The following is a 54,624-nucleotide window of genomic DNA, read 5'->3' as shown; positions in this document are numbered from 1 at the left end:
GTGCTCGGACATGTCGCCCATGCGCTCGAGCGAGGCGCTGACGCGCAGCGCGGTGACGACCACGCGCAGGTCTCGAGCGACCGGCTGCTGACGGGCGAGGATCTCGATGGCCTGCTCGTCGAGGGCCACGGCCAGCGCGTCGATCTTGGCGTCATCGGCGATGACCTCTTCGGCGAGCTCGACATCGCTGGTCGCGAAGGAGCGAGTGGCCTTGTCGATGGAGACCGTGACGAGGTCGGCGATCTCCACGAGCTGGGACTGCAGGTCCTCGAGGGACTGATGGAAGACTTCGCGCATGTCGGCGCAACCTTTCGTTCGGGTCTCGGCTGTGGTGTCAACGCGAGACGGCCGGGCCGTTCGCGCGAGAGGAGAGCTCAGCGCTCCCGCACAGGCCCGAAAGCGATTGTCTGCTCCGAAGGTTAACGAACGGTGCCCAGCACGTGAATAGTACTTCTCGCCTTGCCGCCAGGGCGGGTGAACCCGCCGATCCGCGGGTGAACGCACTCTACGCTGGGGATATGACCTTGCCGCAGATCGCGCTGCTCGCGTTGGCCGTCGGCCTCGTGATCGGCGTCGGCCTCTCCCTTCTCGTGGCATGGGCATATCGCGCGAGGGCACGGGTCGCCGAGGAGACGTCGCTCTCGGTGCCCGAAGGAGTCACCGCGGTGCTGGGCAGCATGGACGACGCGGCCTGCGTGGTCGATTCGTCCGGGCTCGTGCTCGCGGTGTCGAAGGCGGCGACGCGCTTCGGCATCGAGGTCGGGGCTCCGCTCGAGAACCCTGAGCTGCGTCAGCTGGTGCGCGGCGGTCGGAGCGAGGGCGGCTCGGCCGCGGAGTCGATGCGTCTGACGCGCGGCGGTCTCAGCCTCGACCCCCGACTGGTATCGGCCCGCGCGAGCGTGATCAGTCCGCGGATGACCCTGCTGATCATCCGCGACGTGACGGAGCAGGAGCGCCTGGATCAGATGCGCCGCGACTTCGTGGCGAACACCAGCCACGAGCTCAAGACGCCGGTCGGTGCGGTCACACTGCTCGCCGAGGCCATCGAGTCGGCGGCGGACGACCCCGCTCAGGTGCGTCATTTCGCCACCAGGATCTCGGCGGAGGCGTCTCGTCTGGGCCAGCTCACCGGGCGCATCATGAGCCTGTCGAGACTGCAGGCCGAGGATGCGCTGTCGGACGTGCGACCGGTCGCGATCGATGAGGTGCTCGCAACCGCTCTCGAGGCGCACGTCGTGCAAGCGGACTCGGCGGGTGTCGAGATCGCGCGCGGCGGCGACAGGGGAGTGTGGGTGCGCGGCGACTCGCAGATCCTCATCGAGGCGTTCGGCAACCTCATCGCCAACGCGATCGCATATTCGCCGAAGGGCTCCAGGGTCGGCATCGGCGTGAAGGCCGACGAAGGCGTGGTCGAGATCGCCGTCTCCGATCAGGGCATCGGAATCGCCGAGGGCGACCGCGAGCGCATCTTCGAGCGCTTCTACCGCGCGGACGAGGCTCGATCGCGTCGCACGGGCGGCACGGGCCTCGGACTCTCGATCGTCAAGCACGCGACGCAGAGGCACGGCGGCGAGGTGCGGCTCTGGTCGCGCCCCGGACGCGGATCGACCTTCACCATCAGGCTCCCGAGGATCGATGCTCCCCCGAGGATCGACACGGACAAGAAGAACAAGAAGAAGCGCGAGCGGAAGGCTGCGAAGGCCGCAGTTCGCGTCCGAAACGGAGAGAACGCATGACCCGCATCCTTCTCGTCGAAGACGAGCCCGATCTCGCCGACCCGCTCGCATACCTGCTGCGTCGTGAGGGGTACGAGGTGGAGATCGCCGAGGACGGCCCGGGCGCTCTGACGGCGTTCCGCGAACGCGGCGCCGACGTCGTGCTGCTCGACCTCATGCTGCCGGGGATGCCGGGCACCGAGGTGTGCCGGCAGATCCGCTCCACCTCAGCCGTGCCGATCATCATGGTCACGGCCAAGGACTCGGAGGTGGACATCGTCGTCGGGCTCGAGCTCGGTGCCGACGACTACGTCACCAAGCCCTACTCGTCGCGTGAGCTGCTGGCCCGCATGCGGGCGGTGCTGCGCCGCGTGGTGCAGGCAGAGAACGAGCTCGACGAGCGGGTGCTCGACGGCGGACGTGTCTCGCTCGACATCGACCGGCACACCGTCTCGGTCGCCGGGCAGCAGATCAACATGCCGCTGAAGGAATTCGAGCTCCTCGAGGTGCTGATGCGCAACTCGGGTCGTGTGCTCACCCGAGGGCAGCTCATCGACCGCGTCTGGGGCAGCGACTACTTCGGCGACACCAAGACGCTCGACGTGCACATCAAGCGCATCCGGTCCCGCATCGAGGAGAACCCGGGGGAGCCCGTCATGCTCGTCACCGTGCGCGGACTGGGCTACCGCTTCGAGGGCTGAGCCCGAACACGGAGGTCGGACGACAGAAGAGGCCGGCGCCCCTCGGGGTGCCGGCCTCTTCGTCACGCTGTGGTGCGGATCACTCCTGCGGGGCGGGCGCCGCCGTGTCGGTCGGGACCGGCGTCGGCGCTGCCTTCTCGGCGGTGGGCACGAGGTCGGCGTAGTACGGCAGAGAGCCGTCGAGCACGGGGACCTCGGTCTTGGTGCCTGCGCCGTCACCGGACTGGAAGTGGATCTCGATCGTGGCGCCGGGCATCGTGTCGAGGCCGTCGATGCGCAGCGGCTCCTCATCGGCGCCGAAGCTGACGGTCTTGCCCGCGGGCACCGTGACGGTGAACGGGTCGAGGCCCGCGACGGTCATCGTGAGCGTGGCCTTCTCGGTGGTCGGGTTGACGACCGCGCCGATGAAGTTGCCCACGGAGCCGTCTTCGTTCGCGACGATGAAGGCGTTGCGCACGTCGATCGGTCCGTCGGAGTCGGAGACGTTGACGCCGTCCGACGCCGAGTACTCGATCTTCGTCGCCTGCGGCGAGATGAACGTGCAGCCCGTCGCGCCGAGAAGAACGAGGGCGCTGATGGCGGCAGACGCAACAAGGCGCGATTTCACGGGTCCTCCTGAGGTCCGACGGGATATCCGCATCCCATTCTATGCGCATGCGAGGGGGCTGCTGAGGACGTGGGGGCGCGAACCTTAGCGCATGTCCCCTGTGGTATCCTTGAGGTTGCCGAAAGGACAAGTTTTTATGCTTTTTGAGGTTGGCGAAACTGTCGTCTATCCGCACCATGGCGCTGCGACCATCATCGAGGTCAAGGAGCGCATCATCAAGGGTGAGGCGAAGAAATACCTGAAGCTCAACGTCACGCAGGGAGACCTCATCATCGAGGTGCCGGCGGAGAACGTCGATCTTGTCGGGGTCCGCGATGTGATCGGCCGTGAGGGGCTCGACCATGTGTTCGAGGTGCTCCGCGCTCCGTTCACCGAAGAGCCCACGAACTGGTCGCGCCGTTACAAGGCGAACCTCGAGAAACTCGCCTCCGGTGATGTGATCAAGGTGAGCGAGGTCGTGCGCGACCTGTGGCGTCGTGATCAGGACCGCGGTCTGTCGGCCGGTGAGAAGCGGATGCTGGCGAAGGCTCGTCAGATCCTCATCTCCGAGCTGGCTCTCGCAGAGAAGACCGACGAAGACAAGGCGAGCGCACTGCTCGACGAGGTTCTCGCGTCCTGAGCGGATCGAGACAGGGCGGATGCTTCGGCATCCGCCTTTTTTCGTGCGCGCCGGTAACGTGAACCAGGTGAGCATGCTTCCCGTCCCTGACACCGCGATCATCGTCGTCGCCGCCGGCTCCGGCACGCGACTGGATGCCGGAGCGCCCAAGGCGTTCGTCGGCATCGACAGCCATTCGATCCTCCGCCACGCGCTCGACGGCGTCTTCGCAGCCGCACCCGCGCAGGTCGTGGTCGTCGCACCCGCGGGATTCGAGGGCGATGCCGAGACGGAGCTGCGTGCCGCGGCCGGCGACCGGATCGATCTCGGCAGCGTCGTCACCGGCAGTGACACGCGCCAGCGATCGGTGGCGGCCGGGCTCGATGCACTGTGGGGCGACATCACGCGCGTGCTCGTGCACGACGCGGCGCGCGCGCTGACTCCTCCCGAGGTGATCGACGCGGTCGCCGCGGCCGTCGACGGTGAGATCGGGATCCTCCCGACGCTTCCCGTGGTCGACACCCTGAAACGCGTGGACGGCGAGGCGGTCGTCGGACCGATCGATCGCTCGGAGCTCGCCGCGGCGCAGACGCCGCAGGGCTTCCCTCGTGCACTGCTCGAAGCAGCATACGAGGCCGCGCTCTCGTCCGGTGTCGAGTACACCGACGATGCGGCCCTCTACGCGGCCGCCGGTCATCCCGTCCGTCAGATCCCCGGATCGGCACGCGGATTCAAGATCACCACCGCAGCCGATCTCGAGCGGGCCCGGCACCTGCTCGCCGCAGTCGCCGAGACCGCTGCAGAGGCTCACGCCGCTGCCCCCGTTCCGTGGAGTGGACCTCGGGTCGGGCTCGGGACGGACGTGCACGCCTTCGGCGGCGACGGCGATCTGTGGCTGGCGGGCCTCGAGTGGCCGGGGGAGCCGGCGCTTTCCGGGCACTCCGACGGCGACGCCGTGGCGCACGCGATCGTGGATGCGCTGCTGGGAGCCGCGGGGCTCGGCGACATCGGCGAGCACTTCGGAACCGCTCATCCCGAGTACGCCGGGGCGCATGCCGAGGTCTTCCTCGCGCGCACCAGGGAGCTGCTGGAGGACGCGGGCTTCGCGATCGGAAACGTCTCTGCGCAGTTCCAAGGCAATCGACCTCGGTTCAGCGCCCGCCGAGCGGAGGCCGAGCGGGTGTTGTCCGCGGCACTGGGCGGTGCGCCCGTGTCGATCACCGCGACGACCACCGACGGACTCGGATTCCCCGGACGCGGTGAGGGGATCGCCGTCACCGCAGTGGCGATGGTGCATCCGCGCTGAGCCGGTGCATCGCGAGTGCGGGAATGCAGCGGCATCCGCGTTCGTTGTCGGAGAGCGTCGCGCGGTCGTCTCGCGACGAGGAGGAGGCATCATGAAGGTCCTGATCATCGGAGCCACCGGACAGGTGGGTCGCACAGCCGTAGACGCGCTGGCGGGACACGAGGTCGTCTCGGTCTCGCGCAGCAGCGAACCGTCGGTCGACGTCACCGACTCGGCATCCATCGAGCGCCTCTTCGCCTCGGTCGGACAGGTCGATGCTGTGATCGTCGCGGTCGGGGAGGTCCCGTTCCGCCCGCTCGGCGAGCTCGGCCGCGCCGACTACGAGTCGGCGTTCCGCGGCAAGGTGCTCTCGCAGCTCGACGTCGTGCGCATCGGCACGCCGTACGTGCGCGACGGCGGATCGATCACGCTGACGTCCGGCATCCTCTCGCGCGAGCCCATCGCCACCGGAGCCGCCGCGTCGCTCGTCAACGGCGCCGTCGAGTCGTTCGTGCTCGCCGCCTCCACCGAGCTGCCCCGCGGCCTCCGCATCAACGCCGTGAGCCCGTCGGTGCTCGAGGACGCCCCGTCGTACCACTCGTCGTTCCCCGGCTTCGTGCCCGTGTCGTCGCATCGCGTCGGACAGGCGTTCGCGAAGAGCGTGCTCGGGGTGCAGACGGGGCAGGTCTTCCCGGTCGACTGACCCGGCAGGCACCGATCCGCCGGCCCGACACCGCACCCAGTCTTCGGAATCGGCGGCCCGGTAAGCTTGTGCGGTGACTCTCCGCCTCTACGACACCCGCGCACAGCAGCTGCGCGACTTCGTGCCTCTCGATCCCGAGAACATCACGATGTACGTGTGCGGACCCACGGTGCAGTCCGGACCCCACATCGGGCACGTCCGCGCTGCGCTGAGCTTCGACCTCCTCCGTCGCTGGCTGACGCATCGCTTCGGACGGGTCACGTTCGTGCGCAACGTCACGGACATCGACGACAAGGTGCTCGCGAACGCGACCGATGTCGAGCCGTGGTGGGCGCTGGCCTACCGGATGGAGCAGGAGTTCACGGCGGCGTATGCCGGCGTCGGCATCCTCCCGCCGACCTACGAGCCCCGAGCGACCGCATCCATCCCGCAGATGCAGGAGATCATCACCACCCTGATCGACCGCGGTCACGCGTATCCGGCTCCTGACGGCTCCGGCGACGTCTACTTCGACGTCCGCTCGTGGCCCGAGTACGGATCGCTCACGAACCAGTCGGTGGATGCCATGGAGGCGGCGGAGGACGCCGACCCCCGTGGCAAGCGCAACCCGCAGGACTTCGCGCTCTGGAAGGGCGCGAAAGCCGACGAGCAGGCGGATGCCGTGTGGCAGTCGCCCTGGGGCGCGGGGCGTCCCGGCTGGCACATCGAGTGCTCCGCGATGTCGAAGCGGTACCTCGGTGCGGAGTTCGACATCCACGGCGGCGGTCTCGACCTGCGCTTCCCGCATCACGAGAACGAGCTCGCCCAGTCGACCGCTGCCGGCGACGGCTTCGCACGCTACTGGGTGCACAACGGCCTCGTGACCGTCGGCGGACAGAAGATGTCGAAGTCGCTCGGCAACTTCACGCTCGCGAGCGATGTGCTCGCCGAGCGCGATCCGCTCGTGGTGCGTTACGCCCTCGCCGCCGCGCACTACCGCTCGAGCCTCGATCTCACCGAGTCGTCGTGGACCGAGGCCGAGGCCGCGCTCGGGCGGATCCGCTCGTTCCTGGAACGGGGAGATCGGCTTGCTCCCGCCCGGTGGGCGGAGCACAAGGAAGGGCTGCCCACGGCGTTCTGGGACGCGATGAACGACGACCTCGGAGTGCCGCGCGCGCTCGCCGCGATCCACGACAGCATCCGCTCCGGCAATGCGAAACTGGATGCAGGGCAGTTCGACGAAGCTCGGCAGGACGTCTCCGACGTGCACGACATGACGGCCGTGCTCGGCATCAACCCGCTCGCACGCGAATGGAGCGACGGGGGTGGCGGTGCCACGGCATCCGCTCTCGACACGCTCGTGCAGACGATGATCACCCAGCGCGCGCAGGCGCGCGCTGACAAGGACTGGGCGGCGGCCGATCGCATCCGTGATGCGATCGCCGCCGCAGGAATCACGCTGGAGGACTCTCCGGCCGGAACTCATTGGAGTATCGATGGCTAAGCCACAGCGCCCCGGCGCGAACAAGGGAAACAAGAAGGGCCCCACGAAGGGCACCGGCGGAATGGGGCGCAAGTCGCTCGAGGGTCGCGGACCGACCCCGAAGGCCGAGGATCGCGCCTGGCACCCCGCCGGCAAGCGCAAGGCTGCGGCCGAGCGCTACGCGGCATCGGGTGGAAAGGGCAAGCCGGGGCAGCGTCAGACCTCCGGCGGCAACCCGAACCGCTCGGCCCGCTCGAAGGACAACACCACCGAGGTCGAGGTCGTCACCGGCCGCAACTCGGTGCTCGAGGCCCTGCGCGCGAAGATCCCCGCGTCGGCGTTCTACATCGCGCAGCGCGTCGAGATGGACGACCGCGTCAAGGAGATGCTGTCGATCGCCACGAACCGCGGCATCCCGGTGCTCGAGGTCACGCGTCAGGAGCTCGACCGCATGGCCGGCTTCGACGGCGTGCACCAGGGCGTCGCCGTCAAGGTGCCCCCGTACGAGTACGCGCACCCGCAGGACCTGCTCGAGGCCGTGATCGACAAGGGCGAGGTCCCGCTGTTCGTCGCCCTCGACGGCATCACCGATCCCCGCAACCTCGGCGCGATCATCCGCTCGACCGGAGCCTTCGGCGGCCACGGGATCATCCTTCCGCAGCGTCGCTCGGCCGGTGTGAACTCGGCCGCATGGAAGACCAGCGCCGGCGCCGCCGCCCGCGTTCCGGTCGCCCTGGCGACCAACCTCACCACGCAGCTCAAGGAGTTCAAGAAGCAGGGCGTCTTCGTGCTCGGCCTCGACGGCGACGGCGACGTGCTGCTGCCCGAGCTGCAGCTGGCAGACCGCCCCGTCGTGATCGTCACCGGATCCGAGGGCAAGGGGCTCTCGCGCCTCGTCGCCGAGACCTGCGACCAGATCGTCTCGATCCCGATCTCGGCAGTGACCGAGTCGCTCAACGCCGGCATCGCGACGTCCGTCGCGCTGTACCAGGTGTCGTCGATCCGCAACGCGAAGAAGTAGGGGAGAAGCTCATGGCTCGCATCGTCGTCCTCGGAGGAACCGGCTACGCCGGACGTCACATCGTCTCGGAGGCGGTGAGCCGTGGCCACGAGGTCGTCTCGGTGTCGCGCTCCGAGCCGTCGAACCCGGTCGAGGGCGCGCGGAACGTGCAGGGTTCTGTGCTCGACCTCGCGACCCTCGGCGACGTCTTCGACGGTGCGGATGCGGTCGTGTCGGCGCTGTCTCCCCGTGGCGACATGGAGAACTCGGTGCTCGACGCCCTTCGGGGGCTCGTCGAGAAGCTGAGCGGCTCGAAGACCCGCATCGGCGTGGTCGGTGGTGCCGGCGGCAGTCTGGTGGCTCCCGGCGGCCCTCGGCTCTTCGACCTCGACTTCCCCGAGGAGTACAAGCACGAGGCGCAGGTCGGCATCGACTCTCTCGCGCTGCTCGAGTCGACCGACGAGTCGCTCGACTGGTTCTTCATCCACCCGGCAGAGGTCTTCGGACCCTGGGCCGAGGGGGAGCGCACCGGGCACTACCGCGACGGCGGCGACGTCCTCGTGCGGGATGCGGACGGCAAGTCGTTCATCTCGGGCGCCGACTTCGCGATCGCTGTGGTCGACGAGGTCGAGCGCGGTGCGCACCGTCGCGGGCGCTTCACCGTCGGGTACTGAACCGCGCAGAACACGATCAGACGAGGTCTCGCCAGTCGATCTCGTCGTCGTCGTCGGTGATCGGGTTCGCACCCGTGATCACCGGCAGGCTCATGGTCTCGGTGGGCGGACCCATGATGGTCGCCTCGTCGCGCCGGTGCCGCAGCACCTCGTTGATGTAGCTCGTCAGAACCTCGGCGAGCGGCACGGAGCGTCCCTGCGCCTGCGACAGGTACCAGCGGTGCTCGAGCACCTGGTGGAACACCTCGGCGGGTTCGAGCTTGGCGCGCAGCTCCCAGGGGATCGCGCGCACGACGGGCTCGAACACCCGGGTCAGCCATTCGTGCGCGTACATCTCCTCGTCTGCCCACTGCTTGGTGGATCGGGCGCGGAACTCGTCGAGGTCGTTGAGCAGGCGTCGGGCCTGGTTCTCCTCGACATCGAGCCCGGTCAGGCGGATGAGGCGCCGCTGGTGGTGCCCGGCATCCACCACCTTCGGCTGGATCTCGACGACCGTGCCGTCGGCTGTGGTCGACATCGACATCTCGTCGATGTCGAATCCGAGCGCGTTGAGACGCTCGACGCGCTCGGTGATGCGCCAGGTCTCGGCCGAGGCGAAGGACTCCTGCACCGTCAGCTCTGCCCACAGCGAGCGGTAGGACGAGACGATGCCGTCGGCGATCGCGATCGCATCGACGCCGTGCTCGAGGCGTCCGCCCGCGGCGAGGTCCATGATCTCGCCGGCGATGTTCGTGCGGGCGAGGTCGAGGTCGTAGGCGCGCTGGCCGTCGGTCAGACCCTCCTCGTGCAGCTCGCCCGTCTCAGCATCGACGAGGTATGCCGCGTAAGCGCCCGCGTCGCGCCGGAAGAGGGTGTTCGAGAGTGAGACGTCGCCCCAGTAGAAGCCGACGTTGTGCAGACGCACCAGCAGCACGGCCAGGGCGTCGACGAGGCGTGTGGCGGTGTCGGGGCGCAGCACCCGGGTGAACAGGGCCCGGTACGGCATCGAGAACCGCAGGTGCGACGTCACGAGCGCGGCCGGAAGAGGTTCGCCCGCGGCATCCGTCCGCCCGGCGATCACTGCGACACGGTCGACGCACGGGATGTCGAGGCGTGCGAGGTTGCCGAGCATCTCATACTCGCGCTTCGCCATCTCGTCGGTCGTCTCCTTGACCGCGACGACGCGGCCGGAGAGATCGGCGAACCGCACGAGGTGGCGGGAGAGGCCCTTCGGCAGCGACACGATCTGCTCGGACGGCCACTTGGCCAGTGTGGTCGACCAGGGGAGGGCGAGCAGCCCAGGGTCGATCGAGCTCGCGGTGATCCGCAGCGCATCCTGCATGGCTCTCCAGACAGTGGGTGAGAAAAGCAGAAGCGGCGCGGGCGACCGAAGTCAGCCCGCGCCGCGTCTGTGGATCCGATCAGGCGGAGACGATCGGCTTGTCGTTCAGGCGCACACCCGACTCGATGTCGAACGCGTGCACGTGGCCCGCGTTCGCCGCGAGGGTGACGGTCTCACCGGCGTTGGGGTGGCTGCGACCGTCGACACGGGCGACCAGGTCGGCGCGCTTGCCGTTGATCTCGGTGTGACCGTAGAGGTAGCCGTCGGCGCCGAGCTCCTCGACGAGGTCGACGACGACCGAGAGGCCCTTGCCATCGGCCGGGCCGACGGTGATGTCCTCGGGACGCACGCCCACGGTGACCTGCGAGCCGTTGGCACGGCCGACGGTGTCGCGGTCGAGCGGGACGACCTCGGTGCCGAAGCGGATGCCGCCCTCAGCCAGGTCCGCCGAGAACAGGTTCATGGCAGGCGAGCCGATGAAGCCGGCGACGAACACGTTCTCGGGCTTCTCGTACAGGTCGCGCGGCGAGCCGACCTGCTGGAGCAGACCGTCCTTGAGGACTGCGATGCGGTCGCCCATGGTGAGAGCCTCGGTCTGGTCGTGCGTGACGTAGACCGTGGTGACGCCCAGGCGACGCTGCAGCGACGCGATCTGGGTGCGCGTCTGGACGCGGAGCTTGGCGTCGAGGTTCGACAGCGGCTCGTCCATGAGGAAGACCTGGGGCTGACGGACGATCGCGCGACCCATCGCGACACGCTGACGCTGACCACCCGAGAGGGCCTTCGGCTTGCGGGTCAGGTACTCCTCGAGGTCGAGCAGCTTGGCAGCCTCGAGAACGCGGCTGGCGCGCTCTTCCTTGCCGACGCCGGCGATCTTGAGCGCGAAGCCCATGTTCTCGGCGACCGTCATGTGCGGGTACAGCGCGTAGTTCTGGAACACCATCGCGATGTCGCGGTCCTTCGGCGGCACGTCGGTCACGTCGCGGTCACCGATGAGGATGCGACCGGCGTTGACCTCTTCGAGGCCGGCGAGCATACGCAGCGAGGTGGACTTTCCGCAGCCGGAAGGGCCGACGAGAACGAGGAATTCGCCATCGGCGACCTCGAGGTTGAGCTTGTCGACAGCCGGGCGGGTTCCGCCGGGGTAGAGGCGGGTGGCCTCGTCGAAAGTCACAGATGCCATTGTGTTTCTCCTTCACCGGCAGGTACGTGCCGGACGATCCGTAGTGATAGAGCGGCGGAGTGATCCGCCGTGACCCCTCATTGGGTCGGGTTCAGTATGCCAGAAACCTGTCTATCTGGGTATTTCTCAGCCTGGCTGGTTAACATCGTTCTCGGCCGCTTAACGCGGCGTTCGCCGCCCGAGTGGCGTCCGGGGCCACCCTGCCCCCCTGAGACTGTCTAGAGGAACGATGTCGAGCGACGAGACGCCGAACGTCCCCAGCCCTCGCAATTCGCGTGAGGTCGTGCGGGAGAAGGCACAGAAGGTGCATGCCCAGCAGTCGAGGGCGCGCGTGATGCGACGGATCATCCTCGGCGCCATCGCCGTGGTCGCCGTCGGAGCGATCGGCACCGCCATCACCCTCGCCGTCTCGGCGCAGGTGTCGAAGCCGCAGCTCACGCCCGGCGGCATGGACGACGACGGCATTCTCGTCTCGGACATCAGCGCGACCGCAGCCTCCGACGAGGGCGTCGCCGCTCCGAGCCCCGACGAGACCGAGGCCGGAGGCGAGGCGACGCCGACCCCCGCACCGACGACCTCGAGCACCGTCGACATCCACATCTACGTCGACTACCTGTCGCCGGATGCCGGTGAGTTCGAGCGCGCGAACGCTCGCCAGCTCGTGAACTGGATCACCGAGGGCGCCGCGACCGTGACCTACCACCCGGTCGCGCTGCTCACCGCCAGCTCGAACGGCACCAAGTACTCGCTGCGCTCTGCCGCGGCGGCAGCGTGCGTCGCGACGCACTCGCCCGCGCAGTTCTACGCCTTCAATCACGACCTGCTCGACGACCAGCCCGAGGTGAACACCGACGGCTTCTCCGACGCGCAGCTCGCGGACATCGCCGGCGCCGTGGGCTCGGACAATGTGAAGAGCGTGCGCTCCTGCATCGAGAACCAGGATTACGTGACCTGGGCGAAGGAAGCCACCTCGCGCGCCCTCGAGGGCCCGCTCGTCGGCTCGGACGACCTCGTGCTGACCGCAGCACCCATGATCGTCGTCAACGGCGAGGCTTACGTCGGTGCGCTCGACGACCCGAGCGAGTTCTCGCAGTTCGTGCTGACCGTCGCGAGCGACGCGTACTACGCCACCGAGTCGCCCAGCCCGACGCCGACTCCCACCCCGACCACCACGCCGTAGTTCTCGGCACCAGTCACCCGTCGCTAAGCTGGGTGGCACCCGCCGACTTGGCGCAATTGGTAGCGCACCGTACTTGTAATACGGGGGTTGCAGGTTCGAGTCCTGTAGTCGGCACCGCACACGAGGGCCCGCATCCCGGATGGAAACACCGGGGATGCGGGCCTTCGTCGTTCTCCGGCCGCTCGTCATCGGCCGCCGCATGACATTCGGCGTCACACGCGAAATAGTGCGCGGGGGTCATGGGTTGTCCCGAGTATGACTCGTATCGGAAACAGTGACCTTGACGTCTTCCCCCTCTCGCTCGGTGGCAACGTGTTCGGCTGGACGGCCGACCGCGACGCATCGTTCGCCGTGCTCGACACGTTCGTCGACGGGGGAGGCGACTTCATCGACACCGCCGACGCGTACAGCGCGTGGGTACCGGGCAACTCGGGCGGTGAGAGCGAGACGATCATCGGGGAATGGCTCGCCTCGCGCAAACCCGAGGGCGTGGTCGTCGCCACCAAGGTGAGTCAGCACCCGGAGTTCAAGGGACTCGCGGCCTCGAACATCCGCAAGGCTGCCGAAGCGTCGCTGGGCCGCCTCGGGGTCGACACGATCGACCTCTACTACGCGCACTTCGACGACGAGACCGTGCCGCTGGAGGAGACCGTCGGGGCCTTCGGCCAGCTGGTGGCCGATGGCCTGGTGCGCAATGTCGCCGTCTCGAACTACAGCGCCGACCGCATCCGCGAATGGGTCGAGATCGCCCGCCGCACCGGCGTCGCCCTGCCCGTCGCCGTGCAGCCTCACTACAACCTCGTGCACCGCAACGACGTCGAGGAGACGATCATCCCGGTGGCCGAGGAGTTCGGTCTCGGGCTCGTGCCGTACTACTCGCTCGCGAGCGGATTCCTCACCGGAAAGTACCGCTCTGCCGACACCGAGGGGCAGACCTCGCCCCGTGCCTCGGGTGCAGCGAAGTACGCCACCGAAGCGGGTCTGCGCATCATCGACACCCTCGAGCAGATCGGCGACGCGCACGGCGCCTCGATCGCCGCGACCTCGCTGGCGTGGCTGCGCGCCCAGCCGACGGTGGCTGCTCCGATCGCCAGCGCCCGCACCGTCGAGCAGGTGCCGGATCTCCTCGCCGGCGCTCGTCTCGAGCTGACCACCGACGAGGTCGACGCGCTCGACCGCGTGTCGGAGTGGACTCCGGCGAAGGCCTGACAGACTCGCGCCCTGCCCTCCGGCTCACGAGTCGGAGGGTGGGGCGTCGTCGTCGATGAGTCCGAGCCGGTGGGCGAGGATGACCAGATGGATGCGGTCGCGGGCGCCGAGCTTCGCGAGCACGCGACCCACGTGCGTCTTCACCGTCGACTCGCTGACGAACAGAGCCTGCGCGATCTCGGCATTCGTGAGCCCGCGCGCGATCTCGAGGAACACGTCCCGTTCCCGATCGGTGAGGTCGGTCGTCGGGTCGTCTATCGTGACGGTCGGCTGTACGGGAGAGGCGCCCAATCCCGGAGTCACGTGCTCCAACAGCATCCGGGTGACCCTCGGCGCGAGCGCCGCATCTCCTCGGTGGATGGCGCGGATGGCCGAGATCATCTCGTGACGTTGCACATCCTTCAGCAGAAACCCGCTGGCACCCGCACGGATCGCGCCGAACGCGTACTCGTCGAGATCGAACGTGGTCAGCACCAGAACACGCGTCTCGGGGTGCGCGCGGACGATCGCCTCGGTCGCCGCGATGCCGTCGAGCCCGGGCATCCGGATGTCCATCAGTACGAGATCGGGCTGTAGCGCCGCAGCCTGAGCGATGGCCGCGTGACCGTCCTCCGCCTCGCCGACCACCACCATGTCGGCCTCGGCCTCGAGCACCATTCGGAACCCGAGTCGGATGAGCTGCTGGTCGTCGACGAGCAGGATCGAGATCGAGTCGGTCATCGTCTGTCCTTCAGGTCAGGGGCGGTGAGTTCGTCCGGTTCGGGCTTCGTCGGAAGCTCGGCGCGCAGCACCCATCTGCCGCCCTCGAGCGGCTCGGAGACGACGCTTCCCCCGGCGTGCGCGGCGCGCTCAGCGAGACCCCGCAGGCCGAATCCCGATGTCCCGACCGGACCCGTGGCGCCGTCGTTGACGATCTCGGCCGTCACCGCATCCGCCGTGTACACGAGTCGGACGGCGATCGACGTCGCACCCGGTGCGTGCCGCATCGCATTGGTGACGCCCTCCTGCACGATGCGCCCGACAGCATGGGCGGCGGCGGGCGAGAGGTCGGCTCCGCCTGAGACCGAGAGCGTCACCGGGTAACCTGCGCGCTGCGCGTGCGCGACGGTCTCCTGCGGAGGCGTCGGTGCCAGGGGCGCGAGAGGCAGAGGAGAATCGTCGGCTCGCAGGACGCCGAGCATCGCTCGCATCTCGGTGAGGGCGCTGCGGGCCGTCTCAGCCGAAGCCGTGGCCGCAGCCCGCGCCTGGTCGGGGTCGGAGGTGGCGGCGGCGCCCTCGGACAGCGCGACGATCACGGTCAGCGAGTGCGAGACGATGTCGTGCATCTCGCGGGCGATGCGTGCGCGCTCTCCGGCGGCCGCGAGCTGCGCCTGCTGGTCGCGCTCGACGAGCAGTTGCCGGGACCGGTCGATCACGGCGGCCAGATAGCGTTTGCGGCCTCCCACGTTGACGCCGATGAGCGTGCCGATCAACCCGAGCACGAGCGACATGATGACGGCGTTCGCGGCGATCTGCAGCGTGATGACGCCGGTGAGCGTGAGCAGCCCGCCGAAGGCCGCGAGCGAGGCGAGTCCTATGCCGAAGCCCGTCCACGCGGATCGCGACGAGCGATACACCGCCAGGGAGTAGCAGGTGACGAGCAGCAGCGGCGAGCCGATCGGCTGCAGCGCGAACAGAAACCCGGCCTCGAGTGCGAAAGAGGCGACGAACGGTACGAGCGGACGTCGTCGCCGCCACAGCAGAGTGGTGCAGGCGGCGAGGACGGACGCGGGGACCAGGATGGCCACCCCGATGGCGAGTGGCGCGGGCAGGTCGTTCGTGATGACCCCGGCGGGAACCAACGAGAGCAGCAGGCACACCAGGGCGATCAGGACGTCGGCGACCACCGGATGCCGCGCCCAGAAGCGTCGAAGGACCCCCGGCGGACGCGGCAGCCGCAGCGCCTCGTCCTCGCGGACTGAGGTGCTGCGGCTGCGCGTTCTGCTCACCGGCCGACTCTACGCGGCTGCATCGCGGATCATCGTGATCACGCGTCGCGCGTGCGGAGCACGGCCCAGGCGGCGAGCATCGATGCGACGACCCATCCGGCCAGGGTCACGTATGCGACCGGGCCTTCGAGGGCTGCGCCCTCGGGCAGGATCGCGCTCTGCGCGGCGGCGACGGGAAGGTAGTTCGCGGCATCCATCACCCAGGCCCATGCCTCGCCGGCGATCGCGAAGAAGCTCGCGACGATCGGCAGCACGAACAGGAGTCCCACGGTCGCGGCGATCGCTCCGGCGCCCGAGCGCAGGATGAAGCCGAACGCGACGCCGATCAGGGCGAAGACCGCCATGGCGAGGGAGGAGACGACGATCGGCAGGATCGACATCGACGGGTCGCTCCAGTCGATGCTCTGATCACGCGGGGCGACGATCGCGGAGACCGCGACGGCCGCGGCGGTGAAGATCACCAGCGACGACACGAACAGGAAGAGGCCGATCACGGTCGCCTTGGCGGCGAGCACGGATCCGCGCCTCGGGTTGGCCGCGAGCGTCGAGCGGATCATCCCTGTCGAGTACTCGCCGGTCACCGAGATCGCTCCGAGGATGCCGGCAAGCAGCATCGTGAACTGGATCGGCATCACGACGGCCTGGATGGGCTCGAAGCCCGGCACGTCTACCGCCTGTGCGATGAGCACGGCGATGCCGATGGTGAGGATCGCTGCGATGCCGATCGACCACCAGGTCGAGCGCAGCGTCGAGAGCTTGATCCACTCGCCGCGGACCGCACGGACGAACGTGAGGCGTCGGCCGGTGTCGACCTGCGCGCGGGTGAGGGGAGGAGCCTGGACGGTCATGCGATCTCCTTCGTCCGGTACTCGACCGAGTCGCCGGTGAGCGCGAGGTACGCGTCTTCGAGCGATCCTGTGGTCGGGGTGAGTTCGTGCAGGGGGATACCGCGATCCGCGGCGAGGTCGCCGATGCGCGACGCGGGCAGACCGACGATGTCGAGAACGTCGGGAGCGGAGCTCACGATCTCGACCGACGGTCCTCCGACGGCGGCAGCCAGATCGGCGGCACGGGGGGTGCGCACGCGCACGGTGTTCGTCGTCCACGCGCGCACCAGCTCCTGCAGTGGAGCATCGGCGAGCACCTGGCCGCGGCCCATCACGATCACGTGATCGGCGGTCTGCGCCATCTCGCTCATCAGGTGGCTCGACAGCAGGACCGTCCGTCCCTCGGAGGCCGCGTGGCGCACGAACTGGCGCACCCAGCGCACGCCCTCGGGGTCGAGGCCGTTCACCGGCTCATCGAGGATCAACGTGTGCGGGTCGCCGAGCAGTGCGGAGGCGATTCCGAGTCGCTGTCCCATGCCGAGCGAGAACTTGCCCGCGCGCTTGCGGGCGACCGGGCCGATGCCGGCGAGGTCGATGACCTCGTCGACGCGGGAGGCGGGGATGCCGTGGGTCGCCGCCATCGCGCGGAGGTGATTGCGTGCGGTGCGGCCGGTGTGCACCGCCTTGGCGTCGAGCAGGACGCCGACTTCGGTGAGCGGTGCGCGGAGCTTCCGGTATTCCCGTCCGCCGACGGTCGCGGTGCCGGAGGTGGGCCGGTCGAGGCCGACGATCATGCGCATCGTCGTGGACTTGCCCGCGCCGTTCGGCCCGAGGAATCCCGTGACCGTGCCCGGCTGCACCGTGAACGACACGTCCTGGACGGCTGTCTTGTCTCCGAATCTCTTCGTGAGGCCTTCTGCTGTGATCATGTCTTCGACGCTACAGACGGGGCCGGGGCCCGCGCGTCCTCCCGGGGTACCGTTCCGCCGATGCCGGGGATCATCCTCGAGACGGATGCCCGGTGTCCCACGGTGCCGGTGCGGTGGCTCAGTGCCGAATCACGGAGTCGGGCGTCCGAACAGATTCGGATCGACCGGGCGCTGCGCCTTCGGGAGCTTCTCGACGACCAGCCGGTACGACTCGGTGACGAGCTCGGTCACGAGGTCTTCTTCGAGAGAAGGCCCGGGCATCAGCGTGATCCAGTGCTTCTTGTTCATGTGATAGCCGGGCACGATGTCGGCGAACGTCTCGCGCAGCGCCACCGCGTCGTCGGGGTGCGACTTGAGCGTGATCCTGCCGGTGCCGTCAAGGGGGACCAGCAGGAACACCCGCCCTCGGACCTTGTACACGTCCCACTCGGGGCCGAACGGGTTCTCGCGCTCTGCTCCTGGCAGCTCTTCTGCGCGCTCGGTGGCGGCAGCGTTCAACTGTGTCGAGTCCATGTGCTCAGAACAGCCGATCCGCGCCCTTGTCGTCCGCGCGAGGGGCGGCCTGCACGCGTTCGTCGAGCGTCGCGGCGGCGAGCAGCGCTTCGTCGATGATCGCCTTCGTCGGCTCGGCGGTGAGCCAGTCCTCGCTCAGCGAGGCGGGGATCAGCAGAGGCATCCGGTCGTGGATGCCTGCGAGGTGCGGGGGAGCCGGGCGCATCACGATCGAGTAGCAGGTGAAGGACTCTCCGTCGGGCGTGCGCCCGCGTTGGGTGACGGCCGCCATGCCGAACAGCGCCCCGTCGTCGACGAGGAACTCGTGCCACACGCGCTCGGGCTTCTTCATCTCGTACCAGCTGGTCGCCGGCACGAGCGCCCTGGTCTTCAACCCGCCGGGGCGCTCCTGCAGGCGCTCGGAACGGGTGTTGATCGACGGGAACTTCGAGGGCTCTCCGCCGATCAGGAACCCCCACCACGAGGGCTCGAGCGTCGGAGCGGTCTCGGGCTGCACCACGATCGGGTTGAGGTTGCGGAGGTTCTTGCCGGTCGGACGCACGGTCTCGCGGGCGTTCTCCTGCGCCCACCCCCGGAGCCCCTCGAGCACCGCCTCGTCGGCAGCAGCGAGGAGCTCGGTGTCGGTGAACCGCGGATCCAGACCATAACTCGCGCACATGCCGCCAGGGTACGCCCGGCCGCCGACATCCGTGCGCTCGGGTAGCGTGGACAGGTGACCCAGACCCGCCGACTGTCCGCGCCCGTCGCGCTCGGCGGGGCGATGGCCATCGGCGTCATGACCGCCATCCAGGCGCGTATCAACGGGGTGCTCGGCGTCAGGGTCGACAACGGCATCGTCGCGGGCCTCATCTCCTTCGCGGTCGGGCTCGCCGCCCTGATCGTCGTGATCCTCTGCATCCCCTCGGCGAGGCGCGGAGTCGGGCGGCTGCGCGACGGCATCCGCGATGGCACGATCCCGTTCTGGATGCTCCTCGGCGGCGCGTGCGGAGCCCTCACCGTCTCGACCCAGGGCGTCACGGCCGGCGTGCTCGGCGTCTCGCTGTTCACGGTCGGCGTCGTCGCGGGGCAGACCCTGCACGGCCTCGTGCTCGATCGCATCGGCTTCGGACCGGCCGGCGTCGTCGCCGTGACCCCCGGGCGGGTGCTCGGCGGAGCGCTCGCGCTCGCCGCGGTCGGGATCTCGCTGAGCGGCGACGTGCTCGCCACCGCGCCCTTGTGGATGCTCCTCCTGCCGTTCGCCGCGGGTGTCGGCATCGCGTGGCAGGCAGCGACCAACGGTCGTCTGGCCCAGCGGGTGCATTCGCCCCTCTCGGCGACGCTCATGAGCTTCATCGCGGGAACGATCGCGCTTCTCATCGCCGCGGGCATCAGCGTCGCCGTGCGGGGTCTGCCGCAGGCGCCGCCCGCCGAGCCCTGGCTCTACCTCGGCGGGTTCCTGGGCTCGGCCTACATCCTGCTCGGAGCCTTCATCGTGGCGCACACCGGTGTGCTGCTGATGGGGCTCGGGTCGGTGCTGGGGCAGCTCGCGACGTCGGTGATCATCGACCTGCTGTGGCCTGCGGCCGCGGGACCCGCCCTCTGGCAGATCGTCGGCATGGTGGTCGTCGCCGTGGCATCCGTCATCGTCGCCCTGCCACGGCGCCGGCGGGCCTGACCACTACTTCTTCGGCTGCGGCATCCGGGTCACGAGCGCGCGGGCATCGACGGGCTTGCGTCGCCCCGGCTTCTTGCCCGCGGGCTTGCCGCCGACGTACAGCCAGCCGAGCAGCTCCTCGTTCTTGCCGATGCCGTGCGCCTTGGCGACGGCCTTCGAGCGCGTGTACCGCCCGGTGCGCCAGAGCACGCCCCAGCCGGCCTCGTCGAGCAGCAGACTGAGCACGTGCGCGACGCCGGAGGCGACAGCCTCCTGCTCCCACCGGGGCACCTTCTCGCTTTTGCGGTAGCTGGCCACCACGGCGATCAGAAGGGGAGCCCTGAGGGGCTTGGACGAGGGCGACTTGTCGCCCTCCGCCTTCGCGATCGCCGCGCCCAGCGCCTCGCGGTCCGACCCGCGCAGCTCGATGAGCCGCCACGGACGCAGCGACGAGTGGTCGGCGACGCGACCGGCTGCGGCGACGAGCTTAAGCAGCTCGTCGCGCGACGGCGCGTCGTCGGTGACCTTCGACCAGGACTGCCGAGCGCGGACGGCCTCGAGGGCGTTCACGACTCTTCGGGCGTGAAGTTCATCGCGATGGAGTTCATGCAGTAGCGGTCGCCGGTGGGCGTGCCGAAGCCATCCGGGAAGACATGGCCCAGGTGCGAGCCGCAGCTCGCGCAGCGCACCTCGGTGCGCACCATGCCGAGGGTCGTGTCCTCGATGAGCTGCACGGCGTCGGGGCGGATCGACTCATAGAAGCTCGGCCATCCGCATCCGGAGTCGAACTTCGTGCCGCTCTTGAACAGCTCGGCGCCGCACGCCCCGCACGTGTAGAGGCCCGCACGGCCTTCGTCGAGCAGCTCGCCCGTCCACGCACGCTCTGTCGCGGCTTCGCGCAGCACGGCGTACTGCTCCTCGCCGAGCTCCTCGCGCCACTCTTCTTCGGTCTTGTCCACGCTGTACGACATCGGTCCTCCTGAGGGTCTGCTCCATTCTCTCGCGTTCGACACCCCTCGGCGCCACGAGAGAATGGATGCATGACGGATGCCGTGCAGCAGCGCTACGCGCGCTTCGCCGAGCAGGAGGCGCCGGGGCGCAGCGACCTGTATGTCGAATGGGCGGAGGGCGTCGCCGCCGACTCCGCGATGCAGGCGATCCTCGCGCGGATCCCGGAGAACAGGCGACAGCCTTCTCTCGTGTTCGCGGTGACGCGGATGCTGGGTGCGGCACTCGACGGCTACCCCGCCTGGCGGGCGTTCGTCGTGGCGCGCGCCGACGAGATCGTCGCCGAGTGCACCGCGCGTCGCCTGCAGACGAACGAGCCGTTGCGACTCGCCCCGCTGCTTCCCGTGCTGTCCGAGATCGACGGCCCGATCGCGCTGCTCGAGGTCGGCGCCTCCGCGGGGCTCTGCCTGTACCCCGATCGGTACTCGTACCGCTTCGTCGGTGCCGACGGGCGACTGCGGTCGTCGCTCGACCCCACGGACGGCACCTCGACCGTGGTGCTCGAGAGTCGTGTCGAGGGAGACCTTCCCCCCATCCGGATGCCGGACGTGGTGTGGCGTGCCGGCATCGACCTCGCGCCTCTCGACGCTCGTGACGACCGCGATCGACGCTGGCTGCAGGGACTCGTGTGGCCGGGGGAGGACGCGCGGGAGCAGCGCGTCACCGCGGCGCTCGACATCGCCGCATCCGACCCGCCGAGGCTCGTCGCCGGGGATGCGATCGAGCGGATCGACGCGCTCGCCGCAGAGGCGCCGCGCGGCGCCACGCTCGTCGTGACGACTCCCGGTGTGCTCGTGCACATCCCCAGGGAGGCACGGGAGGCCCTCGTCGACCGCATCCGCGGTCTCGACGCGCGCTGGGTGACGATCGACCCTCCCGCGCTCCTCGACGTGTGGCAGCCTCCGGTCGCAGCCGAGGGGTGGCCCGGTTTCGTCGTGGCGCTCGACGGGGAGGTGCGTGCAGCCGCCGACCCACTCGGTCGATGGTGGGAGTGGCGCGCCGGGATCCACGCGGCGGCGAACTAATCTGATCCCATGCTGGGAGAGCTGAGCGAGCGGGATCGTGCGATCCTCGCGCTGGAGACCGCGTGGCCGCGGCACGGCGGCGCGAAGGAGGAGACCATCCGCACCCAGTTGGGCATGAGCTCGGCCCGCTACTACCAGCTCCTCGGGCGTCTGCTCGAGTCCGAGGCGGCCTTGGAGTACGACCCCATGCTGGTGCGCAGGCTCCGCCGCATCCGTGACGCGCGGTCTTTTCAGAGGGCGTCGCGAACCCCCGGTTTCGTCGGCTGACGGAGCGTCCCGCCACGCGCTGAGGCGTCACGATGCGGATACACGGGTCGGTGCCGTTAGCATCGAGGAGTGTCAAAGCCCAGCCGAGATCGATTCGATGACGTCCCCCGATCGTCCGGACGCGTCGGAGCGCACCGCGCCGAAGCCCCAGGGATGAACGGCTGGGTGGTCCTGCTCTGGTCCTTCGTTGCCGCCCTGGTGCTCATCATCGGCGGTATCTTCGGCTCGCTCGTGGTGATGGGGCGGATCACGCTCTTCCCCGAGGCTGTTCCCACGGCGACTCCCACGCCGGTCGAGACCGGTGTGGTCGACGTCACGTACTCGGTGATGATCCTGAACGCGTCACCCGATGCGGGGCTCGACGAGCAGATGCGGGACACGCTGATCAACAGCGGCTGGGCGGCTGACGTCGTCTTCGCCAGTGACAGCGCAAGTCAGGACTTCTCGACCACGACCGTGTACTACATCGCCGACGAGGACGAACTGGCCGCCATCGGACTCGCGAACCTGATCGGCGGGGCGGCTGTCGAGCAGAGCGACTTCTACGCAGATCTGAACGACACGGGGGCGAAGCAGCTGACCGTGGTCATCGGAGTCGACCGGTCGACGACTGCGCCGGAGACTCCGGCAGAGACGCCCGCCCCGTAGACCACCCCGCAGTCCCTCCGCGCAGCTTGCACTCGATGGGGTCGAGTGCCAGAATGGCGTTAGCACTCTCTCACTCTGAGTGCTAAACCCAACGTCTACGTCCAGGAGGGACGACAAAACTCATGGCAAAGATCATCGCTTTCGATGAGGAGGCCCGCCGCGGCCTCGAGCGCGGCCTCAACATTCTCGCCGACGCCGTCAAGGTGACGCTCGGCCCGCGCGGTCGCAACGTCGTGCTGGAGAAGAAGTGGGGCGCCCCCACGATCACGAACGACGGCGTGTCCATCGCCAAGGAGATCGAGCTCGACGACCCGTACGAGAAGATCGGCGCGGAGCTCGTCAAGGAGGTCGCCAAGAAGACCGACGACGTCGCCGGCGACGGAACCACGACCGCCACGGTGCTCGCTCAGGCACTCGTCCGCGAGGGCCTGCGCAACGTCGCGGCCGGCGCTGACCCCATCTCGCTCAAGCGCGGCATCGAGAAGGCCGTCGCAGCGATCACCGAGGAGCTCCTCGCCAGTGCGAAGGAGATCGACTCCAAGGAGCAGATCGCCGCGACCGCATCGATCTCCGCCGCTGACCCCGCGATCGGCGAGCTCATCGCCGAGGCGATCGACAAGGTCGGCAAGGAGGGCGTCGTCACCGTCGAGGAGTCGCAGACCTTCGGCACCGAGCTCGAGCTCACCGAGGGCATGCGCTTCGACAAGGGCTACCTGAACCCGTACTTCGTGACGGACCCGGAGCGCCAGGAGGCTGTCTTCGAAGACGCCTACATCCTCATCGCGAACCAGAAGATCTCGAACATCAAGGACCTTCTGCCCATCGTCGACAAGGTGATCCAGGACGGCAAGGAGCTCGTCATCATCGCCGAGGACGTCGAGGGCGAGGCTCTCGCGACTCTCGTGCTCAACAAGCTCAAGGGCATCTTCAAGTCGGTCGCCGTCAAGGCTCCCGGCTTCGGCGACCGTCGCAAGGCGCAGCTGCAGGACATCGCGATCCTCACCGGTGGTCAGGTCATCACCGAAGAGGTCGGCCTGAAGCTCGAGAACGCCACGCTCGACCTGCTGGGTCGTGCACGCAAGGTCATCGTCACCAAGGACGAGACCACGATCGTCGAGGGTGCCGGCGAGGCCGACCAGATCGAGGGTCGCGTCACGCAGATCCGTCGCGAGATCGAGAACACCGACAGCGACTACGACCGCGAGAAGCTCCAGGAGCGCCTCGCCAAGCTCGCAGGTGGCGTCGCCGTCATCAAGGCGGGCGCGGCAACCGAGGTCGAGCTCAAGGAGCGCAAGCACCGCATCGAGGACGCCGTTCGCAACGCGAAGGCAGCCGTCGAAGAGGGCATCGTCCCCGGTGGTGGCGTCGCGCTGATCCAGTCCGGCACCAAGGCTCTCGACGCTCTCTCGCTCACGGGCGACGAGGCGACCGGTGCGAACATCGTTCGCGTCGCGATCGAGGCTCCGCTCAAGCAGATCGCTCTCAACGCCGGTCTCGAGCCGGGCGTCGTCGCGAACAAGGTCTCCGAGCTCCCCTCGGGTCAGGGCCTCAACGCGGCAACCGGTGAGTACGTCGACATGTTCGCAGCGGGCATCATCGACCCGGCGAAGGTGACCCGTTCGGCACTGCAGAACGCAGCGTCGATCGCGGCTCTCTTCCTCACCACCGAGGTCGTCGTCGCTGACAAGCCCGAGAAGGCTGCAGCTCCGATGGGTGACCCGTCTGGTGGCATGGACTTCTGATCCATCAGCACTGACAGAAACGCCCCGACCTCGGTCGGGGCGTTTCTGCGTTCACGGGTGCGTGAGCGGCCGGTTCAGCGGAACAGGCTCGCCGAGTACTGGTCGGCGTCTGCATACTGGGTCGCCGCGCTGCCGAGCGAGTGCCCGATCGATTCGAGCACCTGCTCGACGTGCAGCTGCGCTCCGCGCCACTCTTCGGCGCACGACTGGAACGCCGTCGATGCGGTGCCGACCCAGGACCCCTGCAGCTGGTTGAGCTGCGACATGAGTGTCGCGGACTCGGTCTGCAGACGCCCCATGGTTGCCAGCGCTGCGGCCTGAGCGGCACCTACGGCTTCGGTGTCTACGGTGATGACGGACATGGAACTCCTCTCGATTGGTGCTCCGACCATAGGAGAGTGCGGATGCCGACACCCCGGCGCATCCGTGCGTCGCCCGCTCGCTGTGCAGAACCAGCTGACGCACGCTCTCGTGCAGTGGCGGTCAGAGGTCGAGAGGCTCGAGGGGCTGGGTGTCCTCGAGCAGGTGCGCCGGGGTCGCGCGCGACGGCGCGAGGGGGAACGTCACGGTGAAGGTCGCGCCGCCCCCAGGCGTCTCGGACACCGCGACGCTGCCGTGCAGCGCCTTGACGATCGATGACACGATGGCGAGTCCGAGGCCGGAGCCGCCCGTCTCACGAGCGCGTGAGGTGTCGGCTCGCCAGAACCGCTCGAAGATCTGCTCGCGGATCTGCGGAGGGATTCCCTCGCCGTGATCGACGATCGAGATGCTCCCCGTCCCGCGGACCCTGTCGGCATCGACGACGAGCTCGATCGGGCTCTCCTCGGGAGAGAACCGGCGAGCGTTGCCCAGCAGGTTCGTGACGACCTGTCGCACCTTGTTCTCTTCGCCGAGCACGATCGGCGGGGTGCGCACCGGGATGTCCGCGGCCTCGGTGAAGTCGATGGCGGGCACCTCAGCCGACGGGTTGCGAGGGCGCCTGCGCAGACGTGCGAGCGTGCCGCGGGAGAGTCCCCTCGGTGCCGGGGGCTGCGGCGCCGGAGCGACGGGATTCGAGCGCGTGGTCACATCGATCAGCGGCGCCTCGACGGTGCGGTCGATCACGGACACGGTGCGTGCCGGCGCGGCCGCGCGCAGATCGAGGGCGGCATCACGGGCGATCGGACGCAGATCGAGGGCTTCGATCTCGGGCTCGCGCTCCTCGTCGAGGCGGGCGAGCGCGAGGAGGTCCTCGACGAGCACACCCATCCGGATCGCCTCCTTCTCGATGCGCTCCATGGCGCGAGCGGTGTCTTCTTCGCCCTTGATCGCGCCCATCCGATACAGCTCGGCGTAGCCGCGGACGCTGACGAGAGGTGTGCGCAGCTCGTGGCTGGCGTCGCCGATGAAGCGGCGCATGTGCTGCACGGTGCGGTCTCGCTGCGCGAGCGACCCGTCGACGCGATCCAACATGGTGTTGATCGCGCTGTTCAGCCGGCCGACCTCGGTGGTGGGCTCGAGATCCGTCAGGCGCTGGGTGAAGTCGCCAGCGGCGATGGACATGGCGGTGGATTCGACCTGACCGAGCCTGCGGAAGGTGAGCGTGACGAGTCCTCTGGTCAGCAGCGCCGCCAGCAGGATCGTGACGAGCGCGACCGTGATGTAGATCCCGAAGTACTGGCCGATGATGCGGTCTGCGTACTCCAGCGGCATCGCCACGATCTGGATGCGCAACGAACCGTCGCCCTCACCTGGCACGCGCGCCACGGCCGCTCTGAAGCTCGTTCCCTTCGTGCCCTCCATCGTGAAGGGGGTGTCCTCGTTGTTCTGCACCGCGAGCGGCGAGTACGTCGAGGGGAACAGTGGAGCCCCGTTCGCGGAGTTGCCGGTCGTGGTCTGCAGCACGCCCTCGGCGTCGTAGATCGCGACGAAGAAGTCCCTGGGCGAGTCGGTGGGAGTGTAGACGGTCTTGCCGTCCTCCACTGTCACCTCGAAGTAGCGGTTCGCGAGATCGGCCGACACCAGCGCCGGCAGCTGGGAATCGATGTTGTCGATCAGCGAATTGCGAAGGATGGGCACCGTGCCGAGCCCGGCGGCCAGCAGACCGAGAGCGAGCACGGCGACGGTGACGCCCGTCACCTTCGCGCGCAGGCTGATCGACCGCCACCAGCGGGTGATCGCGTCAGGCTTATGCGCCATGCGGACCTCCCGGGATACGGATGCTGTGCGGCGTCAGCGGACGTCGGTGGGCGTGACTACTTGCCGACCTTGAGCATGTAGCCGAAGCCGCGCTTCGTCTGGATCACGGACTCCTCGGTGTGAGGGTCGATCTTGCGGCGGAGATAAGAGATGTAGCTCTCGACGATGCCGGCGTCGCCGTTGAAGTCGTACTCCCAGACGTGGTCGAGGATCTGCGCCTTCGACAGCACCCGGTTCGGGTTGAGCATCAGGTAGCGCAGCAGCTTGAACTCGGTCGGGCTCAGCTCGATCGACTCCTTGCCCACGTGCACGTCGTGGGTGTCCTGGTCCATCGACAGCTCGCCGGCGCGGATGATCGACTCCTCATCGGCCTGCATCGTGCGCCGCAGGATCGCCTGGGCACGTGCGACGATCTCGTCGAGGCTGAACGGCTTGGTGACGTAGTCGTCGCCGCCCGCGTTGAGGCCCTCGATCTTGTCGTCGGTGCCGTCCTTCGCCGTGAGGAACAGGATCGGAGCGGTGAACCCGGCGCCGCGCAGGCGCTTGGTCACGCTGAAGCCGTTCATGTCGGGGAGCATGACATCGAGGATGATGAGGTCAGGCTCCTCCTCCAGCACCGCCGAGATCGTGGCGGCGCCGTTGGCGACGGTCTTCACCTGGAACCCGGCGAAGCTGAGACCTGTGGAGAGCAGGTCGCGGATGTTGGGCTCGTCGTCGACGACCAGGATGCGCGCATCAGTCATGACCCCATTATGGTGACTTCGGCCATGGGGATGCTGATTATCCTTCGGAGCGGCGGTTTCGCCCACCGCGTACCCGGGCTCCCAAGCCCGGGCGGAGCGCTCAGGCAGCGATGGCGTCGGCATCCATGATCGTGTAGCTGTAGCCCTGCTCGGCAAGGAACCGCTGGCGGTTCTGCGCGTAGTCCTGGTCGATCGTGTCGCGTGCGACCAGCGTGTAGAAGCTCGCGGTGCGGCCGGACTGCTTGGGGCGGAGGAGCCGGCCGAGTCGCTGTGCCTCCTCCTGGCGCGAGCCGAAAGAGCCGGAGACCTGAATCGCGACGGATGCCTCGGGGAGGTCGATCGAGAAGTTCGCGACCTTCGACACGACGAGCAGCGAGATCTCTCCCTCGCGGAAGGCGCGATACAGCTCTTCGCGCTCGTCGATGGGTGTGGCACCCGTGATCTGCGGCGCGTTCAGCGACTGCGACAGCGAGTCGAGCTGGTCGAGGTACTGCCCGATCACGAGGATCCGCTCGTCCTTGTGCTTCGCGATGAGCTCGCGCACGGCGTCGATCTTCGCCGGGGCGGATGCGGCGAGGCGGTAGCGCTCGTCGTCGGTGGCTGCGGCGTATTCGAGCCGGTCGTCCGGCGGCAGATCGACCCGTACCTCGTAGCAGACGGCGGGGGAGATGAACCCCTGAGCCTCGATCTGCTTCCAGGGCGCATCGAAGCGCTTGGGGCCGATCAGGCTGAACACGTCGCCCTCGCGGCCGTCCTCGCGGACGAGGGTGGCCGTGAGGCCGATCCGTCGTCGCGCCTGCAGGTCGGCGGTCAGCTTGAAGACGGGAGCAGGGAGCAGGTGCACCTCGTCGTAGACGATGAGGCCCCAGTCGAGAGCGTCCAGCAGGGCCAGGTGGGCGTACTCGCCCTTCCGCTTCGCCGTGAGGATCTGGTAGGTCGCGATCGTGACCGGCTTGACCTCCTTGGCCTGCCCGGAGTACTCGCCGATCTCCTCGGCGGTGAGGCTCGTGCGCTTGAGCAGCTCGTCTCGCCACTGGCGTGCAGAGACGGTGTTGGTCACGAGGATCAGCGTGGTCGTCTTCGTCGCCGCCATCGCGCCGGCGCCGACGATCGTCTTCCCGGCGCCACAGGGCAGCACCACGACGCCCGATCCGTCCTTCGAGAACGCGTCGACGGCATCCTGCTGATACGGGCGGATCGCCCAGCCGTCCTCGGCCAGCTCGATCTCGTGCGGGGTGCCTGGCGTGTACCCGGCGAGGTCTTCGGCGGGCCAGCCGATCTTCAGGAGCTCCTGCTTGATCTGCCCTCGCGCCCACGCGTCGACGACGAACGTGTCGGGTGCCGGGTGACCGATCAGCAGCGGCTGGATGCGCTTGTTGTTCGCGACCTGGGCGAGCACGGCCGGGTCGGTCGAGCGCAGGATGAGGGTGCCCTCGTCGTCGCGCTCGATCACGAGGCGCCCGTAGCGGTTGACGGTCTCGCGCAGGTCGACGGCGACCGACGGGGGCACGGGGAAGCGCGACCAGCGATCGAGCGTCTCGAGCATGTCCTCGGCGGTGTGCCCGGCGGCGCGCGCGTTCCACAGGCCGAGGCGGGTGATGCGGTACGTGTGGATGTGCTCGGGCGCGCGCTCGAGCTCGGCGAAGATCGCCAACTCGTGGCGGGCGCTCTCAGCATCGGAGTGGGCGACTTCGAGCAGCACAGTGCGATCGCTCTGGACGATCAGGGGTCCATCAGACATAGCTGTCCAGTTTACTGCGCGATCACGGTGGCGGCGCGGATGCTCGACACCGGAAGCGTGCGCTCGACATCCGCCGCGCGATCCCGTCCGCGCAGCCGGCCGCCGCCGAGGCCCGTCGCCTCGAGGATCAGTTCCCTCGTCGATCCGTCCGGCATGCCCACGCTGACACGCAGCACGGCCTTCGCGCGCACGGCGGCCTCGAGCTCGCGGTCCAGCCACGCGGCATCCGCATCGGGGCCCTGATGCGATCGGAGGGCGGCGATGAGCGGCGCATAGTCGGCCGCACTCTCGGGAGCTGCCTCGATGACGGGGTTGCGCTCGCCGGTGATCGCGGTTCCGTCCTCGGTGACGAGCGTCGCCGGATAGCGTGCATCCGTCAGCGCCCAGTACACGGTGTCGCGTCCGACGCGAGTGGAGAGCGCAGCGACATGCTTCACGAGCGCGAGCGGGCGCAGCCCCTGATCGACCGCCATCGCCTCGATCAGATGCGGATCGCTGCTCTCGATGCGGGTGCGTCCGGTCTCGGAATCGGTGGAGACCCGAACCAGTCCGTGTCGCTGCGACGTCTGCGAGACGAGATACCGCAGCGGCTGCGGGATGCCGGTGAGCGACAGGGACTCGAGGAACTCGAGGATCGATTCTTCGCTCTCTCCGGCGACGAGAGCATGGGCGATCGACTCGGGAGTGAAGCGATAGGTCGATGCCTGCGCCGCGGATTCACGGGCGGCGATCGTGCGCAGACGCACGTCGAGGGCAGGCGCGAGCGGGCCGGGGGAGATCGCGCTCAGATCGTTCTGCAGGAAAATCCGATCGACCTCGCTCGGGAGCAGATCCGTGAGTGGGGCGGACTCGATGCTTCCACCCTGCCGCAGCGAAGCGGCCCATGCGGGTTCGCTGCCGTCGTCGGTGATCAGGCCGAGCAGGCGCGCGCGTTCGAGAAGCGCCTCGCCGTGTTCGGCCCAGCTCGGATCCCAGGGGTGCGCCTGCGACCAGGCGGTGGTGGGGAGCCATCCGCCGTCGTCCGTGCGTACTCCGCGGGGAAGCGCGTCGCGGAACCCGGTCACCAGAGTGCTCCATCGATCGGCCACGGACGACCTCAGCCACTCCTCTGCGCGCGCGGTCGTGCGCAGACGCCGGCCTTCGGGCGCGACCAGATCGGAGCCGTCGGCGATGGCGATGAGGGCATCGACGGATTCAGCCGCGACACCGGATTCAGCCAGCAGGCGCTTCTCGCCGGCGCTGACAGTGCCCCCGGTGAGCAGAGCGAAAGGCCTCTCCCGTGCGAGGAGCAGGAGGTCGGCGAGTGCGGCCACGGTCGTGAACGCACGCTCAGCCGCGTGAGCCGTGTCGGCCTCGCTCGCCGCCCGCGGCGGGGAGACATCGAGCGGGGCCGGCGCAGCACGGTCGGCGAGCGCCGCGATCACGGGAGTGAAAGGCGCGCCGTCGGGCCGGAGAAGCGCAAGGCTCTTGAGAGCGTCACGCTGCGGCGTCGTCTCGACAACGGGTTCGCCGCCAGCAGCGGCCGCGGCCAGGGTCGTCGCTTCGTCGTGTGTGAGCGAGGGAAGCACGCGGGCGAGGGAACCGGGGTCGAGCAGCGCTTCGGCAGCGTCGAAGAAGTCGTTCCACGCGGCATCCGGGCGCACCCGCCGAGCGGTGAAGAGCGAGGCCAGCTGCTCGTCGCTCGCCGCAGACAGCCATTCGGCCAGCGGTCGGGCGTGCGTGCTCATGCCGGATGCCTCAGGGCCGCGATGCCGCGCGCCCCTTGCGGATGAAGCTCATGATCAGGAGCGCGATGATCATCGCGAAGGCCACGGGCAGGCCCCAGTAGGGGATCGCGGCGATGAAAGGCCAGACCCCCGCACCGAAATCCTCCTGCTCCATGCCCACGGCGGTGCCGATGATGATCGCGAAGAAGCAGATGATGGATGCCGCAGCGAGTCCGAGTGCCGAGAACGCCAGGATGCGATCGATACGGCGAACGGGAACCTCAGGTTCGGGACTCTTGGTACTCATCGCTCTCAGCCTACTCGCTGCGGCGCCCCGTGGTTCCGCACTCTGACCTACGGATTCCGCGGCTGGTGACCGGTAGGCTGGAGGTGGGCACACACGTGCGTCCGATCCAGCTCCACACCGACTCAGCGAGGTTTCTCCCATGCCCACCGGCAAGGTCAGGTTCTACGACGAAGACAAGGGTTTCGGCTTCATCGCCACAGATGACGGCCAGGACGTCTTCCTGCACGCCTCAGCGATGCCAGCAGGCGCGGCTGTGAAGGCGGGTGCACGCGTGGAGTTCGGTGTCGCCGACGGCAAGCGTGGCCTGCAGGCCCTGTCGGTGCGCGTGCTCGATGCGCCCCCGAGCCTCGCGAAGGCGAAGCGCAAGCCCGCCGACGACATGGCGATCATCGTCGAGGACCTCGTGAAGCTCCTCGACGGCATGGGCGGCGACCTTCGTCGCGGCCGTTACCCCTCTTCCGCTCAGGGCCGCAAGATCGCGGCAGTCCTGCGCAAGGTAGCCGATGACCTCGAAGCCTGAGGTGGACCAGCGTCTGATCGACGCCCATGATCTCGCGCTCGCCGCGCTGCACGAGATCACGCCGGCGTCGACCGTCGGACCCGCTGCCGACTACCTCCCCGAGGAGGACGGGTCGGTGTCGCTGCGCTTCGAGAACCGCCTTCCCGGATATCCGGGGTGGTTCTGGACCGTCACGGTCGCGCGCGTCGACGACGAGGAGCCGACGGTCCTCGAGGTCGAACTGCTTCCCGGTGACGGAGCGCTGCTCGCCCCCGAGTGGGTGCCGTGGGACGAGCGTCTCGCCGAGTACCGCGCGCACCAGGTGGAGCTCGCGGAGCAGGCCGCCGCGGCCGCCGCTGACGATGCGGTCGTGGGCGACGCTGACGACGCGGAGTCCGACGAGGATGACGATCTCGACGAGGAACTCGAAGAGGACGAGGATCTCGACGACGACGACGACGACGACGATGACGATGACGATGACGACGAGCTCGACGAGGAGGACCTCGCCGCGGAGCCGCGCGTGCTGCATGCGGGCGACCTCGACGGCGTCGACATCGACGAGCTCGACGACTCCGTCGTGGACGACGTGGACGGCGACTCCGAGAACGAGGATTCCGAGGACGACGACTCCGACGAGGACGACGACTCCGACTCCGGTGAGGACGACGAGGACGACGACTCCGACGACGACGACTCCGACGACGAGGAATGACTCGCGACCGATAGGGACGTGAGACAGAAGAGGGGCCGCGTGAGAACGCGGCCCCTCTTCTCGTTGACGCCCCGGTGTCAGGAGCCGGTGTTCGCGAGCACGTAGTCGAGCGAACGCGTCAGCTGGCGGACGTCCTCGGGCTCGATCGAGACGAAGGTCGCGACGCGGAGCTGGTTGCGGCCGAGCTTGCGGTAGGGCTCGGTGTCGACGATGCCGTTGGCGCGCAGGGTCTTGGCGACGGCTGCGGCGTCGACGCTGTCGTCGAAGTCGATCGTGACGACGACGGGCGAGCGGTGCGCGGCATCCGTCACGAACGGGGTGGCGACGGCGGACGCCGCAGCCCAGTCGTACAGGATGCCGGAGGACTCCGCCGTGCGAGATCCCGCCCAGGCGAGGCCGCCGTTCGACAGGATCCAGCTCAGCTGGCTGTCGAGCAGGTGGAGAGTCGTGAGCGCCGGCGTGTTCAGAGTCTGGTTGAGACGCGAGTTGTCGACGGCGTTCTTCAGGCTGAGGAACTCGGGGATGTACCGGTCGGAGGCGGCGATGCGCTCGATGCGGTCGATCGCGGCGGGCGACACGGCGGCGAACCAGAGGCCTCCGTCGGATCCGAGGTTCTTCTGGGGCGCGAAGTAGTAGACGTCGGCCTGCGCGGCGTCGAAGTCGATGCCACCCGCGGCGCTGGTCGCGTCGATGACCGTCAGTGCACCATCGGCGGCGACGCGATCGATGGGAGCCGCGACGCCGGTGGAGGTCTCGTTGTGCGGCCAGGCGTAGACGTCGATGCCGTCGACGATCTCGGCCGCGGTGCGCGAGCCCGGCTCGGACTTGCGCACGTCGGGTGCCTCGAGCCACGGGGCGGCGGCAGCGGCGGCGAACTTGCCGCCGAACTCGCCGAACACGAGGTTCTGGCTGCGTCGTTCGATCAGCCCGAATGCCGCGGCATCCCAGAACGCCGTGGACCCGCCGTTGCCGACGATGATCTCGTAGCCCTCGGGAAGGCGGAAGAGGGCGGCCAGCTGCTCGCGGACGCTGCCGACCAGGTTCTTGACCGGGGCCTGTCGGTGCGAGGTGCCGAGCAGGGTCGGCCCTGCGGCGAGCAGCGCATCGAGCTGCTCGGTGCGCACCTTCGAGGGACCGCAGCCGAAGCGGCCGTCAACGGGCAGGAGGTCACGGGGAATCTCGATCGCCATGCGTCGATTCTACGGCGTGACCCTCTGGTCGCTTCACCGCGTGACGCCCTGATGTCCGCGCGGGAATGTAGGCTTGCCTAAGAAGACCCGGAGGGCCACATGACGGACTTGATCGACACCACGGAGATGTACCTCCGCACCATCCTCGAACTCGAGGAGGAGAACATCGTGCCGCTGCGTGCACGCATCTCCGAGCGCCTCGGCCACTCGGGTCCCACGGTCTCGCAGACCGTCGGGCGCATGGAGCGCGACGGCCTCGTCGTCGTCTCCGAAGACCGCACGCTCGAGCTGACCGACGCCGGTCGGCGCAAGGCCGTCGACGTCATGCGCAAGCACCGACTCGCCGAGCGCCTGCTGTCCGACGTCATCGGTCTCGACTGGGCGTACGTGCACGAAGAGGCCTGCCGCTGGGAGCACGTCATGAGCGAGCAGGTCGAGCGTCGCCTCGTCGAGCTGCTCGGCCACCCGACCGAGTCGCCGTACGGCAACCCGATCCCCGGGCTCGACCAGCTGGGCGACACCCCCGCCCGCACGTTCGACGAGGGCGTCATCGGCCTCGTGCAGAAGCTGAACGCCGCCGGCGCTCCGATCGAGGGCACCGTCCGTCGCCTCGCCGAGCCCGCTCAGGTCGACCCCGAACTTCTCGAACAGCTTCGTGATGCAGGAGTCGTTCCCGGCGCCAAGGGCGACTACCGCTTCAACGAGGGCTACGTGCTGATCCAGATGGAGGGCAAGGAAGACGGGCTCGAGCTTCCCGTCGAACTCGCGTCCCACATCTTCCTCGTGGGTGAGCCGGCCTGACCTCGAGCCGTGATTCAGGGGCGAAGCGGCCCCGAGAACCGCGTGATTCCGCCTCTCCGAGGATTGCCAGGTTCACGGGGTGACAGGATCGTTATCTTCCGGTAACCTCGGACAGGTCGTCGAAGAAGCCCGCTGACGACACCCGAGAGGATTCGCCTTCCAGGCTCGTCGCCCTCCCGGTCAGACCGCACAACGTACCCGAGCTACATGGTGCCCCGAGAGCAGAGTGCCGACGAGCCAGCGCTACCCGAGCGTGCAGGCGCAGGAGGATCAGGTTTTGGCAAAAGACATCGAATCGCCCGCGAAGACAACTGAAGATCGAGCAGTCGCCCGCCGCTCCCGCGGCAGGGTCGACGCACGCAAGGTCGTGAAGCCCCTGCGTTCGGTCGCCATCTTCGGGGCCGTCGGTGCTCTCGTCGCCGCCGTCGCTCTTCCCGCGTACGCCGCGACGAAGCCCTCAGAGGCGACCGCGACCGTCCAGCAGCTCGCCGCCGTCGACGCGCAGTCGCTCGTCGTCGCCTCCGATGCGACCGCCGCTTCGCTCAGCCGTGGCACGTTCACCGCCACCACCCCCGACGAGATCGAGAAGAAGAAGGCAGAAGAGGCCGCCGCCGCGCGTGCCGCCGCTGCCGCCTCCGCCACGACGGCATCGTCCAGCAGCTTCAACATCGGCAACTATGCTCTCGTCTCGCCCGGTTCGGGCGAGGTCCGCTACCCGCTGCCTCAGGGCTCCTACAGCGTCAGCCGCACCGTCGGCGGAGCGCACCAGGGCGCCGACATGCTGGCCCCGGCCGGAACCCCGATCTACGCGGCAGCCGCTGGCGTCGTCCGCGCCTCCGCCGAGAGCATCGGCGGATACGGCGTCTGCGTCATGCTCGACAGCGTCGTGGGTGGCCAGCGCGTGCAGACCACGTACGGTCACATGATCTACGGCTCGCGTCAGGTCCAGGCCGGCGAGACCGTCGCCGCAGGTCAGCTCATCGGCTTCGTCGGCAGCACCGGACGTTCGACCGCGAACCACCTCCACTTCGAGGTGCACGTCAACGGCGGGCTCATGGAGCCGATCGCCTGGCTCGCCGCCAACGCCGGCTGAGACCTCCTCTGCCCGCTGCTCCTTTTCGGACACGCCTCCGGGCGTTCATCCGCTGTTTGGCCTTCGCGCGCTCCTGATGGGTTAGCCTGAACCCGTTGTCGCATAGTCGGGAGAAGCTGATGGAGCGAATACCGAACATCCGAACCATGGATGCCCTCGGTCGTCACGTCCTTCTGCATCGTCCGCAGGGAAGCCACGGTGTTGCCGTGCGCATGAGGCGCTGTCTGTAGACAGCGCCTTTTTTGCATCCCCGCGAACGCTTCCGTCCTGTGCGGCTTCGTGTGAGTCGAGAGTGCCGGGAAGCCGTCCCGGCGGATCGAGAGGATGACGATGCGCACACTTGTACTGAACGCAGGATACGAACCGCTCGCGATCGTGTCGTTCAAGAGAGCCCTGGTCCTGGTCATGAACGACAAGGCGACCGTGATCGAACACATCGAGGACGACCCCGTCTGGGGCAGCCACGGAGTCTACGATCGCCCCGCCGTCATCGTCCTCTCGCGCTATGTCCGCATTCCCATCAGCCGGCGGGTGCCTGTGACCCGGCGGGGAGTCCTGCGTCGCGACAACCATCGCTGCGGATACTGCGGCAAAGCGGCCTCGACCATCGACCACGTGATGCCCCGTTCGCGCGGGGGAGCGGACTCCTGGGAGAACCTGGTCGCCTGCTGCCTGCGCTGCAACAACACCAAGAGCGACCGCACACCGCAGGAGATGCGGTGGGAGCTGCGGTTCGCGCCTCGGCCGCCGCACGGCACCGCCTGGACGGTCCGCGGCATCGAACGCAGCGATCCTCGGTGGGAGCCGTACCTGGCACTGGCCGCATGAGCGGGGAGCGAGGGTTCCTCTAGAATGGAAGCCTCGCCCCCGTAGCTCAGCAGGATAGAGCAGCCCTCTCCTAAAGGGCAGGTCGCTGGTTCGAATCCAGTCGAGGGCACTTTTCCTCACTCAGGGTCGTCCGCCCGTTCCGGCATGCGGCCCTCACCACGGCATCGAAAGTCGAGTCCAGCACCGACTTCGCTCGCCCCGCTGCCCACGCGGCGCCGTGGACGTCGCGATACTCGAGCAGAGTGAGAGCATCCGCCGTGCTTCCTCCTCCGATGCTCGTCTGGTGCAGGGACAGGACCTCGACGGAGAAGCCGGACTCGGCGAGAACCGACACCAGGCCTTCCACGGGCCCGGAGTCGGTGACACGGTGGGTGCGGGTGTCCGAACCCGACCGCAGGGTGACGAGCATCTCGGAGCCGTCCAGCCGGTAGTGCGCCAGAGCCGGCACGTCGCTCGGGGCCGCATCCAGATAGGTGCGCTCGAACAGACTCCACAGGTCGGTCGCCGTCAGCTCGTCGCCGACGCTGTCCGCATGAGCCTGCACCGTCCTCGCGAACTCGATCTGCAGCCGTCGAGGCAGCTCGACCCCGAACTCTCTCTCGAGCAGGTAGGCGATGCCGCCTTTGCCCGACTGCGAGTTCACCCTGATGACCGCGTCGTAGTCGCGTCCGATGTCGGCAGGGTCGATCGGCAGGTACGGCACGAGCCACCGCTGTTCGCGAGCGTCCGTACCCAGCGCCTCCGCGCGGGCATGGTGCTCGGCGAGCCCCTTGCGGATCGCGTCCTGGTGGGTGCCGCTGAACGCCGTGTGCACGAGGTCGCCGACGTAGGGATGCCGCGGGTGCACCTCGATCCCGTTGCAATGCTCGACAGTCCGTCGGATCTCGTCGATGTCCGAGAAGTCGATCATCGGATCGATGCCCTGGGCATGCAGGTTGAGAGCGAGGGTCGCGATGTCGACATTGCCCGTGCGTTCGCCGTTGCCGAAGACGCACCCCTCGACCCGCTGCGCCCCGGCGAGGACGGCGAGCTCGGCGCAGGCGACACCGGTGCCGCGGTCGTTGTGGGGATGCACCGAGAGGATCACGCCGTCACGTCTGGCGAGGTTGCGGTGCATGTACTCGATCTGGTCGGCGTACACGTTCGGTGTCGCGACCTCGACGGTCGCCGGCAGGTTCAGGATCACGGGGCGCTCGGGCGTCGCGTCCCAGAGGGCGGTCATGGCGTCGCAGACGTCGAGCACGTAGTCGGGTTCGGTGAGGTTGAAGACCTCGGGGGAGAACTGGAACCGGACGCCGGGAAGATCGTCGGTGAGCTCGAGCACGTCCTGCCCAGCCGCCAGGATCAGGTCCTTCAGATCTTCGCGACTCCTGCCGAGCACCACATCGCGCCAGGTCGGCGCGGTCGCGGTGTAGACGTGGATGACGACGGGGTTGCGGATGCCGCGCACCGACGCGATCGTGCGCTCGATCAGGTCGCGGCGCGCGGCCGTGAAGACGACGATGGCGACGTCCTCCGGGGCGAGGTCGGACGCAGCGAGAAGGCGGACGAAGTCGTAGTCCGTCTGCGACGCCGACGGGTATCCGACCTCGATCTCCTTGTAGCCCATCGTGACGAGGAGCTCGAAGAAGCGGCGCTTGCGTGCGGGATCCATGGGCTCGGCGAGCGCCTGGTTGCCGTCGCGGAGGTCGACAGGCACCCAGAGTGGCGCGCTGATCAGCTGCCTGGATGGCCACTCGCGGTCGGTGAGAGGGACGGGAACGCGGTCGAACACCGAGGTGTAGCGATGTGACGGCATCTGAGACCGTCGCTGACGGTTCCATGACGGTGAGGTGTCCGGGACAGCGCCGGCAGGCGTGGAGAGAGTGGGGAACGGCGTGGACATCGAGGGCTCCTTGGGGCGTCGGGTCGTGACCGGCGGCGCTGCCCACTCCACGACGGGGAGCCGGTCGGCTAGGTCCCGTCGTGGCGGAGAAGGAGGAGGAGGCTGAGCGTCATGGACACACCGTAGCAACTCCTCAGACAAGTTGACAAGTTAGGATGATCGCATGGGTCAGATCCAGCGCACGCCCCTCGCCGATCAGGCGGCGGACATCCTCTTGGCGCGCATCGGCGCGGGCGAGTGGCAGCTCGGGCACAAGCTCCCGGGAGAGACCACGCTGGCCGCGCAGCTGGGGGTCGGCCGGTCGACTGTCCGTGAAGCCATCCGCCAGCTGGCGGGCCGAGGGGTCCTCGCGACCCGGCAGGGGTCGGGGGTGTTCGTGACGGCGCTCGAGGCGCCGGAGGGTTGGGATGCTGTGCTCCGGCGAGCCGACATCATCGCCGTCATCGAGGCGCGCACAGCGATCGAGACGGAGGCCGCCGCGCTCGCCGCGACTCGTCGTACGGCGACGGATCTCCGTGCGATCCGCCGCGCGCTCGACGGTCGCAGAGCCCACGCGTCAGGCATCGAGGCGCATGTCGATGCGGACACCGCCTTCCACCGCAGCATCGTCATCGCAGCCCACAACCCGATCCTGCTCGAGCTGTTCGACGGGTTCACGCCGCGCCTGCGTCAGGCGATGGTCGAGATGCTTCGCCTCCGTCGCGACGACGGCGGCCAGGCAGACGACGACCGCCACGCGCTGCTCGCCGACGCCGTCGCGGCGCGTGATCCAGCACGGGCGGCCGCCGAGAGCCGCAGCCACCTCGCCGACCTCGCGAAGACGCTCGGCTGACGCTCGCCGTCGACGGTCAGTCGCGACCGCGACGCCACAGCTTCGATGGCCACCAGATGACTCGACCCAGGTCGTAGGCGAGAGCAGGCACCAGCAGCGAGCGCACCACGAACGTGTCGAGCAGCACGCCGAACGCGACGATGAACGCGAGCTGCACCAGGAACAGGATCGGGATCACCGAGAGCGCCGCGAAGGTCGCCGCGAGCACCAGTCCGGCCGAGGTGATGACACCTCCCGTGATCGACAGTCCGCGCAGCACGCCCTCGCGGGTGCCGTGCTCGAGCGATTCCTCCCGCACCCTGGTCATCAGGAAGATGTTGTAGTCGATGCCCAGTGCCACGAGGAACACGAACCCGTAGAGCGGAACCGCGGGGTCGGCGCCAGGGAAGTCGAACACGCCGTTGAAGACCAGCGCCGAGACGCCCATCGCCGTGCCGAACGACAGCACGGTCGTGAGGATCAGCAGCACCGGCGCGAGGATCGAGCGCAGCAGCAGCATCAGGATGAGCATGATCACGACGAGGATCACCGGGATGATCAGGTTGCGGTCATGGATGGAAGCGTCGTTCGTGTCGATCGCGGTCGCCGTGACGCCTCCGACCAGAGCGTCGAGGTCGTCGAGCTGGGTGCGCAGGTCGCGCACGGTGGAGGCCGCGGCATCGGAGTCTGCGGCATCCGTCAGCGTTCCCTGCAGCAGCACCTCGCCGTCGACGACGGTGGGCTCGGGGGCAGCTGTTCCGGGAGGGCCGACCGCTTCCAGTCCGTCGGCGGTGACCGTCGCCGAACCGCTCGGAGAATCTGCTGCGGTGACCGACACCCCGTCGATGCCATCGTCGGCGAGCAGCACATCGGCAGCATCCTGCAGCCTGTCTTCCGCGACCACCACGTACACCGGGCTGCCGGAGCCGCCGGGGAAGTGCTCGCCGAGCGCGACCTGACCGTCACGGGCCTCGGATGCGCCGAGCACGAGATCGGACTGCGGAACGCCGACGGCGTTGAGCTGCAGCACACCCGCGGCACCCGCGAGCAGCACGAGCGTCGTGACGATCCAGATGGCGCGAGGGCGCTTCGTGATCAGGTGCGCGAGGCGCGCCCACAGGCCGGTCTTGCGCATGCCGTGCTCCTCGGCCACGACCTCCGGCTCGAACTTCGGGCGCCGGGGCCAGAAGACCGCGCGACCGAACAGCAGCAGCAGCGCCGGCAGCAGGGTGAGCGCGGCGAGCATCGCGAACACGATGCCGATCGCGGCCACCGGGCCGAGCGTGCTGTTGGACTTGAGGTCGCTGAGCAGCAGACACAGGAGCCCGGCGATCACGGTTCCGCCGGAGGCCACGATCGGCTCGAACGAGCCCTTCCATGCCGCCAGCACCGCGGTGCCCTTGTCCTGGGCGACCCGCAGCTCTTCGCGGAACCTCGCGACGAACAGCAGGGCGTAGTCGGTGGCCGCGCCGATCACGAGGATGAACAGGATGCCCTGAGTCTGACCGCTCAGCAGCAGGACCTCGAACTTCGCGAGCCACCACACGACCAGGAGCGCCACGCACAGCGCGAACAGGCTGGTCGACAGCACGACGATCGGCAGCAGGAACGAGCGGTACACCAGCACGAGGATGACGAGCACCGCCAGCAGGGCGACGCCGAGCAGGAGGCCGTCGATGCCGGAGAACCCGGCGACCAGGTCGGCGCTGAAGCCTGCGGGTCCCGTGATGTAGACGGTGACGCCATCGGGGGCGGCGCCTCGGAGCTGGTCGCCCAGCGCGGTGATGGCGTCCGCGAGTTCGGCGTCGCCCTCGATCGGGATGAACGCCTGGACGGCCTTGCCGTCGTCCGAGGTGAGAGCAGGCGAGACGTCCTCGCTCACGCCCTCGACCGAGGGAGCGTCGGCCACGGCATCCGAGATCGTCTCGATGTCGGACTCCGAGAGCTCGTCATCGGCGACGAAGACGGCGATGGCAGGGATCGCGTCGCTGTCGTTGAACTCCCCGAGGAGCTTCTGCACCTGCGTCGCGTCGGCCGACTCGGGCAGGTAGCTGGTCTGGTCGTTCGACGACACCTCGTCGACCTTGCCGAACAGAGGTCCGCCGAGGCCTGCGCCCACCAACCACACGAGGATCAGGACCACGGGGATGAGGACGCGGACCCAGGAGTGTCGACGCGTACGTTCGCGGGTCGGCGGAATGGGCGCGTGCTCAGGGCTGGACATCAGGTTCCTCTCGGGGTGTGCAGATGGGGGTTTCACGCGGGGCGATCAGGAGATCCAGGCGAGGATGAGGATCATCGTCGCGAGGAAGCCGGCGAAGTAGTTCAGGGCGATGAAACGTCGCCATGCGCGGTTCGTGCCGCCGGACGTCTCATCGGTGACGTTCCACCAGGGGGCGGCGTTCACGATGTAGGGCACAGCGAGCAGGGCGCCCAGGGGCCCCGGCCAGGTGGTGAACAGCATGGCCGCCCCGGCGAGGGTCCAGAGCGCGATTGCCAGTCGCACCGTGGATCGTGCGCCGATCACCGTGGCGATCGAGCCGATGCCGCCCTCGCGGTCGGGGCCGATGTCCTGCACCGCGCCGAACGCGTGTGCGGCCATACCCCACAGGAAGAATGCGACGAGGACGATGACCGCGGTGGGGGTGACGATCCCGGTGGCGAGGGTGAGGCCGACGATCGCCGGCGTCACGAAGTGCAGGCTCGAAGTCGTCGAGTCCAGGAACGGACGCTCCTTGAACCGAAGCCCGGGCGCCGAGTACGCGATCACGGCGAACACGCTGATCGCCAGCCAGACCCACGACGCCGGGTTGCCGACGACGACGAGGTAGACGAGGAACGGGAGGTTCGTCGCCGCGGCTGCCCACAGGGTGGCTCGATGGATGCGGGGCGAGAGGAGTGCGCCCTCGATGCCGCCCTTGCGCGGGTTGGCGAGATCGGAGGCGTAGTCGAAGACGTCGTTGATGCCGTACATCGCGAGGTTGTACGGAACGAGGAAGTAGAGGGTCCCGATGATCAGCGTGAGGTCGATCTCACGTGTGCTGAGCAGGTAGGCGGCGGCGAAAGGGAAGGCCGTGTTGATCCAGCTGATGGGGCGCGACGACAGGACGATCTGAGCGACGTCGCGGCCGACGGATGCCCGGGCGGGCGCAGTCACGAGGCATCCTCCGTGTCTGATCGACGGCCGACCTGCGCGCGGCGGCGGGCCCGGAGCGCGGCCCACAGGGCGGGCAGCAGGACGGCTCCGGCGATCGGGTAGGCGAAGTCCTCGAGCGGGGCGAGACCGATGTGCACGCCGAGCAGGTGCTCGGGGGAGTAGTGGAAGAGGCCTGTCGCGATCATCACGGTGTCGAAGACGGCGGTGAGGACGACGAGCACCACGACGGTCACCGCGATGCCGCCCGCATGGGCGCGATGGCGACCGGCGAGGACCGAGAGCGCGATCGCCGCCACGATCGCCGCGCCGACGAACCACGCCGAGAGCTGCAGGTACGTCATGAGGGTTCCTCCACGGCGGAGCGGCGGCGGGTGCTCGACAGGATGCGCACTGCGCCCGTGTAGACGACCATGGTGCACACGACGAGGAAGAGCAGGAACACCGGTTCCTCGATCGGCAGCTCGGGCGCCAGCACGATACCCGTCGCCACGGCGGCCTCACCGCGGAAGAAGATCCCCCCGGCGATGCCGGCGACATCCCAGAGCAGGAAGAAGGCGAGTCCCGTCACCGTCACGACGGATGCAGAGACGGCGTCGCGCCAGAAGAACAGCCGGAAGCGCCGGTCGAGCAGCAGCATGCAGCCGAGGGTCACGAGGAGGAGCGCCAGGTACACGAACCCCATCACGCGGTTCCGCTCTTGGCGGGGGCGACGGCCGAGACGTCGAGGGGCCCTGACGAATGATCGCCGCGGATCCGCTTGAGCACGATCTCGGCGCTGATGAGGCACATCGGCACGCCGACCCCCGGCGCGGTGGTGGCGCCCGCGTAGTAGAGACCCGAGACCCGGCGCGAGGCGTTCTGCGCGCGGAACATCGCGCTCTGCGACAGGATGTGCGCGGGTCCCAGCATGCCGCCCCGCCAGGAGTTGTAGTCGTCGCGGAAGTCCGCAGGGCCCTTCGTCTCGCGGACGACGATGCGTTCGCGAAGGTCGGGGATGCCGGCCCACTGCGAGATCTGGTCGATCGCGTCATCCGCCGCCTCTTCGATCCGGTCCGAGCCTGCGCCGTCGGATCCGCCGCCGCCGAGCTCGGTGTCGGCGGGGATGGGGACCAGCACGAAGAGGTTCTCATGCCCCTCAGGCGCGACAGTGTCGTCGGTCGCGCTCGGACGGCAGACGTAGGTCGACGCGGGCGAGGGGATGACGGGCCGCTCGCCGAAGATGGCGTCGAAGTTGGCATCCCAGTCCTCGGTGAAGAACAGGGAGTGGTGCGGGAGCTCGGGGAGGGAGCCGCGGACGCCGAGCATCACGAGCACGGCACCGGGCCCGCTCGTGCGACGCTGCCACCAGGAGTCTGGGTAGGTGCGCAGGTGCGGCGGGAGCAGCGCCGTCTCGGTGTGGTGCAGGTCGGCGCCGGAGACCACGATGTCGGCGTCCGCGCGGTGCGCGGCTCCGTCGGCATCACGCCATTCCACGCCCGTCACGGTCGGCGTGCCGGAGCGGATGCCGGTGCTGATCGCGGTGACGTCGGCATCCAGCAGGATCCGTGCGCCCGCGCCCTCCGCGAGTTCGGCGATGCGCTCGACGACCCGCCAGAAGCCGCCCTGCGGGTAGCTGACGCCCTCGTCGAGATCGAGCGCGCTCATGAGGTGGTACATCGCGGGCGCCGTGCGCGGGTCCGTGCCGAGGAAGACGGCCGGGTATCCCAGCAGCTGCCGGATCACAGGATCGCGGAAACGCCGGGCGGCGAACGACTGCAGGCGTGTGCCGAGCAGCGTGAACAGGCGTGGTAGCGCTCGCAGCACCTCGGGTGTCATCAGTCCGCGCAGCCGGGTGAACGGGTTGTAGAGGAAGTACCGCTCCGCCATGACGCGTGCGTCGTGCGCCGAGTCGAGGTACGCGTCCAGAGCCTTCGCGGCGCCGGGCTCGCGCGACTCGAACAGGCGCGACACCTCCGCACGCCCCGAGGGCACGGTGACCGACGGCGCCGGGCGGCCGTCGGCGGTCGGTGCCTGGAAGACGCGGTATCCGGGGTCGAGGAGCGTCAGATCGAGCTGCTCCTCGGTCGACGTTCCCATCATCGCGAAGAAGTGGCCGAAGACCTCGGGCATGAGGTACCACGACGGCCCGGAGTCGAATCGGAAGCCGTCGCGCTCGATGGTGCCCGCGCGCCCGCCGACTCTGCTGTTCTTCTCATACACGGTCACGTCGTGGCCGTCCCTGGCGAGAAGACCTGCGACAGCGAGGCCCGCGACTCCGGCGCCGATCACGGCGACCCGGCTCATCGGTCCCGCTCCACGGCCGTCACGAGCACCGATCGTGCGGCGAGCAGGGCCTTGATGGGATCGGGCACGCGAACCCTCCGCTCGTACAGGGTGGCCGAGGGCGTCTTGGCCACGCGTCGCGTCAACGACTCGAAGAGAGCCTGAGCGCTGCGCACGGCCGCGCGCGCATCCTTGGGCAGAAGCGGGATGGAGCGCCGGGCGTCGTCGAGCTGCGTCGAGATCGTGCGCACCCAGGCATCTCGGTCGGCATCGCTGAGGAGGCCCGATTCTCCGAGGTATCCGCGCTGCAGACGCTCGGTGTCGTCGGCGAGATCGCGGAGGAAGTTGACGTTCTGAAAGGCCGCGCCGAGCTGGCGGGCTCCGTGCTCGAGGATCTCGTGCTCCTTGTCGGTGCGGGTCTCATCTCGCAGGAACACCCGGAGGCACATCAGTCCCACCACTTCGGCTGATCCGTAGACGTAGCGCTCGTGCGCCTCGGCGTCGTAGGCGGTGAAGTCCGTGGCATCCGCGATGTCGGCGCCCATCGAGTCGAAGAACGGCTGGGTCAGGTCCTCGCCGATACCGCACTCCCGCGCGGTCCGCGCGAACGCGTGCAGCACGAGGTCGGTGCTGTAGCCGACGCGCATCGAACGGTGGGTCTCGGCGACGTACGAGGCGAGCGCCTCGGTCTGTGCCGAGGCGTCGAGACCGGCCTGCGCGGCCACGCCGTCGACGATCTCGTCGGCGATGCGGACCATGGCATAGATGTTCCGCACGTGCTGCCGGTGCCGCTGCCCGAGCAGGCGCGTCGCGAGCCCGAACGACGTGGAATAGGTGCGGATCACCTCGGTGGATGCCGTATCGGCGGCCCGACTGAAGCGCCCCAGACTCTCGCCCGGATCGTCGTTGGACGGCGGGGTCACGACTGTCGGCCTTCGAGACGGGATGCGGAGACCAGGATCGACCGCGCGGCGTCCGCGCTGATCTCCCCGGCGAGCTCCGCTTCGGAGAGCAGTGCGTAGACGGCATCCAGCTGGTCGCCGATCAGGCCGACCACGAATCGCTCCGCGCCGCACTCGCGGAGAAGGTCGCGGATCTCGGTGGCATCGTTCAGGCTCAGGTCTGCCGACCCGAAGCGCCGTTCGATGCGGGGCCAGGCACTCGTCGACCGGGCGAACGCGATGATCGCGGTCTCCTTGCCCTCGCGCAGGTCGGAGAAAGCATCCTTGCCGTGCGTGCGATGGTCGCCGAACACGCAGAGGAGGTCGTCCTGCAGCTGATACGCCAGGCCGAGGTGGCGTCCGACGGCATGCAGCGTCTCCTCCGCCGACACCGAGCTTCCTGCGAGCAACGCGGCAGCCCGAAGCGGGAGGGAGAACGAGTAGGTCGCGGTCTTGTACACGCTCATCGTGAGCACGGTGTCGACGTCTGAGGCGATGATGCCGTGGCTCAGGGCGACATCGGTGTGCTCGCCGGCGACGGTTTCGAGGATCGTCCGCTCGACCAGATCGAGAAGGCGTCCCCGCGCATGCGCGGGCACATCCGCACGGGCGAACCCCATGATCGCCGCCGAGAGCAGCAGGTCGCCCATGAGGATCGCGCTCGATCTCGCCCAGTGCAGCGAATCCTCCTCCGTCGACCCCGGGCTTGCCGCCGCGAGCTCGCCGATCAGGTTGGGCCGCTTGCGTCGGGTCAGGTCTCCGTCGATCACGTCGTCGTGCAGGAGGAAGGCATAGTGCAGAAGCTCGAGGTGCGTGGCGATGTCCACAGCGGCGATGCTCGGCTCGGCGCCCATATCGGGGGCGAGTGCCCGGTGGATGTCGAGGAGCAGCCGCGGCCGCACGAGCTTGCCGCCGAGCGCATGGTCTGCCGTCGCCCGCCAGAGGGCGGCGAACTCCGCGCCGTAGGTCTCCGCATTCTCGCAGTGGAGGGCGAAGCGCTGCCGCAGAACCTCTTCGACCCGCGTGCTCATCTCTTCTCGGATCGCCGTGGGTGCCACGGTCATACCGCCCCGAGCTCGCGCAGCCGGGGGAGCTGCTCCACCAGCCAGGGGCTGAATGCGAAGGGGGCGGCGGTGACGGCAGCCGCGAACTCGGCCGGGTCGACCCACGCCCATTCGGCGACCTCGTCGGGGTCGGGGGAGAGCGGTCCGTCGGCGACGGCGACGTGCACCGGGCAGATCTCGTTCTCGACGATCCCGCTCGCGTCCACGGCGCGGTATCGGTAGTCGGGAAGCACGAGGGAGAGGTCCGTGATGCGGAGGCCGAGCTCATCGAGGGCTCGGCGTCGCACGGCCTCCGTCATGTCCTCGCCAGGGCGAGGGTGACCGCAGAAGCTGTTGGTCCAGACGCCGGGCCACGTGCGCTTCGCCAGTGCCCGACGCGTCACCAGGAGGAGGCCGTCTCTGTTGAGCACGTGGCAGGAGAACGCCAGATGCAGGGGGGTGTCCGTCGTGTGCACCGCGTCTTTCGCGATCACGCCGATCGCGACGCCATCCGAGGAAAGGAGGGTGACCTCATCCAACGGGGAACCTCCTCGATTTCGCTAGCTTAGCTAATAATCAACATAACATGAATCCAATGGTGTGTAGCATGATGGCATGGACAACGGATCTGGCGCCAGTCCCCGGGGGATCGGGGCGTCGGACGTGCTCGCGGACCGAGGCTCGCGCTCGCCCGACGGGCTCGCTCATGCGGCGATCTACGACGTCGAATCGAGCGACCCTCGCAGTGTGCTGATCGATCGATCAGGTGTGGCGGAAGAAGACCTGCGTCAGATCGCTCTGGTGATGGGCGCGCTCGGTGATCTGAGGGATGCCGAGCAGAAGCTGTCCCTCGCGTCGAGGCGCTACATGCAGCTCAATGAGACCGACATGCGAGCGCTGCACTATCTGATCGTGTGCGCCAACAAGGGAGCGACGGCGACACCGGGCGGCATCGCCACCCACCTCGGCATCTCGACAGCGTCGACCACCAAGCTCCTCGACCGTCTCGAGAAGGGCGGGCACATCCGTCGTGCACCGCATCCGACCGATCGACGCGCGCTCGCCATCACGATCACGCCCGAGACGCGCCAGGCGGCGATGGAGACCGTCGGTCGTCAGCAGGCCAAGCGCTTCTATTCGGCGGCACGACTCACGCCGGAAGAGCGCGATGTCGTCATCCGATTCCTGTCGGACATGGCGCAGGAGATCACGCTCCGGGATGAGCCGTGGGCCCAGGCCGGAGTCGTGTCCTCCGAGTGAGTCAGTGCGCGGCGTTGTACGCCTCGACGACGGGTGCCGGAATGCGGCCCCGCTCCGACAGCGTGTAGCCGTTGTCGTTCGCCCAGGCGCGGATGGCGGCGACCTCGGGATTGCGTCCTGGACGCTTTCTCGGAGCCGCAGAGCGCACCGCACTCGACGAGCCCGCCCGGCGCCCGGCCGAGATGTAGGGCTCGAATGCCTTGCGCAATTCCTCTGCGTGAGCGGTATTCAGATCGATCTCATACGATGCGCCGTTGAGCGAGAAATGAACGGTCTCGCCCTCGCCGACCTCGAGTACGGATCCGTCGATGTCATCGACCAGCTGGTGCACAATTCTTCTCGCCATGGAAATGACATTACCGTGGCGAGAAGAATTGCGACACGCTATTCGAGACCGGGTCGCGTGTTTATTCGTGTCCGGGGTCGATCAGTTTCAGTCCGACGATGCATCCGACCAGTCCGAGCAGCAGCAGAATCCGCGGCCAGGAGATATCGCTGTCGCCGGTGACCATCGCCCACACGACCGTGAGCGTGGCGCCGATGCCGACCCAGACGGCATACGCGGTCCCGGTCGAGATCTCGCGCATCGCGAAAGCGAGCCCGATCATCGAGAGGATCAGCCCGCCGACGAAGACGACGCTCGGCCAGAGCTTGGTGAGTCCCTCGGATTTGCCCAGGGCGGTGGCCCAGACGGCCTCGAGGACTCCGGATGCGATCAGCACGATCCACGACATGACGGTCCTTTCGGACCAGTCTTTTCGCTCACCGGGTACTGGTCTGCCTCGTCCGGGGCCGGGGTTCACCGACCAGTATCCATGCTAGCCACCCGTTCTGGGCAGTGACTGTGCAGTGCCGGCTGCTCGTCGTGTTCGGGCGGCCGCTCAGGGAAGGAGGCCGGCGCGGCGTGCCTTCGTCACGGCGGCATGACGGGTCGACGCATCGAGCTTCGACATCGCGGTGCCGAGGTACGCCTTGACCGTTCCCTCGCGCAGTCCGAGCTGGCCGGCGATCTCGGCGTTGGTCGCTCCCAGGGCGGCGCACGCGAGCACATCGGTCTCCCGGCGGGAGAGGTGGACGGTGGGGACAGGGCCGGTCGAAGGTGCGACGGCGTCCTCCGCGAGCAGCACGAGTCGGCGCTCGACCTGGGCGATGCGCGCCCGCAGCTCGGCGTCACCCACCGATGCCGCGATGCTGCGGAGCTCGGCGAAGCTCTCGCGCAGCTCCTCGCGCTGGCGCGGGGCGACGGATTCGGGGCCCGGGGAGACGGAGCGCAGACGCCGGTCCACCTCGTCACGGATGCGGAGCTCCTCCGCGACGGACTGCGCGACCTGCATCGCGGGGGCGGTCGTGACACCGCCGACGGGCGTCTTCTCCCAGGCGCCGGCGTAGAGCACGCCGCGGGGGCGCCCGCTCACCACGATGGGCAGCGCCAGGAGGGTCCGGAGTCCCTCGCCGAGCACGAAGACGTCGTAGTCGTGGGTGATCTGCTGCGAGGAGCCGTAGTCGTTGGTCATGCGAGGACGGAGCTCGATCATCGCCCGCCCGCCGAGCCCGCGCTCCGGCCGCACCCTGAGGCCGTCGAGACTGTGGGTGCGATTGCCGACGATGCTCGTGACGCTGACCACGCCCTCGTCGATCAGGCCTCCGAACGCGACGGGGAATCGGGTGCGCTGAGCGAGCTCGCGCACCGCTCTGGCGACGAGCTCGGTCTCGGATTCCATCCCTGTCGTCGTGCTCACGACTACCTACTTTCGGGGGTGACGGCCCTGTTCCCCGTTTCGTAGCGTCGACCCTACCATTCGCCCGGCACACGAGGGCGAGCCGTAGACCATGAGGCAAGGAGGCCCCATGACCGACCATTCACCTGCCGATCGGGCAGGAGCGATCGACTACATCGCCGTCGAGGAATCGCCACGATTCCGAGAGCTGAAGAAGACCCAGCGTTCGTTCATCTTCCCGCTCGCGGCATTCTTCCTCATCTGGTATTTCGTCTATGTCCTGCTCGCGGCATTCGCGACGGATTTCATGTCGCAGCGGGTATGGGGCGATATCACGGTCGGGCTCCTGATGGGGCTCGGACAATTCGTCACGACGTTCGCGATCACGATGGGATACGTCGCTTTCGCCAATCGGAAGCTCGATCCGATCGCCACCGAGATCCGTGAAGAACTCGAGAAGGCGCAGGCCGACGCATGAACGTCGTCCATTTCGCCGCAGAGGAACTCGCGGTCGAGAGCAATCCGGTGCTCAACATCTCGATCTTCGTCGCATTCGTCGCGGTGACGCTCTTCATCGTGATCCGCGCGAGCCGCAACAACAAGACGGCGGCCGACTACTACGCGGCAGGGCGATCGTTCACCGGCCCGCAGAACGGCTTCGCCATCGCCGGCGACTACCTGTCCGCAGCGTCGTTCCTCGGCATCTGCGGGGCGATCGCGATCAACGGGTACGACGGCTTCCTGTACTCGATCGGGTTCCTCGTGGCCTGGTTGGTCGCTCTGCTCCTCGTCGCCGAACTCATGCGCAACACCGGCAAGTTCACCATGGCCGACGTGCTGTCGTTCCGCCTCAAGCAACGGCCCGTGCGCATGGCCGCGGCCATCACCACGCTCGCCGTCTGCTTCTTCTATCTGCTCGCGCAGATGGCGGGCGCCGGAGGACTGGTGTCGCTGCTGCTCGGCATCGACGGCCGGATCGGCCAGTCGATCGTGATCGCGGTGGTCGGTGTGCTGATGATCGTCTACGTGCTCATCGGCGGCATGAAGGGAACCACGTGGGTGCAGATCGTGAAGGCGTTCCTGCTCATCGGCGGCGCCATCGCGATGACGATCTGGGTGCTCGCGATCAACGGTTTCAGCCTGAACACGCTGCTCGAAGCTGCTGTCGCCAACTCCGACAAGGGTGACGCGATCCTCGGACCGGGCCTGCAGTACGGTGCGAACCCCTGGGACTTCCTGTCGCTGGGCATGGCTCTCGTGCTCGGAACGGCCGGACTCCCGCACGTGCTGATGCGCTTCTACACGGTGCCCACCGCCAAGGAGGCCCGCCGCTCGGTGGTCTGGGCCATCTGGCTCATCGGCGGCTTCTACCTGCTGACGCTCGTGCTCGGCTACGGTGCCGGCGCACTCGTCGGGGCCGATGTCATCGCGGCGGCTCCCGGTGGGCCGAACTCGGCAGCTCCGCTCCTCGCGCTGTACCTCGGCGGCCCCGTGCTGCTGGGGTTCATCTCGGCCGTCGCCTTCGCGACGATCCTCGCCGTCGTGGCGGGGCTCACGATCACGGCAGCGGCGTCGTTCGCGCATGACATCTACGCGAACGTGATCCAGAAGGGCCGGAAGGATGCGGCGGGCAACGCCGTCGAGCCCGACCCGAACGGCGAGGTGCGGGTCGCGCGACGCACGGTGGTCGTGATCGGCATCCTGGCGATCGTCGGCGGCATCGGCGCGCAGGGGCAGAACATCGCCTTCCTCGTCGCACTGGCGTTCGCCGTCGCCGCGTCGGCGAATCTGCCGACCATTCTCTACTCGTTGTTCTGGCGTCGCTTCAACACCCGGGGTGCGGTGTGGAGCATGTACGGCGGGCTCGCTGCGGCGATCATCCTGATCGTGCTGTCGCCGGTGTTCTCGGGGTCGCCCACGTCGATGATCCCCGGGATCGACATCGTGCTCTGGCCGATGAACAACCCCGGCATCGTCTCGATACCTCTCGGATTCTTCCTCGGTTGGCTCGGCACGATGACGAGTCGGCAGAAGGAGTCGCCGACGCTCGCGGCGGAGATGGAGGTGCGCTCCCTCACCGGGTTCGGTGCCGAGAAGGCGACGGATCACTGATCGGCGCCGAGCGCCCTGGCCGCGATCGGCGGTGAACAGCACGTGGACCCCGACGGCCTACTCGTCGGGGTCCACGTCGTCTGCCGGCGCTCAGCCGTGGGACTCGAGGTCGAGCAGGAACGTCTTCCGCTCGGGATGCGCGCCGTACTGCCCGGGGCTTCCGTCAGACCTCACCACGCGGTGCACCGGGACGATGACGGAGAAAGGCGTGAGTCTGCAGGCCGTGCCGACTGCGCGGGCGGCGCCGGGGCGACCGGCGAGCACCGCGACCTCTCCGTAGCTGAGCGTCTGCCCCCATTCGATCGTGCTGATCGTCTGCAGAGCGGCGCGGGCGAAGCCGGTGCTGAGGCGCCAGTCGAACCGCAGGTGCTCGTCGAAGCGCACCGGAGTGCCGTCGAAGTAGTCGTCGAGGAGGTGTGCGAGCTCGTCGGCGGCGCCGGGGTCGGGCTCGGGGACGGAGTGCAGCTGGCCCGAGACGTTCTCGAGGAGCCAAGGGACGGACGGGTCGTCGGATTCCGAGAGGTCGAATCGGACGATCCCCTCGTCGGAGAATACGGCGAGGGCGTCTCCGAAGGGGGTCGGTGCGAAGTCGTAGCGGAAGGTCATGCCTCCATATTGACCTCCGTGGCCGGCACTCCACGCGCGCGATCGCGGAGCCGGGGGAGAGTCCGTCGCCACGTCTCGACCGTGCAGGAGCAGTCCGCCGAGCATCCGCGGGCCTCGGACACCCCTCTGGCGGCCGGAAATACGGTGAAACCCGCCCGGGATACCGCTGTCACGGCGAGGCGCGCTTAGTGTGTGAGGTGTGTGGCGACGTGAAGGCAAGGCTGCGGATGATGCAGCGACCGATGCCTCAGCGACCCTGAGTGCGTCGCCCGAGCCCGTCGTCGGCTTCGGGATCGCCCACGCCGCAGAGGCCGAGCGCACACGTCTGCGCGCCGAAGCCGCCGACCTCGGCGGATCCTCGCCCCTCGTGACATTCCGCGACACGGTCGAATCGGGCATCGACATCTCCAAGGCGCACCCGGGCAGCCTCCCCCAGTTCATCACCGGAAAATCCACTCTCCTGTCGAACCTCTTCCGCGATGAGGTCGGCCTTCGGACGGCTCGGCTCGCGGCGGAGCGGATCACGGCGAAGAACACGGAGCTGCGCACGGTTCGCGGCATCGAGGCGGTGCATCTCGCCGTAGGCGTCGCGGGATGGCGCATCGGCGGCGCTGACTTCGCGGCGCCCGTCCTGCTCCGCCCGCTCGCGATCCGTCGCCACCACACCGACTTCGAGCTCAAGCTGCAGGGGGCCTTCGAGGTCAACCCCGAGCTGGTGCGCATCGCGCGTGAGCACTTCGGCATCACGATCGATGCCGCAGCGCTCGCCTCGCTCGCCTACGACGGCGGGATCTTCAAGCCGCAGCCCGTGATCGACAGCCTCCGAGCGACCACGCGATCGATCGACACCTTCACTGTGCTGCCGAGGCTCGTGGTCTCGACGTTCGCGGACGTGGGCGGTGCGATGGCGCGCGACGGCGGCAGCCTCGACCACATCGTGCTCAATGCGCTCGCCGGGCATGTCGGCGACCGCGAGCAGGTCTCGGCGCGCAGGCCCGAACCGCACCACACCGGCCCGGACGACCGCGCGCCGGCATCCGACAACCTCCTGCTGGACGCGGATGGCGAGCAGGAGGCGCTGCTCGCCAAGATCGCCGCGGGACATTCCCTCACGGTCGCGACGCTCCCCGGCACCGGTGGCACGCAGACCGTGATCAACGCGCTCGGCGAGCTGGTGCGCAACGGCAAGCGCGTGCTTGTCGTGTCTGCGCGGCGCTCGACGCTCGACGGCGTGCGGCATCGTCTGGCCGGCATCGGACTCGACAGCCTGGCTGTCTCTCCCGCGAGCGTCCGTCGCGATCTCGTGCGAGCGATCGGACGCAACGAGAAAGCCACGGCACCCAAGGTGGGCGACGTCGATGACGCCCTCGTGCGGCTGCGCACCGTGCTGCGCGACTATCGTCAGGCGCTCACCACTCCCGTCGCGGGAACCGCCTCGTCGGTCCTCGACGCCACGCGTCACCTCACCCGGCTCGCGTCGCTGCCCACGCCCCCGTCGACCACCGCACGGCTGAGCATCGAGACCCTGCGCCGCCTGGCCGACGACCGGTCCTCGGCAGCGGCTGCCCTCGCGTACGCGGCTCGTCTGGGCGAGTTCCGCTTCGGGCCGAACGACTCGCCCTGGTACGGGGTCACGTTCTCGAGCACCGAGGCCGCCAAGTCCGCTCATCAGCTCGCGGGACGACTGCACTCCGACAGCGTCCCGGCACTGCTCGAGCGCGGCTACGCCCTCATCGCGCAGACGCACATGCGTCCGTTCTCGACCATCGACGAGCTCGGCGAGTACCTGCGACTGCTGCAGGGCATCCGCGACTCCCTCGATCGATTCAGCCCGACCGTGTTCGAGCGTCCCCTGGGCGAGCTGATCCAGGCGCACGGCTCCCGACGCGATGCACCCAACATGTCGGGTGCGAACCGGCGACGTCTTCGTCGTCTCGCCAAGGAGTACGTACGCCCGGGCGTGCACGTCACCGAGATGCACGAGTCGCTGCTCCGCATCCAGGCGCAGCGCACCCAGTGGCAGCGCTGCGTGGAGGCGGGTGTGGCTCCCGAGGTCCCGCTCGGTCTCGCCGACGTCTACTCCTCCTGGCAGCGGGTGACGGCGGAGCTCGCCGAGCTCGATGTCGCTCTCGGTCGCAGGGAGCCGCTCTCGACCCTGCCCGTCGAGCGACTCGTGCGCACCCTGGCGGGCCTCGCGGCCAAGTCCGACGTCTTCGACAACCTCGTCGAGCGCGCTCAGCTGCGCGACCGCCTCGCCGATCTGGGGCTCGAACCTCTGCTCGCGGAGCTCTCCGTGCGCCATGTCTCCGAGGCCCGCGTGGGCGACGAGCTGGAGTTCGCGTGGTGGCAGACGCTGCTCGAGCGGGCACTGCAGGACGACCGCGCCCTTCTGGGAGCGAACACCGCGGTGGTCGACCGACTCGAGCGCGACTTCCGTCTCGTCGACGAGGCGCACGCGGCGATGGCGGGCCCGCTGCTCGCTTGGCAGCTCGCGAACCAGTGGGGGATCGCGATCGTCGACGAGCCGCAGGAGTCGCAGAACCTGCGCCGCGCGCTGAAGCAGCCTGCCACGACGACCGCCGAGATCGTGAGTGCAGCGCCCACCCTCGTCGACGTGCTGGCGCCCGTGTGGATCTCGTCGCCCTACCTCGTTCCGCACATCCCCGATTCTGTCGAATTCGATGCGGTGCTCCTCGTCGACGCGGCCGCGATCAACCTCGCGGAGGCCGCGCCGGCCATCCGCCGTGCGCGCCAGATCGTGGCGTTCGGCGACCCGGTCACGCAGCTCCCCACCCCGTTCCACGTCGCCG

At 68.5% G+C, this 54,624-nt stretch carries 57 protein-coding genes, 2 tRNA genes and 1 riboswitch (2 of these 60 cut by a window edge); of the genes, 27 read left to right on the top strand and 32 right to left on the bottom strand.

The features are described 5' to 3' along the window. A protein-coding gene (gene phoU, locus ASF80_RS14980) for a phosphate signaling complex protein PhoU (protein WP_056312604.1) crosses the window boundary here: on the bottom strand, positions 1–297 show its start. 402 nt of this gene lie to the left of the window's left edge; the window shows 297 of its 699 coding nt (coding positions 1–297); the start codon lies at positions 295–297; its stop codon lies off the left edge, out of view. A gap of 221 nt (positions 298–518) precedes the next feature. On the opposite strand from phoU, the gene ASF80_RS14975 reads away from it, so the two are divergent. After that, entirely contained in the window at positions 519–1,736 is a 1,218-nt protein-coding gene (locus tag ASF80_RS14975; protein ID WP_056312602.1) for a sensor histidine kinase, read from the top strand. Further along, positions 1,733–2,416 (top strand): response regulator transcription factor, encoded by a 684-nt coding sequence (locus ASF80_RS14970; RefSeq protein ID WP_056312600.1) that lies wholly within the window; start codon positions 1,733–1,735, stop codon positions 2,414–2,416. Before ASF80_RS14975 ends, ASF80_RS14970 begins: the two co-directional genes overlap by 4 nt. A gap of 79 nt (positions 2,417–2,495) precedes the next feature. On the opposite strand, the gene ASF80_RS14965 is transcribed toward ASF80_RS14970, so the two are convergent. Continuing rightward, positions 2,496–3,023 carry a hypothetical protein gene (locus tag ASF80_RS14965; RefSeq protein WP_056312598.1) on the bottom strand — a complete coding sequence of 176 codons (528 nt, stop codon included), beginning with the start codon at positions 3,021–3,023 and terminating at the stop codon, positions 2,496–2,498. 136 nt (positions 3,024–3,159) lie between these two features. On the opposite strand from ASF80_RS14965, the gene ASF80_RS14960 reads away from it, so the two are divergent. From ASF80_RS14960 to ASF80_RS14935, 6 genes are all read left to right on the top strand, one after another. Next, on the top strand, positions 3,160–3,642 hold the full coding sequence (locus tag ASF80_RS14960; protein ID WP_056312597.1) for a CarD family transcriptional regulator: 483 nt from the start codon (positions 3,160–3,162) through the stop codon (positions 3,640–3,642). A gap of 73 nt (positions 3,643–3,715) precedes the next feature. Next, positions 3,716–4,927 carry a 2-C-methyl-D-erythritol 2,4-cyclodiphosphate synthase gene (ispF, locus tag ASF80_RS14955; RefSeq protein ID WP_414845962.1) on the top strand — a complete coding sequence of 404 codons (1,212 nt, stop codon included), beginning with the start codon at positions 3,716–3,718 and terminating at the stop codon, positions 4,925–4,927. Positions 4,928–5,018: 91 nt separating this feature from the next. After that, entirely contained in the window at positions 5,019–5,609 is a 591-nt protein-coding gene (locus ASF80_RS14950) for a short chain dehydrogenase (RefSeq protein ID WP_056312595.1), read from the top strand. Between the two features lie 73 nt (positions 5,610–5,682). Continuing rightward, on the top strand, positions 5,683–7,092 hold the full coding sequence (gene cysS, locus ASF80_RS14945) for a cysteine--tRNA ligase (protein WP_056312593.1): 1,410 nt from the start codon (positions 5,683–5,685) through the stop codon (positions 7,090–7,092). Further along, positions 7,085–8,092 carry a 23S rRNA (guanosine(2251)-2'-O)-methyltransferase RlmB gene (gene rlmB, locus ASF80_RS14940; protein WP_056312591.1) on the top strand — a complete coding sequence of 336 codons (1,008 nt, stop codon included), beginning with the start codon at positions 7,085–7,087 and terminating at the stop codon, positions 8,090–8,092. Before cysS ends, rlmB begins: the two co-directional genes overlap by 8 nt. 11 nt (positions 8,093–8,103) lie before the next feature. Then, positions 8,104–8,745 carry an NAD(P)-dependent oxidoreductase gene (locus ASF80_RS14935; protein ID WP_056312589.1) on the top strand — a complete coding sequence of 214 codons (642 nt, stop codon included), beginning with the start codon at positions 8,104–8,106 and terminating at the stop codon, positions 8,743–8,745. Positions 8,746–8,761: 16 nt separating this feature from the next. Here ASF80_RS14935 and ASF80_RS14930 read toward each other — a convergent pair whose 3' ends face one another. Both ASF80_RS14930 and ASF80_RS14925 read right to left on the bottom strand, forming a co-directional pair. Continuing rightward, positions 8,762–10,066, bottom strand: coding sequence for a DUF4032 domain-containing protein (locus ASF80_RS14930; RefSeq protein WP_056312587.1), 1,305 nt, complete (start codon positions 10,064–10,066; stop codon positions 8,762–8,764). Between the two features lie 79 nt (positions 10,067–10,145). Beyond that, on the bottom strand, positions 10,146–11,249 hold the full coding sequence (locus ASF80_RS14925) for an ABC transporter ATP-binding protein (RefSeq protein WP_056312585.1): 1,104 nt from the start codon (positions 11,247–11,249) through the stop codon (positions 10,146–10,148). Positions 11,250–11,478: 229 nt separating this feature from the next. On the opposite strand from ASF80_RS14925, the gene ASF80_RS14920 reads away from it, so the two are divergent. The 3 genes from ASF80_RS14920 to ASF80_RS14910 all read left to right on the top strand — a co-directional run bounded on the left by ASF80_RS14920 (position 11,479) and on the right by ASF80_RS14910 (position 13,638). Then, entirely contained in the window at positions 11,479–12,429 is a 951-nt protein-coding gene (locus ASF80_RS14920) for a DsbA family protein (RefSeq protein ID WP_056312583.1), read from the top strand. Positions 12,430–12,470: 41 nt separating this feature from the next. Next, positions 12,471–12,543 (top strand) — tRNA-Thr (locus tag ASF80_RS14915). A gap of 141 nt (positions 12,544–12,684) precedes the next feature. After that, positions 12,685–13,638 carry an aldo/keto reductase gene (locus ASF80_RS14910; RefSeq protein WP_056312581.1) on the top strand — a complete coding sequence of 318 codons (954 nt, stop codon included), beginning with the start codon at positions 12,685–12,687 and terminating at the stop codon, positions 13,636–13,638. Positions 13,639–13,662: 24 nt separating this feature from the next. Here the strand turns inward: ASF80_RS14910 and ASF80_RS14905 are convergent, their stop codons facing one another. From ASF80_RS14905 to ASF80_RS14880, 6 genes are all read right to left on the bottom strand, one after another. Then, positions 13,663–14,358, bottom strand: coding sequence for a response regulator transcription factor (locus tag ASF80_RS14905; RefSeq protein ID WP_056312579.1), 696 nt, complete (start codon positions 14,356–14,358; stop codon positions 13,663–13,665). Beyond that, the gene (locus tag ASF80_RS14900; protein WP_056312577.1) at positions 14,355–15,626 is read right to left on the bottom strand and encodes a sensor histidine kinase; all 1,272 of its coding nucleotides are present in this window, start codon (positions 15,624–15,626) and stop codon (positions 14,355–14,357) included. Before ASF80_RS14900 ends, ASF80_RS14905 begins: the two co-directional genes overlap by 4 nt. Before the next feature lie 38 nt (positions 15,627–15,664). Beyond that, positions 15,665–16,474, bottom strand: a complete 810-nt coding sequence (locus ASF80_RS14895; protein WP_056312575.1) for an ABC transporter permease subunit — start codon at positions 16,472–16,474, stop codon at positions 15,665–15,667. Further along, on the bottom strand, positions 16,471–17,382 hold the full coding sequence (locus tag ASF80_RS14890; protein WP_056312573.1) for an ABC transporter ATP-binding protein: 912 nt from the start codon (positions 17,380–17,382) through the stop codon (positions 16,471–16,473). The genes ASF80_RS14895 and ASF80_RS14890 overlap by 4 nt, the downstream gene beginning before the upstream one ends. 129 nt (positions 17,383–17,511) lie before the next feature. Further along, on the bottom strand, positions 17,512–17,895 hold the full coding sequence (locus ASF80_RS14885) for an MmcQ/YjbR family DNA-binding protein (RefSeq protein ID WP_056312571.1): 384 nt from the start codon (positions 17,893–17,895) through the stop codon (positions 17,512–17,514). Between the two features lie 4 nt (positions 17,896–17,899). After that, positions 17,900–18,553 carry an SOS response-associated peptidase family protein gene (locus ASF80_RS14880; protein ID WP_056312569.1) on the bottom strand — a complete coding sequence of 218 codons (654 nt, stop codon included), beginning with the start codon at positions 18,551–18,553 and terminating at the stop codon, positions 17,900–17,902. Positions 18,554–18,655: 102 nt separating this feature from the next. On the opposite strand from ASF80_RS14880, the gene ASF80_RS14875 reads away from it, so the two are divergent. After that, entirely contained in the window at positions 18,656–19,549 is an 894-nt protein-coding gene (locus tag ASF80_RS14875) for a DMT family transporter (protein ID WP_056313616.1), read from the top strand. A gap of 3 nt (positions 19,550–19,552) precedes the next feature. Here ASF80_RS14875 and ASF80_RS14870 read toward each other — a convergent pair whose 3' ends face one another. Beyond that, complete coding sequence (locus tag ASF80_RS14870; protein WP_056312567.1) at positions 19,553–20,098, bottom strand: nitroreductase family protein; 546 nt, start codon at positions 20,096–20,098, stop codon at positions 19,553–19,555. Then, the gene (gene msrB / locus ASF80_RS14865; RefSeq protein WP_056312565.1) at positions 20,095–20,499 is read right to left on the bottom strand and encodes a peptide-methionine (R)-S-oxide reductase MsrB; all 405 of its coding nucleotides are present in this window, start codon (positions 20,497–20,499) and stop codon (positions 20,095–20,097) included. The genes ASF80_RS14870 and msrB overlap by 4 nt, the downstream gene beginning before the upstream one ends. Before the next feature lie 69 nt (positions 20,500–20,568). Here msrB and ASF80_RS14860 point away from each other — a divergent pair, with 69 nt between their 5' ends. From ASF80_RS14860 to groL, 4 genes are all read left to right on the top strand, one after another. Beyond that, positions 20,569–21,561 (top strand): DUF2332 domain-containing protein, encoded by a 993-nt coding sequence (locus ASF80_RS14860; protein ID WP_056312563.1) that lies wholly within the window; start codon positions 20,569–20,571, stop codon positions 21,559–21,561. A gap of 9 nt (positions 21,562–21,570) precedes the next feature. Beyond that, complete coding sequence (locus tag ASF80_RS14855) at positions 21,571–21,828, top strand: DUF3263 domain-containing protein (protein WP_056312562.1); 258 nt, start codon at positions 21,571–21,573, stop codon at positions 21,826–21,828. Between the two features lie 69 nt (positions 21,829–21,897). Then, a complete protein-coding gene (locus ASF80_RS14850) occupies positions 21,898–22,476 on the top strand; it encodes a LytR C-terminal domain-containing protein (RefSeq protein WP_321163981.1) in 579 nt (192 codons plus the stop codon). A gap of 122 nt (positions 22,477–22,598) precedes the next feature. Next, positions 22,599–24,218, top strand: a complete 1,620-nt coding sequence (groL, locus tag ASF80_RS14845) for a chaperonin GroEL (protein WP_042539806.1) — start codon at positions 22,599–22,601, stop codon at positions 24,216–24,218. 74 nt (positions 24,219–24,292) lie between these two features. On the opposite strand, the gene ASF80_RS14840 is transcribed toward groL, so the two are convergent. From ASF80_RS14840 to ASF80_RS14815, 6 genes are all read right to left on the bottom strand, one after another. Next, entirely contained in the window at positions 24,293–24,580 is a 288-nt protein-coding gene (locus ASF80_RS14840; RefSeq protein ID WP_056312559.1) for a WXG100 family type VII secretion target, read from the bottom strand. 121 nt (positions 24,581–24,701) lie between these two features. Then, on the bottom strand, positions 24,702–26,396 hold the full coding sequence (locus tag ASF80_RS14835; protein WP_082488404.1) for a sensor histidine kinase: 1,695 nt from the start codon (positions 26,394–26,396) through the stop codon (positions 24,702–24,704). A gap of 56 nt (positions 26,397–26,452) precedes the next feature. Next, positions 26,453–27,139 (bottom strand): response regulator transcription factor, encoded by a 687-nt coding sequence (locus ASF80_RS14830; RefSeq protein ID WP_042539813.1) that lies wholly within the window; start codon positions 27,137–27,139, stop codon positions 26,453–26,455. Between the two features lie 100 nt (positions 27,140–27,239). Further along, entirely contained in the window at positions 27,240–28,880 is a 1,641-nt protein-coding gene (locus tag ASF80_RS14825) for a DNA repair helicase XPB (protein ID WP_056312557.1), read from the bottom strand. 11 nt (positions 28,881–28,891) lie between these two features. Further along, complete coding sequence (locus ASF80_RS14820) at positions 28,892–30,607, bottom strand: helicase-associated domain-containing protein (RefSeq protein ID WP_056312555.1); 1,716 nt, start codon at positions 30,605–30,607, stop codon at positions 28,892–28,894. A gap of 10 nt (positions 30,608–30,617) precedes the next feature. Then, complete coding sequence (locus tag ASF80_RS14815; RefSeq protein ID WP_056312553.1) at positions 30,618–30,893, bottom strand: hypothetical protein; 276 nt, start codon at positions 30,891–30,893, stop codon at positions 30,618–30,620. A gap of 139 nt (positions 30,894–31,032) precedes the next feature. Between ASF80_RS14815 and ASF80_RS14810 the strand changes: the two genes are divergently transcribed. Continuing rightward, positions 31,033–31,413: a cold-shock protein gene (locus tag ASF80_RS14810; protein ID WP_056312551.1), complete on the top strand. Its 381-nt coding sequence runs from the start codon at positions 31,033–31,035 to the stop codon at positions 31,411–31,413. Further along, positions 31,397–32,107, top strand: a complete 711-nt coding sequence (locus ASF80_RS14805) for a DUF3027 domain-containing protein (RefSeq protein ID WP_056312548.1) — start codon at positions 31,397–31,399, stop codon at positions 32,105–32,107. Before ASF80_RS14810 ends, ASF80_RS14805 begins: the two co-directional genes overlap by 17 nt. Positions 32,108–32,184: 77 nt before the next feature. Here ASF80_RS14805 and serC read toward each other — a convergent pair whose 3' ends face one another. Further along, positions 32,185–33,297 (bottom strand): phosphoserine transaminase, encoded by a 1,113-nt coding sequence (serC, locus tag ASF80_RS14800; protein ID WP_056312546.1) that lies wholly within the window; start codon positions 33,295–33,297, stop codon positions 32,185–32,187. Between the two features lie 99 nt (positions 33,298–33,396). Here serC and ASF80_RS14795 point away from each other — a divergent pair, with 99 nt between their 5' ends. From ASF80_RS14795 to ASF80_RS14780, 4 genes are all read left to right on the top strand, one after another. After that, positions 33,397–34,098, top strand: coding sequence for a metal-dependent transcriptional regulator (locus ASF80_RS14795; RefSeq protein ID WP_056312544.1), 702 nt, complete (start codon positions 33,397–33,399; stop codon positions 34,096–34,098). A gap of 277 nt (positions 34,099–34,375) precedes the next feature. Continuing rightward, positions 34,376–35,191: a M23 family metallopeptidase gene (locus ASF80_RS14790; RefSeq protein ID WP_082488462.1), complete on the top strand. Its 816-nt coding sequence runs from the start codon at positions 34,376–34,378 to the stop codon at positions 35,189–35,191. Between the two features lie 330 nt (positions 35,192–35,521). Beyond that, positions 35,522–36,019 carry an HNH endonuclease gene (locus ASF80_RS14785; RefSeq protein WP_056313609.1) on the top strand — a complete coding sequence of 166 codons (498 nt, stop codon included), beginning with the start codon at positions 35,522–35,524 and terminating at the stop codon, positions 36,017–36,019. Between the two features lie 35 nt (positions 36,020–36,054). After that, a tRNA-Arg gene (locus ASF80_RS14780) sits at positions 36,055–36,128 on the top strand. Here ASF80_RS14780 and ASF80_RS14775 read toward each other — a convergent pair. After that, positions 36,090–37,817, bottom strand: coding sequence for a 2-isopropylmalate synthase (locus ASF80_RS14775; RefSeq protein WP_235560048.1), 1,728 nt, complete (start codon positions 37,815–37,817; stop codon positions 36,090–36,092). The two genes, ASF80_RS14780 and ASF80_RS14775, sit on opposite strands and share 39 nt — an antisense overlap. Before the next feature lie 250 nt (positions 37,818–38,067). Between ASF80_RS14775 and ASF80_RS14770 the strand changes: the two genes are divergently transcribed. After that, a complete protein-coding gene (locus ASF80_RS14770) occupies positions 38,068–38,736 on the top strand; it encodes a FadR/GntR family transcriptional regulator (RefSeq protein ID WP_056312543.1) in 669 nt (222 codons plus the stop codon). Between the two features lie 16 nt (positions 38,737–38,752). Here the strand turns inward: ASF80_RS14770 and ASF80_RS14765 are convergent, their stop codons facing one another. From ASF80_RS14765 to idi, 8 genes are read right to left on the bottom strand one after another with little or no spacing between them, the layout of a single operon-like run. Then, positions 38,753–40,939: an MMPL family transporter gene (locus ASF80_RS14765; RefSeq protein WP_056312540.1), complete on the bottom strand. Its 2,187-nt coding sequence runs from the start codon at positions 40,937–40,939 to the stop codon at positions 38,753–38,755. Positions 40,940–40,984: 45 nt separating this feature from the next. Further along, on the bottom strand, positions 40,985–41,872 hold the full coding sequence (locus ASF80_RS14760) for a prenyltransferase (protein ID WP_235560013.1): 888 nt from the start codon (positions 41,870–41,872) through the stop codon (positions 40,985–40,987). Beyond that, a complete protein-coding gene (locus ASF80_RS14755) occupies positions 41,869–42,213 on the bottom strand; it encodes a lycopene cyclase domain-containing protein (protein ID WP_056312538.1) in 345 nt (114 codons plus the stop codon). The genes ASF80_RS14760 and ASF80_RS14755 overlap by 4 nt, the downstream gene beginning before the upstream one ends. Next, the gene (locus tag ASF80_RS14750; protein WP_056312536.1) at positions 42,210–42,554 is read right to left on the bottom strand and encodes a lycopene cyclase domain-containing protein; all 345 of its coding nucleotides are present in this window, start codon (positions 42,552–42,554) and stop codon (positions 42,210–42,212) included. Before ASF80_RS14750 ends, ASF80_RS14755 begins: the two co-directional genes overlap by 4 nt. Continuing rightward, a complete protein-coding gene (gene crtI / locus ASF80_RS14745) occupies positions 42,554–44,155 on the bottom strand; it encodes a phytoene desaturase family protein (RefSeq protein ID WP_056312534.1) in 1,602 nt (533 codons plus the stop codon). Before crtI ends, ASF80_RS14750 begins: the two co-directional genes overlap by 1 nt. Next, positions 44,152–45,057 carry a phytoene/squalene synthase family protein gene (locus ASF80_RS14740; RefSeq protein WP_082488403.1) on the bottom strand — a complete coding sequence of 302 codons (906 nt, stop codon included), beginning with the start codon at positions 45,055–45,057 and terminating at the stop codon, positions 44,152–44,154. Before ASF80_RS14740 ends, crtI begins: the two co-directional genes overlap by 4 nt. After that, the gene (locus tag ASF80_RS14735; RefSeq protein ID WP_056312532.1) at positions 45,054–46,139 is read right to left on the bottom strand and encodes a polyprenyl synthetase family protein; all 1,086 of its coding nucleotides are present in this window, start codon (positions 46,137–46,139) and stop codon (positions 45,054–45,056) included. Before ASF80_RS14735 ends, ASF80_RS14740 begins: the two co-directional genes overlap by 4 nt. Then, on the bottom strand, positions 46,136–46,657 hold the full coding sequence (gene idi, locus ASF80_RS14730; protein WP_056312530.1) for an isopentenyl-diphosphate Delta-isomerase: 522 nt from the start codon (positions 46,655–46,657) through the stop codon (positions 46,136–46,138). Before idi ends, ASF80_RS14735 begins: the two co-directional genes overlap by 4 nt. Before the next feature lie 76 nt (positions 46,658–46,733). Here idi and ASF80_RS14725 point away from each other — a divergent pair, with 76 nt between their 5' ends. Then, on the top strand, positions 46,734–47,378 hold the full coding sequence (locus ASF80_RS14725; protein WP_082488402.1) for a MarR family winged helix-turn-helix transcriptional regulator: 645 nt from the start codon (positions 46,734–46,736) through the stop codon (positions 47,376–47,378). 1 nt (position 47,379) lies between these two features. On the opposite strand, the gene ASF80_RS14720 is transcribed toward ASF80_RS14725, so the two are convergent. The 3 genes from ASF80_RS14720 to ASF80_RS14710 form a co-directional block, all read right to left on the bottom strand. Further along, positions 47,380–47,724, bottom strand: a complete 345-nt coding sequence (locus ASF80_RS14720) for a histone-like nucleoid-structuring protein Lsr2 (RefSeq protein WP_056312528.1) — start codon at positions 47,722–47,724, stop codon at positions 47,380–47,382. Between the two features lie 61 nt (positions 47,725–47,785). Next, the gene (locus ASF80_RS14715; protein ID WP_056312526.1) at positions 47,786–48,112 is read right to left on the bottom strand and encodes a DMT family transporter; all 327 of its coding nucleotides are present in this window, start codon (positions 48,110–48,112) and stop codon (positions 47,786–47,788) included. Positions 48,113–48,122: 10 nt separating this feature from the next. After that, positions 48,123–48,190, bottom strand: a riboswitch (guanidine-III (ykkC-III) riboswitch). Between the two features lie 69 nt (positions 48,191–48,259). Beyond that, on the bottom strand, positions 48,260–49,117 hold the full coding sequence (locus tag ASF80_RS14710) for a LuxR C-terminal-related transcriptional regulator (RefSeq protein WP_056312523.1): 858 nt from the start codon (positions 49,115–49,117) through the stop codon (positions 48,260–48,262). 109 nt (positions 49,118–49,226) lie between these two features. Here ASF80_RS14710 and ASF80_RS14705 point away from each other — a divergent pair, with 109 nt between their 5' ends. Both ASF80_RS14705 and ASF80_RS14700 read left to right on the top strand, forming a co-directional pair. Continuing rightward, positions 49,227–49,574, top strand: coding sequence for a DUF485 domain-containing protein (locus tag ASF80_RS14705; protein WP_056312521.1), 348 nt, complete (start codon positions 49,227–49,229; stop codon positions 49,572–49,574). Further along, a complete protein-coding gene (locus ASF80_RS14700) occupies positions 49,571–51,208 on the top strand; it encodes a cation acetate symporter (protein ID WP_056312520.1) in 1,638 nt (545 codons plus the stop codon). The genes ASF80_RS14705 and ASF80_RS14700 overlap by 4 nt, the downstream gene beginning before the upstream one ends. 90 nt (positions 51,209–51,298) lie before the next feature. Here the strand turns inward: ASF80_RS14700 and ASF80_RS14695 are convergent, their stop codons facing one another. After that, on the bottom strand, positions 51,299–51,814 hold the full coding sequence (locus ASF80_RS14695) for a methylated-DNA--[protein]-cysteine S-methyltransferase (RefSeq protein ID WP_056312517.1): 516 nt from the start codon (positions 51,812–51,814) through the stop codon (positions 51,299–51,301). Positions 51,815–52,013: 199 nt separating this feature from the next. Here ASF80_RS14695 and ASF80_RS14690 point away from each other — a divergent pair, with 199 nt between their 5' ends. Next, positions 52,014–54,624: the 5' portion of an AAA family ATPase gene (locus ASF80_RS14690; protein ID WP_056312515.1), read on the top strand. It continues 1,109 nt past the right edge of the window; only the first 2,611 of its 3,720 coding nucleotides appear in the window; it begins with the start codon at positions 52,014–52,016; its stop codon lies beyond the right edge, outside the window.

Origin of the sequence: Microbacterium sp. Leaf159 (genome assembly GCF_001423615.1) — a bacterium.
In the GTDB taxonomy this organism is placed as follows: Bacteria; Actinomycetota; Actinomycetes; order Actinomycetales; family Microbacteriaceae; genus Microbacterium.
This window is presented reverse-complemented; position numbering and strand designations above follow the sequence as displayed.

Bases quoted from the DNA above. Each gene is read 5' to 3' on its own strand.
- ASF80_RS14700 (WP_056312520.1), top strand. From the start codon at position 49,571: ATGAACGTCGTCCATTTCGCCGCAGAGGAACTCGCGGTCGAGAGCAAT.
- ASF80_RS14935 (WP_056312589.1), top strand. From the start codon at position 8,104: ATGGCTCGCATCGTCGTCCTCGGAGGAACCGGCTACGCCGGACGTCAC.
- ASF80_RS14705 (WP_056312521.1), top strand. From the start codon at position 49,227: ATGACCGACCATTCACCTGCCGATCGGGCAGGAGCGATCGACTACATC.
- ASF80_RS14765 (WP_056312540.1), bottom strand. From the start codon at position 40,939: ATGTCCAGCCCTGAGCACGCGCCCATTCCGCCGACCCGCGAACGTACG.
- ispF (WP_414845962.1), top strand. From the start codon at position 3,716: ATGCTTCCCGTCCCTGACACCGCGATCATCGTCGTCGCCGCCGGCTCC.
- ASF80_RS14775 (WP_235560048.1), bottom strand. From the start codon at position 37,817: ATGCCGTCACATCGCTACACCTCGGTGTTCGACCGCGTTCCCGTCCCT.
- ASF80_RS14930 (WP_056312587.1), bottom strand. From the start codon at position 10,066: ATGCAGGATGCGCTGCGGATCACCGCGAGCTCGATCGACCCTGGGCTG.
- ASF80_RS14720 (WP_056312528.1), bottom strand. From the start codon at position 47,724: ATGGCGAGAAGAATTGTGCACCAGCTGGTCGATGACATCGACGGATCC.
- ASF80_RS14825 (WP_056312557.1), bottom strand. From the start codon at position 28,880: ATGTCTGATGGACCCCTGATCGTCCAGAGCGATCGCACTGTGCTGCTC.
- groL (WP_042539806.1), top strand. From the start codon at position 22,599: ATGGCAAAGATCATCGCTTTCGATGAGGAGGCCCGCCGCGGCCTCGAG.
- ASF80_RS14830 (WP_042539813.1), bottom strand. From the start codon at position 27,139: ATGACTGATGCGCGCATCCTGGTCGTCGACGACGAGCCCAACATCCGC.
- ASF80_RS14695 (WP_056312517.1), bottom strand. From the start codon at position 51,814: ATGACCTTCCGCTACGACTTCGCACCGACCCCCTTCGGAGACGCCCTC.
- crtI (WP_056312534.1), bottom strand. From the start codon at position 44,155: ATGAGCCGGGTCGCCGTGATCGGCGCCGGAGTCGCGGGCCTCGCTGTC.
- ASF80_RS14905 (WP_056312579.1), bottom strand. From the start codon at position 14,358: ATGACCGACTCGATCTCGATCCTGCTCGTCGACGACCAGCAGCTCATC.
- ASF80_RS14860 (WP_056312563.1), top strand. From the start codon at position 20,569: ATGACGGATGCCGTGCAGCAGCGCTACGCGCGCTTCGCCGAGCAGGAG.
- ASF80_RS14855 (WP_056312562.1), top strand. From the start codon at position 21,571: ATGCTGGGAGAGCTGAGCGAGCGGGATCGTGCGATCCTCGCGCTGGAG.
- ASF80_RS14805 (WP_056312548.1), top strand. From the start codon at position 31,397: ATGACCTCGAAGCCTGAGGTGGACCAGCGTCTGATCGACGCCCATGAT.
- msrB (WP_056312565.1), bottom strand. From the start codon at position 20,499: ATGTCGTACAGCGTGGACAAGACCGAAGAAGAGTGGCGCGAGGAGCTC.
- ASF80_RS14960 (WP_056312597.1), top strand. From the start codon at position 3,160: ATGCTTTTTGAGGTTGGCGAAACTGTCGTCTATCCGCACCATGGCGCT.
- ASF80_RS14750 (WP_056312536.1), bottom strand. From the start codon at position 42,554: ATGGGGTTCGTGTACCTGGCGCTCCTCCTCGTGACCCTCGGCTGCATG.
- ASF80_RS14975 (WP_056312602.1), top strand. From the start codon at position 519: ATGACCTTGCCGCAGATCGCGCTGCTCGCGTTGGCCGTCGGCCTCGTG.
- ASF80_RS14890 (WP_056312573.1), bottom strand. From the start codon at position 17,382: ATGATCACAGCAGAAGGCCTCACGAAGAGATTCGGAGACAAGACAGCC.
- ASF80_RS14920 (WP_056312583.1), top strand. From the start codon at position 11,479: ATGTCGAGCGACGAGACGCCGAACGTCCCCAGCCCTCGCAATTCGCGT.
- ASF80_RS14810 (WP_056312551.1), top strand. From the start codon at position 31,033: ATGCCCACCGGCAAGGTCAGGTTCTACGACGAAGACAAGGGTTTCGGC.
- ASF80_RS14820 (WP_056312555.1), bottom strand. From the start codon at position 30,607: ATGAGCACGCACGCCCGACCGCTGGCCGAATGGCTGTCTGCGGCGAGC.
- ASF80_RS14895 (WP_056312575.1), bottom strand. From the start codon at position 16,474: ATGACCGTCCAGGCTCCTCCCCTCACCCGCGCGCAGGTCGACACCGGC.
- rlmB (WP_056312591.1), top strand. From the start codon at position 7,085: ATGGCTAAGCCACAGCGCCCCGGCGCGAACAAGGGAAACAAGAAGGGC.
- ASF80_RS14950 (WP_056312595.1), top strand. From the start codon at position 5,019: ATGAAGGTCCTGATCATCGGAGCCACCGGACAGGTGGGTCGCACAGCC.
- ASF80_RS14925 (WP_056312585.1), bottom strand. From the start codon at position 11,249: ATGGCATCTGTGACTTTCGACGAGGCCACCCGCCTCTACCCCGGCGGA.
- ASF80_RS14785 (WP_056313609.1), top strand. From the start codon at position 35,522: ATGCGCACACTTGTACTGAACGCAGGATACGAACCGCTCGCGATCGTG.
- ASF80_RS14755 (WP_056312538.1), bottom strand. From the start codon at position 42,213: ATGACGTACCTGCAGCTCTCGGCGTGGTTCGTCGGCGCGGCGATCGTG.
- ASF80_RS14840 (WP_056312559.1), bottom strand. From the start codon at position 24,580: ATGTCCGTCATCACCGTAGACACCGAAGCCGTAGGTGCCGCTCAGGCC.
- ASF80_RS14795 (WP_056312544.1), top strand. From the start codon at position 33,397: ATGACGGACTTGATCGACACCACGGAGATGTACCTCCGCACCATCCTC.
- serC (WP_056312546.1), bottom strand. From the start codon at position 33,297: ATGGCGATCGAGATTCCCCGTGACCTCCTGCCCGTTGACGGCCGCTTC.
- ASF80_RS14875 (WP_056313616.1), top strand. From the start codon at position 18,656: ATGGCCATCGGCGTCATGACCGCCATCCAGGCGCGTATCAACGGGGTG.
- ASF80_RS14910 (WP_056312581.1), top strand. From the start codon at position 12,685: ATGACTCGTATCGGAAACAGTGACCTTGACGTCTTCCCCCTCTCGCTC.
- ASF80_RS14770 (WP_056312543.1), top strand. From the start codon at position 38,068: ATGGGTCAGATCCAGCGCACGCCCCTCGCCGATCAGGCGGCGGACATC.
- ASF80_RS14725 (WP_082488402.1), top strand. From the start codon at position 46,734: ATGGACAACGGATCTGGCGCCAGTCCCCGGGGGATCGGGGCGTCGGAC.
- ASF80_RS14715 (WP_056312526.1), bottom strand. From the start codon at position 48,112: ATGTCGTGGATCGTGCTGATCGCATCCGGAGTCCTCGAGGCCGTCTGG.
- ASF80_RS14815 (WP_056312553.1), bottom strand. From the start codon at position 30,893: ATGAGTACCAAGAGTCCCGAACCTGAGGTTCCCGTTCGCCGTATCGAT.
- ASF80_RS14835 (WP_082488404.1), bottom strand. From the start codon at position 26,396: ATGGCGCATAAGCCTGACGCGATCACCCGCTGGTGGCGGTCGATCAGC.
- ASF80_RS14885 (WP_056312571.1), bottom strand. From the start codon at position 17,895: ATGGACTCGACACAGTTGAACGCTGCCGCCACCGAGCGCGCAGAAGAG.
- ASF80_RS14970 (WP_056312600.1), top strand. From the start codon at position 1,733: ATGACCCGCATCCTTCTCGTCGAAGACGAGCCCGATCTCGCCGACCCG.
- ASF80_RS14880 (WP_056312569.1), bottom strand. From the start codon at position 18,553: ATGTGCGCGAGTTATGGTCTGGATCCGCGGTTCACCGACACCGAGCTC.
- ASF80_RS14735 (WP_056312532.1), bottom strand. From the start codon at position 46,139: ATGACCGTGGCACCCACGGCGATCCGAGAAGAGATGAGCACGCGGGTC.